This window comes from Streptomyces siamensis (assembly GCF_039543605.1).
GTDB classification, from domain to species: domain Bacteria; phylum Actinomycetota; class Actinomycetes; order Streptomycetales; family Streptomycetaceae; genus Streptomyces; species Streptomyces siamensis.
The window spans coordinates 1-42,010 of the sequence record NZ_BAABKB010000073.1 but is presented as its reverse complement, the minus strand read 5'-3'; the positions used below and the strand labels follow the sequence as shown (position 1 = coordinate 42,010).

Sequence of the window (42,010 nt, the reverse complement as noted above, 5' to 3'; positions counted from 1 at the left end):
TTTTTGGCACGCTGTTGAGTTCTCAAGGAACGGACGCTTCCTTTGTACTCACCCGAGAGACTCTCTCAGGCTTTCCTCCGGGCGCTTCCCTTCGGTCTTGCGTTTCAAACTCTATCAGTGTTTTTCCGTCTCCCTGACCACCGTCCCGCGGACATGCGGAAGGGACCCCGAGATAGGATCTGACAAGTTGGGTGCTGCCAGGCAAGGACGCTTGGTGGCGTCGCTCGCCCCCGGGCAGGTCTACGACTCTACATGCGGGCCTGGAGCGGGCGCAAATCGTTTCCGCTGTGTCCTTCGGTCTCCAAGCGGGATCACTCGCGCGGAACCGCCACTTCATATGACATACCCTGCTCAACAGTGCGCCGTCCGGGACAGGCAGTGACGGCCCATATGAATCTCCACCCCTGGGAGGCTTCCCATGACCACCGTGACGTCCCCTATCGCAGGACGCGCCATCGGGCTCTCCGCGGTGCCGGACCCCGTCTTCTCCGGGGCCATGGTCGGCCCCGGCATGGCGATCGAACCCGTCCGTGAGCCCGCCGAGGCTGTCGCGCCCGTCGACGGAGTCATTGTCTCGCTTCACCCCCATGCTTTTGTCGTAGTGGACGGTGAGGGCCACGGCGTCCTCACGCACCTGGGTATCGACACGGTCCAGCTCAACGGCGAGGGCTTCGAGCTCCTCGTGAACAAGGGGGACACCGTGACGCGCGGCCAGGGCGTCGTGCGCTGGAACCCGGCCGCCGTCGAAGCGGCCGGCAAGTCCTCGGTGTGCCCGGTCGTGGCTCTCGAGGCCACTGCGGACTCCCTCTCCGACGTCCGCGAGGACGGCGACGTGAAGCCCGGCGACGCTCTCTTCAGCTGGCAGTGACTTCACCGCCGTCCAGCACGGCGGCTTGGACAACCATCGCGGCGGCGGAGCCCGCCGCACTATCGGAGACGGGTGAGATGGAGACAACGCTGCGAGGCGTCGGCGTGAGCCACGGTGTGGCGATCGGCGAGGTTCGGCACATGGGGACGGCGGTTCTCGAACCGCCTGCCAAGCAGATCCCGGCGGAGGACGCGGAGCGCGAACAGGGGCGTGCCCGCAAGGCCGTGGAAGCGGTGGCAGCCGATCTGATTGCGCGCGGCAATCTGGCGGGGGGCGAAGCCCAGGCGGTGCTCGAGGCGCAGGCCATGATGGCCCAGGACCCCGAGCTGATGGCGGACGTGGAGCGGCGGATCGCGGTCGGCAGCACGGCCGAGCGCGCGGTCTACGACGCGTTCGCCGCGTACCGGGCACTGCTCGCCGGTGCCGGTGAGTACCTCGCCGGGCGCGTGGCCGACCTCGACGACGTGCGGAACCGTATCGTCGCCCGGCTCCTCGGTGTGCCGATGCCCGGTGTGCCGGACAGCGACGAACCGTACGTTCTTATTGCGCGTGACCTCGCGCCCGCGGACACCGCGCTGCTCGACCCCACTCTGGTGCTCGGTTTCGTCACCGAGGAGGGTGGGCCCACCAGCCACAGCGCGATCCTGGCCCGTGCGCTCGGCGTCCCCGCCGTGGTCGCGCTGCCGGGTGCGGGTGAGCTCGCGGAGGGCACCGTGATCGCCGTGGACGGCAGCACCGGTGAGATCTTCGTGGAGCCGAGTGCCGAGAAGAAGGCACAGATGGAGGCCGCGGCGGCGGAGCGCAAGGCGGCGCTCTCCGCTGCGACGGGTCCGGGTGCCACGTCCGACGGTCACAAGGTGCCGCTGCTGGCGAACGTCGGTGGTCCGGCGGACGTGCCGGCCGCGGTCGAGGCCGGTGCCGAGGGCGTGGGTCTGTTCCGCACCGAGTTCCTCTTCCTCGACGACAGCAAGAAGGCGCCGTCGGAGGAGAAGCAGGTCGAGGCGTACCGCCAGGTGCTGGAGGCGTTTCCCGAGGGCCGTGTCGTGGTGCGGGTGCTGGACGCCGGTGCCGACAAGCCGCTCGACTTCCTCACCCCGGCCGACGAGCCGAACCCGGCACTGGGTGTGCGGGGTCTGCGGACGCTGCTCGACCACCCGGAGGTGCTGCGCACGCAGCTCGGTGCTCTCGCGAAGGCTGCCGAGGGGCTGCCGGTCTACCTCGAAGTGATGGCTCCGATGGTGGCGGACCGCATCGACGCCAAGGCGTTCGCGGACGCCTGCCGTGCGGCCGGGCTGCAGGCGAAGTTCGGTGCGATGGTGGAGATTCCGTCGGCCGCTCTGCGGGCGCGGTCGATTCTGCAGGAGGTCGAGTTCCTGTCGTTGGGGACCAATGACCTCGCGCAGTACACCTTCGCCGCCGACCGGCAGGTGGGTGCGGTGTCCCGTCTGCAGGACCCGTGGCAGCCGGCGCTCCTCGACCTGGTCGCGCTGTCGGCCGAGTCGGCGAAGGCCGAGGGCAAGAGCTGTGGTGTCTGTGGCGAGGCCGCCTCCGACCCGCTGCTCGCGTGTGTGCTGACCGGTCTCGGGGTCACCTCCCTGTCGATGGGTGCGGCATCGCTTCCTTATGTACGGGCGACGCTGGCCAAGTACACGCTGGCCCAGTGCGAGCGTGCCGCCGCTGCCGCTCGTGCCGCGGACACGGCGGAAGAGGCGCGGGCTGCGGCGCAGGCGGTGCTGTCCGGCGAGTAGCCGGTCCGCGTCGTCGATGATCGTCGTCCTCGGGGCGCTCCACCTGCGGGTGGGGCGCCCCTTGGCGTTCAGTGAGTGTGGCCGGTGTCTTCTCCTGCGTCTCCGAGGTCAGGGGGTACGCAGTAGTCGACGCCGGACTCCGGGGAGACGAGGTCTCCGGTATCGACGTCGGTGCAGTAGGCGTCGAAGACTTCGGCGGCGGTGAGGGGCTCCAGCCGTTCACCGCGCAGGCGCCATCCGTAGACCCGGTCGGTGGTGCCCGCCGCGGTGGTGCGCATGACGAGTCCGCCGGAGCTGCGGGTGGCGATGCCGAGGGCGAGGACGCTGGTGAATTCGAGGGCTTCCGACTCGTCGACGCGGCTCGCGGTGTCGGGTTCGTCGTCGGCCCGGAGCGCGGCCACGAGTGTTTCGGGGGCGGCCGAGACACTGCAGACGAGGTGGAGGTGGCCGGGGCCGGCTGTTTCGATGATGCGGGTGAGGAGCCGCGCGGCTCGGGCGAAGGCGGCGCGGCCGATGTCGACGCCACAGGAGGCGCAGGCGCCGATGCGGGCCAGGAGTGTGGTCGCGTACTCCCAGGTGGCCTTGCGGACGGCCTCGTCGACGAGGGTCGGGACGAGTTCGTCGAGGGGCTGGCCTTCGTAGGGGACTGTGGCTCCGGTGGCGGCGAGTTCCGCGGTGAAGCGGGTGCGGCTGGCCGGGGTGTCGGGTTCGAGGCCGCTGGTCGCGCAGTACTCGGCGTACTCCTCGGGGTCGAAGAGGGCCACTGTGGTGTGGCTGCCCTGGGCGGAGAGGGTCCTGAGCAGGGACTCGACCTGCCGGAGATAGGTCGCGTGGTCGTCGAAGGCGAAGGTGCGGTACCGCCGCATCGCGGTGAAGTCCTCGTCGTCGGTGAGCAGGCCGATGGTGCCGGCGATTTCGCGGCGCAGGACGCGTCGCATGCGCTGGGCCTGGGTGTTGGTCATGTTTTCCCCCTGTGCACAGTCGATCAATGCTCACTCACAGTAACCGGAGGCACTGACAATGCCGGTCGGGGAAGGTGTTCGCGCACGATGCGGTGCTGGAACAGGCAGGTCACGGCGATGGTCGCGCCGAAAGCCGTCCAGCCGAGGGGACCGGCGGCGATGGCCGCGGTGACGGCGAGTGGTCCGACGCTGCGCTGCGCGGACTGCGCCAGCCCGTGCACTCCGAGGTAGGCGCCCTGGGCTGTGTCGGGGGCGAGGGCGACGGAGAGTTCCCAGGAGACTGTCGCATGGAGCATCTCGGCCACGGTGAAGGCGATCGCGGCGCCGGTGAGGAACGAGGTCGTGGTGACGGTTCCGCCGGCGGCCGAGAGGGCCATGGCCGTGCCGCCGAGGGCGAAGACGGCGGACAGGGGGATCAGCAGGGCGCGTGCCGCGGCCGTGGTGGCGCCGAGGCGGGCCAGGGGGACCTGGAAGGCCACCACCATCACGTTGTTGAGGACCATGAGCAGGGGTGCGAGGCCGTGGGGTGCGTGGTCGGAGTGGGCGATCCACAGCGGCAGTCCTACCTTGAAGACCGCGTCGTCGAGGAAGAGCACGGTGTCGCTGGCGACGTAGGTGAGGTAGGCGCGGTCCCGCCAGGGGTTTCGAGGTCGTGCGGTGGGGGCCGGGTTCTTCGACGTGGTGACGGTGCGGGTGGCCGAAGGAGGTTCGCCGCAGCGTGTGGTGGCGAGGGCGACGGCTGCGAAGGAGAGGGCGTCGCCGAGGAGGAGCCATCGGTAGGCGTCGGTGGTGCCGACGGCGAGGGCTCCGGCCGCGGCGAGGCCGCCGAGGGCCCATCCGGCGTTGGCGACAGTGCGGTTGACGGCCTGGTAGCGGACGCGGTCCGGTCCGGCGACGCGGGTGGCGTACAGCTTGGTGAGGACGTTGGCGGCGCGGTCGCCGAGGCTGCCGACGGCTGAGAAGGCCATCAGCAGGAAGTAGTTGTCGGTGGTGAGCAGGGCGACGGAGGCGAGGGCCCGCAGGATCTGGAGGGCGGTCAGTACGCGGGTGAGGGGCAGTCGGTCGGCGATGCGCCCGCCGAGGGGTGCGCCGGCGATGCCGACCGCTCCGGAGACGGCGACGAGGGTGCCGACCTGGGTCACGGACAGGTCGCTGACGTAGGTGAAGTACAGGACGGAGACGGAGGCCCACAGACCGCTGCCGATCCGGTCGACCAGTGCGATCCAGAGCATTCTGCGGCCGTCGCGGCCTCCTGGGACGCGTGTCCACCATGCTGCGGTGCGGGGCATCGCACTCACTGCTCCCCCCTTGCCCGAGATTATGTATTGATACATACTTAGCAACGTGGCAACACAATATGGGATCAGTGGTACGACGGCCAAGGGAATTGCGTCGTCCGTCGAACGAGGCGTGGCCGAGGGCGCGTTGGAGCCGGGAAGCGCACTGCCTCCGGTGCGTCGCCTCGCCGACGACCTCGGCGTGAGTCCGGGCACGGTGGCGACGGCCTACAAGGAGCTGCGGAGCCGCGGCATCGTGACGACCCGCGGGCGGGGTGGCACCGTGGTCGCCGCCGCCCCCGCGGTCGCCTCGCGGAGGCCGCCCAAGGTGCCGGACGGCCTTCGCGACCTGGCCGGCGGGCATCCGGACCCCGAGCTGCTCCCCCATCTCGTGCCGCCGTCGCGGCTCTCCCCCGGTGCTCGTTCGCACCGGGCCACTCCCCGGCTGGCGCGCCTGGAGGACGCGGTGCGCGAGTGGCTGGAGCCCGACGGAGTGCCCGCGGACCAGGTGACGTTCGCGCACGGCGCGCTCGACCTCATCGGGCGGCTGCTGTCGGTGGAGCTGCGGCCGGGCGACGGCGTGGCCATGGAGGACCCGGGATATCACCATCTGCTGGATCTGGTCACCGCGTTGGGGCTGCGCACGGTGCCGGTCGCGGTGGACGACCGGGGCATGCGCCCCGAGGCGTTGCGCACCGCCCTGCGGGCCGGCGTCCGTGCGGTGGTGTACAGCCCGCGGGCGCAGAACCCGTACGGCGGGTGCTTCTCGGCGGAGCGCCGGGACGCGCTGATCGACATCGTGCGGGAGCAGCCCGACCTGCTGGTCGTGGAGAACGACCACGCCTCCGCCGTCGCGGACGCGCCTTTGCGCTCACTGACGTCGGGCGGCCTGACGCGATGGGTTCATGTGCGGACCGTCAGCAAGTTCCTGGGGACCGATCTGCGGTGGGCGGCGGCGGCCTGCGATCCGACGACGCTCGCCCGGCACGACGGCCGGATGCTCCTGACCTCGGGCTGGGTCAGTCACCTGTTGCAGGAGACGGTGTACGGGCTGATGACGGACGACGGCACGCGCGCGTTGGTCACGCGCGCGCAGGAGGCGTACGGGCTGAGGCGGAGGGCCCTGGCGAGTGAGCTCGCCGAGCGGGGCGTGCGGGCCCACGGCGTGAGCGGAATGAACCTCTGGGTGCCGGTGCGGGACGAGTCGGCCGTCGTGAACGGTCTGCGGTCGCACGGCTGGTGGGTCGCGGCGGGCGCCCGTTTCCGGCTCGCCTCCGCCCCCGGCGTCCGGATCTCGGTCGCGGAGCTCGACCCCGCCGACGCGGCAGGGCTGGCCTCGGACTTCGCCACCGTGCTGGGCGAGTCCGAGGCCACCTACGGGGGCTGATCAGGCGCGCTTGCGGGCCAGGTCCTCGTAGAAGCGCAGCAGTTCGACGTTGTCCACGGAGCCGACGTTGACCGCCTTCTCCAGAGTGGCGCCCTGGAGGAGGCGCTTGACGGGGACCTCGATGCGCTTGCCCGTGAGGGTGTGCGGCACTCCGGGAACCTCGATGACCTCGTCCGGGACGTGCCGCGGGGACAGCTGCTCGCGGATCGTCTGCTTGATGCGGCCCAGGAGTGCCTCGTCGAGCACGGCCCCGGGGGCGAGGTGGACGAACAGGGGCATCCAGTAGCCGCCGTCGGGCTGCTCGATCCCGATGACGAGCGACTCCTTGATCTCGGGGAGGCGCTCGACGGCTTCGTAGATGTCGGCCGAGCCCATGCGAACGCCCTGCCGGTTGAGCGTGGAGTCGGAGCGGCCGTGGATGACGACGGAACCGCGCGAGGTGACGGTGATCCAGTCCCCGTGCCGCCACACTCCGGGGTAGGTGTCGAAGTAGCTGTCGTGGTAGCGGCTGCCGTCGGGGTCGTTCCAGAAGCGGATGGGCATGGACGGCATCGGGTTGGTGACGACCAGCTCACCGACCTCGTCGACGAGAGGCTTGCCGCTGGGGTCCCAGGACTGGAGGTCGGTGCCGAGGCCCGGGGCCTGGAGCTCGCCGATGTGCACCGGCAGTGTGGGGACGGCTCCCGCGAAGCAGGAGCACACGTCGGTGCCGCCGCTGACGGACGCGATCCACAGGTCCGCCCCGGCCTCGGCGAACTCGTCGTGGAGCCAGCGGAACCCGTCGGGCGGCAGGGGTGATCCGGTGGTGGCCACGCACTGCACGCGCGTGAGGTCGAAGTCCCGGGCGGGGTGGACGCCCGCCTTGCGGCAGGCCATGACGTAGGCCGCCGAGGTGCCGAAGAGGGTCGCTCCCGTGCGTTCGGCGATGCGCCACTGGGCCCCCGTGTCCGGGTATCCCGGGCTGCCGTCGTACAGGACGATGGTGGTGCCGGTGAGCAGGCCGGAGACGAGGAAGTTCCACATCATCCAGCCCGTGGACGTGTACCAGAAGAAGCGGTCCTCGGGGCCCAGGTCGCAGTGCAGACCGAGCTGCTTGAGGTGCTCGACGAGGATGCCGCCCTGGGACTGGACGATGGCCTTGGGCAGGCCGGTCGTCCCGGAGGAGTAGAGCACCCACAGGGGGTGGTCGAAGGGCACCTGCTCGAAGACGGGGTCCACGTCGGCGGAGGTCAGCGCGGACCACTCCAGGGCGCCCTCGGGTGCCTGGGTGCCGAGCAGCGGGATGTGCACGACGGCACGCAGCGTGGGCAGCTCGCGGCGCAGTTCGGCGACGGTGTCGCGACGGTCATGCTCCTTGCCGCCGTACCGGTAGCCATCGACCGTGAACAGCACCACGGGTTCGACCTGCTGGAAACGGTCGAGGACGCTGCGGGCCCCGAAGTCGGGGGCGCAGGACGTCCAGACGCCGCCCACGGCGGCCGTGGCGAGCAGGGCGACGACAGCCTGCGGGATGTTCGGGAGGTAGCCGCTGACGCGGTCTCCGGGGCGCACGCCGAGGGCGCGCAGCTCGGCTGCCAGGGAACCGACCTGCCGGCGCAGCTCCGACCAGCTCACGGGGGTCGGCTCGTGCGTCTCGTCGACATGCAGGAGGGCCGGATCGTCCGGACGGGTCTCCGCCGCGCGCAGGGCGTGCTCGGCGTAGTTGAGGGTCGCCCCCGGGAACCACTCGGCGCCGGGCATCGAGCGGTCGCCCAGCACGCGCGCGTAGGGCGTGGAGAACCGTACGTCGAACCATTCGGTGACGGATTTCCAGAAGGTGTCGAGCTCGTCCACCGACCAGCGGTGCAACGCCGCGTAACCGCCGTGGGCGGGCGCTCCGTGCTGCTCGGCCGCCCAGGCCTGGAACCTCGTGATCTGGGCTCGCGCGATGCCTTCCTCTGTGGGCTGCCAGAGCGGCGTGGCGTTCGCGGTGGACATGGGGCGGCTCCCGGTCTGTGCGCGTCGTGTGCGTCTGTCGCGCACGAGCGGGGGTGTGCGCGTCACGCGGCTGACACGGACGATGCCATGTGATCGACTTCAGCACCAGGGCGCGCCACACATAGTCAGCAACGTGAAGATGTGGCGTCGCCATGGGTGAACGGCAGTTGAACGACTCACCCGTACGGAGCTGTCAGTGGCAGGGTGAGCAGCATGGACGGTCGTGACCTGGTGCGTTCGGTGAAAGCGGTCGGTTCGGGGGGTACTGCCCAAGGGTGGCGCACGGTCCGGGCCGCATGGCGCAGGAGGCGTGCCGACGCCGCCGCGTTGCCGCAGCGGGGCGCCGAGCGGGCTCGGGTGCCGGGCCCGCTACAGGGTGTGGAACCGGAGCCCGGCGGTGGCGTCGTCCGTTTCACCAGGTCCGAACTGCGGATCACGGTCACGGCCGGCGGAGCGGTCTTCTGGGGCTGGGACGGAGCAGGTCCGGAGCCGTCCTACGCGCTCGCGGGCAGCTCCCCCGAGCCCGACCCCCGCGCGATCCTGGAGCCGGACAAGGAGGGCGGCTGGCGGGTCGTCTCCGAGCGGGTGACCGTCGCGGTCTCGCTGCACGGCGCGGTCGAGGTGCGGACCCCCGGAGGCGTGGTCCTGCGCCGCGATCTGCCGCCCCGCTGGTGGGAGCCCGTCGGCGGCGGCGCGGCCCGCTGGATGCAGCGCTCCGAAGTGGCGGCCGACGCTCGCTTCTTCGGTCTCGGCGGGCGCGCGACGGGGCCCCGGCTCCGCGACGGCACGTACCGGTTGTGGAACACGGATCCGGGCCGGCCCTTCGGACCCGAGGACGACCCCCTGTACATCACCATGCCGGTGCAGATGGTGGTCGCCGACGCGGCCACCCACCTCGTGTTCCACGACACGACGTGGGACGGCACGGTGACCTTGCGCGAGGGTGAGGAGGGCGCCGGCTCCGGGCACGACCGGGCCGGGACGTGCGAGCTGCGCATGGACGGCGGCCCGCTGCGCTGCTGGGTCATGGTGGGCACCCCCGCGCGCGTGCTGCACGCCTGGGCCTCGCTCACCGGGGCGCCCGCGCTGCCCCCGGCGTGGGCTCTGGGGCACCATCACGCGCGGTGGGGTTTCGGCAGCGAGCAGGAGGTACGGCGGATCGTCGCCGGGTACGAGGAGCGCGGTCTTCCGCTCGACGCGGTCCACCTGGACATCGACCACTACGACGCGCACCAGGTGTTCACCGTCGACACTCAGCACTTCCCGAAGCTCCCGCTGCTCGCCGAGGAACTGCGCCGCGACGGCGTCCACCTGGTGTCGATCGTCGATCCCGCGGTCAAGGCCGAGCCGGGCAACGCGGTGTACGACAGCGGGCTGGACGCGGACGCCTTCGTCCGGGACGCCTCGGGGCAGCTGGTGCGCGGCGTCGTGTGGCCCGGGGAGTCGGTCCATCCCGACTTCACGCACGCGCGCGTGCGCGAGTGGTGGGGCGGGCTCTACGAGGAGCGGCTCGCGCTGGGGTTCGCCGGGTTCTGGCACGACATGAACGAACCGACGTCGTTCACGGCCTTCGGGGAGTCGACGCTGCCCCGTTCGGCGCGGCACTCCCTGGAGGGGCGCGGCGGAGATCATCGCGAGGCGCACAACGTGTACGCGCTCGGCATGGCCAGGGCCGCCTACGAGGGACTGCGGGAGCTCGTGCCCCAGGAACGGCCGTTCCTCTTCTCCCGGTCCGGCTGGGCCGGGATGCAGCGCTACGGCGGGACCTGGTCGGGGGACGTGGCCACCGGCTGGCCGGGACTGCGGGCGTCACTCTCCCTCGTGCTGGGGCTCGGGCTGTGCGGGGTGCCCTACTCGGGACCCGACGTGGGCGGCTTCGACGGGAGCCCGTCGCCCGAGCTGTACCTGCGATGGTTCCAGCTCGGCGCCTACCTTCCGCTCTTCCGCACCCATGCGAGCCTGCGCGCGGGCCGCAGGGAGCCCTGGGAGTTCGGTCCCGAGGTCTTGGAGCACGCGCGCGTGGCACTCGTCGAGCGGCGGCGCCTCGCGCCGTACTTCATGACGCTGGCGCACCTGGCACGGCGCACGGGTGCGCCGTATGTGAGGCCCCTTTGGTGGGGCGCGCCCATGGACCGGGCGCTGCGCGACTGCGAGGACGCCTTCCTGCTGGGTGACTGCCTCCTGGTGGCGCCCGTGCTGGATCACGGAGCGGACCGGCGTGCGGTGCAGTTGCCCCGGGGGCGGTGGTACGACACGGCCACCGAGGAGGCGTACGAGGGTCCGGCCCAGGTGCTGGTCGACGCCCCGTTGTCACGAGTCCCGGTGCTGGCGCGGGCGGGCTCCGTCATCCCCGTGCGTGGTGCCGACGGCGGTCTGGAGCTGGAGGCGTGGGCTCCCGCGCGGGGCCGCACCGGCGGCGGGCTCGTCGTGGCGGACGCGGGCGACGGGTGGGACGAGCCGGAGATCGAGCGCTACGTGACGCGGTGGGAAGGGCGACGGGTGGTGGTGCTGCGGGACGGCGAGGACGGCCGGACCGAGCCGTCCTGCCCGGTCCGGATGCGGGGGCTCGGTGTGTGACGTGGCATGAGCGCGGCGCCGGCGGGTGACTGCCGCCGCCACCGCACGACGTGCGCCCCCGTGCGACGTGCGGCACGCGCGCGTGGGGCGACGCGACCGAGCGCGCGTCGATCGCGATGTGCCCGCGCGCGTGGGGCGACCTGCCCTCGCCCGTCAGACGATCTGCCCGCGCGCGGGCGACGCGCCCGCGCGTGCGGTGGGCCGTCTCAGATGTACCGGCCCTCGAACCATGCCCGGGCCGCCAAGGTGTGCAGCGGGAAGGCGAGTTCGACCGGCCTGCGCAGGAGGTGCCAGCCCTCCGTCTCGTCCGTGGCGGCCGACGGGGGCAGCTCGGCCGCCGGACGCTCCGGAAGGAGCCCGAAGAGCAGCAGATGGCCGGCCGGAGAGCTCATCGCGTCGGCGAGCCGGACGTCCCGGCTCGCCACGTCGATGCCCGTCTCCTCCTTGAGCTCGCGCGCGACCGCGTGCCGCCAGTCCTCCCGGTGGTCGATGAAGCCCCCGGGCAGGGCGATGCCTCCGCGCGCGGGGGCGATGGTCCGGGTGATGACGACCAGGGCCGCACCCCTGTCGTCGTAGACGGGCTGAAGGGCCACCGCGACGGGGAGCGGATTGCGGTACGCCACGGTCCCGCAGGCGGCACAGGTGCGGGGCCAGCCGGAGATGCCCTCTTCGTAGGGGGCGCCACAGCTCGAACAGTGGGAGTCCGGCGCGAAGTCGGCGGGCGGATGCGGGGTTGCGGACACGCCGCGGACTGTATCCGATCATCGGAGGAACGTCTTCACCTGTGGCCGCCCGGACCTGCGAGCGCCCCCGGCGGGGCGCCGGCGGCGGGGACGGCCGGGACCACCCCCGTGGGCCCCGGTCGTCCCCACGGTTACAGCGACGCCGTGGAAGCCCGTGTGGTTCACCCTGACGGCCTGCCCAATTCTCGTTGCCCGTGGCACACTTCTGACGTTCCGTCAGATATGGCGCCGGGAGGGATCTTGTCGCGTACACGCACGCCTGTGGTGACCGGGTGGTTCGCAGGAGAGGGAGACGACTTCCGCCTCCTCGGCACACGCTGCTCCGCGTGCACCTCGGTCTTCTTCCCCCGCGAGGACGCGTTCTGCCGCAATCCGGGCTGCCCGGGCGGCGAGCTCGTCGAGATGCCGCTGTCCCCGCGCGGTCGCGTCTGGTCGTACACGGACAGCCGGTACCGACCGCCGTCACCCTATGTGACCGACCCGGAACTCTCGTGGGAGCCCTACACGTTGATCGCTGTGGAGCTGGAATCCGAGCGCATCGTGGTACTCGGCCAGGCGGCTCCCGGGATCACCGTCGCCGATCTGACGGTGGGCATGGAGGTGGTGGTCGTCCCGGGTGTGCTCAATGAGGACACGGAGACGACGTGGACAACCTGGCACTGGCGGCCGACGGGGGTGGCCGCATGAGCGGTACACGGTTCTGGGGGGTGGTGGCATGACCGGCGAGGTGGCGGTGCTCGGCGTGGGCATGCACCCGTGGGGCAAGTGGGGCCGCGGATTCGTCGAGTACGGAGTGACGGCCGCGCGGACCGCGCTGGCCGACGCCGGGATCGACTGGCGCGACGTCGGGTCGATCGTCGGTGCCGACACCGTCCGCGGCGGCTATCCGGGGTATGTGGCGGGAGCGACGTTCGCCAAGGCACTGGGCTGGCAGGGAGCACGGGTCGCGAGCGTGTACGCGGCGTGCGCGTCGGGGGCGCAGGCCTTGAACACGGCGCGTGCCCAGATCCTCGCGGGCCTCGCGGACGTCGTCCTCGTGGTCGGCGCCGACGCGGCCCCCAAGGGGTTCTTCCGGCCGGCCGGCGGGGATCGGCCCGATGATCCGGACTGGCTGCGGTTCCGGGTGCTGGGGGCGACGAATCCGACCTACTTCGGGCTGTACGCACGACGGCGCATGGCACTGCACGGAGACACACTGGAGGACTTCGCGCAGGTCAAGGTGAAGAACGCGGCGCTGGGGGCGCTCAACCCGCACGCGCGGTACCGCAAGAAGGTCACCGCGGAGGAGGTCGCCGGGTCCGCGGTCGTCGCCGATCCACTGCGGCTCCTCGACATCTGCGCGACCTCGGACGGCGGCGCGGCCGTGGTGCTCGCCAGCATGGAGTTCGCGCGCCGGCACGGAGCGGCCGGTCCCGTGCGGATCCGCGCGGTGTCCACGGTGACCCCGAGCTATCCCAACACGGTGCTCGACCTGCCGGACATCGCCACGGACTCCGCCGCCGCCGTGCAGCCGGCCGACGGCACCTTCCGTGCGTCGATCGCGCGCGCGGCGTACGAGGAGGCCGGCATCGGACCCGAGGATCTCTCGCTCGCCGAGGTGTACGACCTGTCCACGGCCCTGGAGTTGCAGTGGTACGAGGACCTCGGGCTGTGCGGCGAGGGCGAGGCGGCGAAGCTGCTGCGCGAGGGTGCCACCTCGCTCGGCGGCCGCATACCGGTGAACGTCAGCGGTGGTCTCGCCTCCTTCGGGGAGGCCGTTCCGGCGCAGGCGATCGCCCAGGTGTGCGAGCTGACCTGGCAGCTGCGCGGCAGCGCGGGCGACCGTCAGGTGGCCGGGGCCCGCGTGGGGATCACCGCGAACCAGGGACTGTTCGGACACGGCTCCTCGGTCGTCGCGGTGCGCTGAACCGACAGTCCCTGGGCGGCGGTTCCGCGGACCCGGCCCCGCCGTGCGCGCACCGCTGGGGTGCGCAGCGCGGCCCGGTCGGCGGCAGCGGCCTTCCGGCCGGAGCCGGCCCGGCCGCCCGCACCCTGTGTGACGACCTCGGAATCCTGCGTGAACAGCTCATGAATCGCCCCCGGGCGCGGACGGGCGGCGACATCATGCTGGCGTGCCCTCCTGGACGGATACGGTCCGCTTCGCCTTCCAACCGGTCGTCAATCTGACGACCGGAGGGGTCTCGGCGCTGGAGATACTCGCCCGCCCCGAGGCCGGCGACATCCTGGCACAGGCCCGCCGCGACCCCGAACTGGACGGCCGGCTGGCCGCGTTGGCCATCAGGGCCGCCGCGCGCAAGGAGACTCTGCTGCCGCTGCACGTCAATGTGTTCGCCGGAACCCTCGCCGACCTCGGCGGTCTGGGGGCGCTGCGCGAGGCGGTGCGCGAGGCCGGACGGCTTCCCTGGGAGGTGACCGTCGACATCGGCCCGCCGTACACGCACGTGCCGCAGCACGCCCTGCTGGAGGCGGTGACCGCGGTGCGGGCCGAGGGCTTCCGGATCTGCGCGGACGGGATCGGCGACGGCGACGTACCGCTGCGGCTACTCACGGACCTCGCTCCCGAGCTGATGAAGCTCGACGTGTCCCTGCTGACGCGGCCCGCGGCGGTGCGGGCGATGCGGACGCTGTGCGAGCAGCTGGGCGCGCTGCTGTCCGTCGAGGGGGTGGAGACGGAGTCGCAGTGCGCGGCGGCGGTGTCGGCGGGCGCGCAGCTGGCGCAGGGCGACCTGTTCGCGCCGCCCACTCGGCTGCCCGCGGCGGACGTATACGTTCCGGCCCTCTCCCCCGCGCACTCCGCTTCGCCGCGGTCGGGGCCCTCCGTACGGCAGTTCGTTCGACCGGCCGCGCTGCTGCCCGCGATGGCCTCGGCGGGACAGGTACGGGCGCTGCTCACCGGCTCGCCCGACGTGTCCGGGGTGCTGCTCGTGAACTCCTCCGGAGTCCCCGTACGGTCCGTGCACCGCTCACGGTTCCTGCTGTCGATGTCCGCCCGCTACGGTCACGCGCTGTACGCGGACCGCCCCGCCGCCAAGCTCGGCGACCCGCCGCGCACCGTCGGCGTCGACGCCACGGCCTGGGAGGTCCTGGACGTGGTGGCCGACGGGGACCGGGACCGTACCTCCGACGACGTCGCCGTCGTCGACCGGTACGGACGGTGCGTGGGCGTGGTGCGCCTCGCCGACCTCGTACGCGCCCTGGCGGAGAACCGGGTCGAGGAGGCCGCGGCGCTCAACCCGCTGACCAGGTTGCCCGGTTCGGACACGATCACCGGTGAGGTGGACCGACGGATCGCGGACGGCCGGCTGTTCGCGCTCAGCTGGCTGGACGTCGACCACTTCAAACAGGTCAACGACGGGGCGGGGTTCGCCGCGGGGGACGAACTGATCCGCTCGGTGGGGCGCGCCTTGCAGCACGCGGCGTCCGGGGCCACCCGCGTGGGGCACATCGGCGGGGACGACTTCCTGGTCCTCGCCGATCCGGACACCCTGGACCCCCTGGCCACGTCACTCCTCGACGCGCCCTGGTCCGCGGGCGGCCGGGCGATCACCCTTTCGCTGGCCACGGTGCTGTGCGCGCCCGGCAGCGTCACCGACCACCGGCAGGCCGCCGCCTGCCTGGCGCCGCTCAAGAAGGCCGCGAAGGCGCTGAACGGGGCCAGCTGGGTGCTCGGGCGAGCGGGGCTGCCCGGCCACGAGGTGCGGCGCGGCCCGGGAACGGCGCCGGTGCGGCCGTCCGGGCAGGCCGTGGCCGGCTGAGCGGCCGTGGCCGGCTGAGCGGCCGTGGCCGGCTGAGCGGCTGTGCCACCCACCTTCGTGGTACCAAGCCGCACGGCCGCCCCCTACGGACGGGCCACCGCGGCAGTGCCGGCCCGGACGGCGCAGGCACGCGGACAGGCCACCTTCGTGGTGCCGAGCCGCACGGCCGCCCCGCACGAACCGGCCACCGTCAGGATGCCGAGCCGGACGGCTGCCCCGTACGGACGGGCCACCGTCGACGGACCGGACGCGTCCGGCGCCCTCCACGTCACGCCCCCTTTGCGGCCTTCGAACCGTTGCAGTCCGCTACCTTGACGCCCCCTGGGCACCGGTGAACACTTCCGGGTGTCAGTCGGCATCGCCGCATTCGGGCGTCTTCAGGCACCGCACCGCTCGGGTTTCGACCTGCACCCAGGCCGTCCCCCCACGGGCGATTCCGCTGCGACGGCACGCTCGTCATGGACGCCGGGCGGGGCGCGGGACATCCCTGCCTTCGGCTGAAGTGGCCATGGGAAACGCACCCTGCACGGTGGCCCGGGGCCAATCCCCCGGGCGAGGGCCTAGGAGCCGCCATGAGCAACGGAGACATCTTTGTCGGCGAGTTGATCGGCACCGCGATCCTGATCCTTTTCGGCGCGGGAGTATGCGCCGCCGTCACCCTCAACAAGTCCAAGGCACAAGGCGCCGGCTGGGTGGTCATCGCGTTCGGATGGGGCTTCGGTGTCCTGGCCGGCGCGTACACCTCGGCACCGCTTTCCGGAGGCCAGATCAATCCGGCGGTCACGATCGGCTTCGCGATCGAGGGCTCCACGAAGTGGGAGGACGTGCCCTTCTACATCCTGGGCCAGTTCGCCGGAGCCATGATCGGGGCCACGCTCTGCTGGCTGCTCTACCTCGGGCAGTTCAACCTCAACGCCGAAGAGGACAAGGCCATCGAGACGCTGGGGATCTTCTCGACACGGCCCGAGATCAACAACCCCGTGCAGAACCTGATCACAGAGATCATCGCCACCATCGCGCTGATGCTGCCCATCCTCGGGCTGGTCGGCGGGAGCAAGCACGTCGCGGGCATCGGCGACGCGGGCCTGCCCGTCCTGCTCATCTCCCTCCTCGTCGTGGGCATCGGCCTCTCGCTGGGCGGCCCCACCGGGTACGCCATCAACCCGGCCCGCGACCTGGGACCGCGCCTCACCCACGCGCTGCTGCCGATCCCCAACAAGGGCACCTCGGAGTGGAGTTACTCCTGGATCCCGGTGGTCGGCCCGATCGTGGGCGCCGCCATCGGGGCCGCGATCTACAACGCAGCCTTCTGACGAAGGGGACGTCATGACGGACCATGCCGAGAAGTACGTCGCCGCAATCGACCAAGGCACCACATCGAGCCGCTGCATCATCTTCGATCAGGCCGGCGCGATCGTCGCCGTCGACCAGCGCGAACACCGCCAGATCTTCCCCAAGCCGGGCTGGGTGGAGCACGACGCCACGGAGATCTGGTCCAAGGTGCAGGCCGTGGTCGCCGGCGCGATCGCCAAGGCCGGACTGCGGGCCGACCAGCTGAGCGCGCTCGGGATCACCAACCAGCGCGAGACGACGGTCCTCTGGGACCGGGCCACGGGCAAGCCCGTCCACAACGCGATCGTCTGGCAGGACACCCGTACGTCCGCGCTCTGCAACGAACTGGGCGGCACGGACGGACAGGACCGCTTCCGCGAGCAGACCGGACTCCCGCTGGCCAGCTATTTCTCGGGCCCCAAGGCGGCCTGGCTGCTGGACAACGTGCCGGGACTGCGGGCGCGGGCCGAGCGCGGTGAGATCGCCTTCGGCACGATCGACTCCTGGCTGATCTGGAACCTGACCGGCGGCACGGACGGCGGACAGCACGTCACCGACGTGACCAACGCCGGGCGCACCATGCTCATGAACCTGGACACGCTCCAGTGGGACTCGTCCATCCTGTCCGCGATGAACGTCCCCGAGGCGGTGCTCCCGGAGATCAGGTCCTCGTCCGAGGTGTACGGCAGCGCCGTGGGCCAGCTCTCCGGCGTGCCGGTCGCCTCCGCACTGGGCGACCAGCAGGCCGCGATCTTCGGCCAGGCCTGCTACGACGTCGGCACGGCGAAGAACACGTACGGAACCGGCAGCTTCCTGCTGCTGAACACCGGCAACCGGCCCGTCCCGTCGAAGAACGGGCTGCTGACGACGATGGGGTACAAGATCGGCACGGAGGCGCCGGTCTACTGCCTCGAAGGGTCCATCGCGATCACAGGCGCACTGGTGCAGTGGTTCCGCGACCAGCTCGGCATCATCCGCAGCGCCGACGAGATCGAGACGCTGGCCGCGAGCGTCGAGGACAACGGCGGCGCGTACATCGTGCCCGCCTTCTCCGGCCTGTTCGCACCCTACTGGCGCTCCGACGCACGCGGCGTCGTCACCGGGCTCACGCGGTACGTCACCAAGGCGCACCTCGCCCGCGCGGTGCTGGAGGCGACCAGTTGGCAGACCCGCGAGGTCGTGGACGCCATGTACCAGGACTCCGGGGTGCAGATCACCACCCTCAAGGTCGACGGCGGCATGACCAAGAACCAGCTGCTGATGCAGCACCAGGCGGATGTGCTGGGCGTGCCGGTGATCCGCCCGAAGGTCTCCGAGACGACCTGCTTGGGCGCGGCCTACGCGGCCGGGCTCGCCACAGGGGTGTGGAACGACCTGGACGAGCTGAAGTCGCACTGGCAGAAGGATGTCGAGTGGACTCCGTCCATGGAGGCCTCGGTGCGCGACCGCGAGTACCACAACTGGCGCAAGGCGGTGGAGAAGAGCTTCGGCTGGCACGAGGACGACGTCAGCTGAACAGGGTTCACGCGCGCGTGCCTCTCGGACGCTCCACGCGCGCGTGCTCGACTGCGGCCCGTACCCCGGTCGGCGAGGGTACGGGCCGTACCTGTGCGCGGATCGCGGCGGCGAGAGCCGGGGCCGGTCCGGGTGCCGTCAGGTCGCGACGGTCTCGCGGCGGTCGGCGGCGTGGGCCATCGCGTGCTGGACGACCGAGATGAGGACTTCCTTGACGGATTCGCGGTCGCGCGCGTCGCACAGGACGACCGGCACTCCGGGGTCGAGGTCGAGTGCCTGGCGGACGTCGTCGGTGGGATACCGTGCGGCGTCGTCGAAGCAGTTGACACCGACGACGAAGGGTATGGAACGCCGCTCGAAGTAGTCGACGGCGGCGAAGCAGTCCTCCAGTCGGCGGGTGTCCGCGAGGACGACGGCGCCGAGCGCGCCGGTGGCGAGCTCGTCCCACAGGAACCAGAAGCGGTCCTGGCCGGGTGTCCCGAAGAGGTACAGCACCAGGTCCTCGCGGAGCGTGATGCGGCCGAAGTCCATCGCCACGGTGGTGGTGTGCTTGCCTTCCACGCCGCTGGTGTCGTCGACCGGCCGGCCCGCCTCCGTGAGGAGTTCCTCGGTGCGCAGCGGCTTGATCTCGCTGACCGCGCCGACGAGAGTCGTCTTGCCCACGCCGAAGCCGCCCGCCACCAGGATCTTGAGCGTGACGGGCTCGACCGGAGGCTTGCCGCGCTCAGAACGCCCGAAGATCATCGATCTCTTCTCCTGCTTCATCATGGTCGCGCGGTGGAGGACCGTAGCCTCCGCCGCCGGGGGTTTCGATGACGAGTACGTCGCCGGGGCCGACGTCCGCCGCATCACTTCCGCCAAGTTCGGTGACCGTGCCGTCGGCACGTTCGACCCGGTTGGCACCGAGGGCTCCCGGTTCGCCGCCCGCCATGCCGTAGGGGGCGACCCTGCGGTGCTGGGAGAGCGTCGAGACCGTCATGGGCTCCAGAAAGCGCAGGCGGCGCACACCGCCGTCCCCGCCTCGCCAGCGTCCCGCGCCGCCGCTGCCGCGCCGGACCGCGAACTCGTCGAGCCGGACCGGAAGTCGCCACTCCAGGACCTCGGGGTCCGTCAGCCGCGAGTTGGTCATGTGGGTCTGCACGACGGGGGCGCCGGGGAAACCGTCGCCCGCGCCCGACCCGGAGGCCACGGTCTCGTAGTACTGGTGGCGCTCGTTGCCGAACGTCACGTTGTTCATGGTTCCGGAGCCCTCGGCCTGCACCCCGAGAGCGGCGTAGAGCGCGCCGGTGATCGCCTGGGACGTCTCCACGTTGCCCGCGACGACGGCGGCCGGGGGTTCGGGGGCGAGCATCGAGCCGCGCGGCACGACGATGTCCAGGGGTCGCAGGCAGCCGTCGTTGAGCGGGATGTCGTCGGCGACCAGGGTGCGGAAGACATACAGGACGGCGGCGTTGACCACCGAGAAGGGCGCGTTGAAGTTCGTGGTGAGCTGTGCCGAGGTGCCGGTGAAGTCCACCGTGGCGGTGCGTCGTTCCCGCTGCACGGACACGCGGACGCGGATGACGGCACCGGAGTCGGTCTCGTAGCTGAACTCGCCGTCCTCCAGGGCGTCGATGACGCGGCGCACCGCCTCCTCGGCGTTGTCCTGGACGTGCTTCATGTAGGCCTGCACGACGTCGAGCCCGAAGTTCGTGATCATTCGGCCGACTTCGTCGACGCCCTTCTGGTTGGCGGCGATCTGGGCGCGCAGGTCGGCGAGGTTGGTCTTCGGGTTGCGTGAGGGGTAGCGCGCGCCGGTGAGCAGGTCCAGGGTCTCGGCCTCGCGGAAGCGGCCGTCCTCGGCGAGCAGCCAGTTGTCGAAGAGGATGCCCTCCTCCTCGATGGTGCGGCTGTCCGCGGGCATGGAGCCGGGCGCGATGCCGCCGATCTCGGCGTGGTGACCGCGGGAGGCGACGTAGAAGAGGATCCGCTCACCCTCCGTGTCGAAGACCGGGGTGATCACGGTGACGTCAGGGAGGTGGGTGCCGCCGTGGTACGGGTCGTTGACCGCGTAGGTGTCGCCCGGCCGCATGCTGTCGCCGCGCCGCCGGATGACCTCCTTCACGCTGGTGCCCATGGATCCCAGGTGGACGGGGATGTGCGGGGCGTTGGCGACGAGGCTGCCGTCGGGGTCGAAGAGGGCGCAGGAGAAGTCGAGGCGCTCCTTGATGTTGACGGACTGGGCGGTGGACTCCAGGCGGGCGCCCATCTGTTCGGCGATGGACATGAAGAGGTTGTTGAAGACCTCGAGGAGGACGGGGTCCGCTTCCGTGCCGAGATCGGAACTCTGCGTGACCGTCACCCGTTCCATGACCAGATGCCCGTCGTCCGACGCAGCGGCCCGCCAGCCGTCGTCGACGACGGTCGTCGCACTGGCCTCGGTGATGATCGCGGGTCCGGTCACGGCCACGCCGGGCGGCAGTTCCTCACGGCGGTGCAGGGGCACGTCGTGCCAGGCTCCGCCCGTGTGCAGGCTGACCGACTCGGGCGCGGGGGCGGGGCTGTGCGGTGTGGAGCGCCCGGCGAAGGGGGCGAGCGCGGAGAGATCGGGGGGTTCGGTGAGACCGGTGGCTTCCACGGAGAGGGCTTCGACGACGACCGGGCGGTCGAGGGTGAAGGAGTAGGTGGCGCGATGACGTTCCTCGAAGGCTTCGATCATGGTGTCGGGCTCGCTGAGCTCGACGGTGAGGACCGTGTCGGTGCCGTCGTAGCGGAGTTGGGCGCGGCGGGTGACCCGGATGCGGTCCTCAGGCACGTCCTCGGCGAGCAGTTCGGAGCGGGCGGCGCTCTCCAGGTCGTCGGCGGTCTTCAGGACGCCCGGCATCGAGGAGGCTTCCACAGGTGCCTCCACGGACTGTTCGCGCATGGCCGTGGTGTCGGCGAGTCCGATGCCGAGGGCGGACAGCACGCCGGCCATGGGCGGGACGAGGACGGTGCGGATGCCCAGCGAGTCGGCGACCATGCACGCGTGCTGACCGCCCGCGCCGCCGAAGGTGGTGAGCGCGTAGCGGGTGACGTCGTGGCCCTTCTGGACCGAGATCCGCTTGACCGCGTTGGCGATGTTGGCCACGGCGATCTGGAGGTAGCCCTCGGCGACCTGCTCGGGGGTGCGGTCGTCGCCGGTCCTGTCGCGGATCTCGCGGGCGAGCGCGGCGAACCGCTCGCGGACCAGCGCGTCGTCGAGAGGCTGGTCGCCGTCCGGTCCGAACACCGTGGGGAAGTGCGCGGGCTGGATCCGCCCGAGCGCGACGTTGGCGTCCGTGACGGTCAGCGGGCCGCCGGCCCGGTAGCAGGCGGGGCCCGGGTCGGCGCCCGCCGAGTCGGGGCCCACCCGGTAGCGGGAGCCGTCGAAGTGGAGGACCGAGCCGCCGCCGGCGGCGACGGTGTGGATGTCGAGCATGGGCGCGCGCAGCCGGACCCCGGCGATCTGGGTGGTGAAGACGCGTTCGTACTCCCCCGCGAAGTGCGAGACGTCCGTGGAGGTGCCGCCCATGTCGAAGCCGATCACGCGGTCGAAGCCGGCGAGCTGCGACATCCGGGCCATGCCGACGATGCCGCCCGCGGGCCCGGACAGGATGGCGTCCTTGCCGCGGAACTGTCCGGCTTCGGCGAGTCCTCCGTTGGACTGCATGAACATCAGCCGGACGCCCTGGAGCTCGTCGGCGACATGCTGGACGTAGCGCCGCAGGACCGGCGAGAGGTAGGCGTCGACGACCGCGGTGTCCCCGCGGGGGACGACCTTCATCAGGGGGCTGACCTCGCTGGAGAGCGAGATCTGTGGGAAGCCGGTGCGGGCCGCCAGCTCACCGACCGCCTGCTCGTGGGCAGGGTGGAGGTGGCTGTGCATGCAGACGACGGCGACGGCCCGGATGCCGCAGTCGTAGGCCTCCTGGAGGGGGCCGACGAGCGCGTCCAGGTCGGGGGCGCGCAGGACCGTGCCGTCCGCGGCGATCCGCTCGTCGACCTCGACGACCCTCTCATAGAGCAGCTCGGGCAGCTCGATGGCGCGGGCGAAGATGCGGGGGCGGTTCTGGTACGCGATCCGCAGGGCGTCGCGGAAACCCCGTGTGATCACCAGGAGGGTGCGTTCACCCTTGCGTTCCAGGAGGGCGTTGGTGGCGACGGTGGTGCCCATGCGGACGGCGTCGATGTGCGGGCCCGTGACACCTTGGCCGTCGCGGTCACGGTCACCGTCACTGTCGCCGTCGAGGAGCTCACGGACGCCTGCGACGGCCGCGTCCGCGTATCTCGCCGCATTCTCGGAGAGCAGTTTGTGCGTGAGCAGACGGCCGTCCGGGCGTCGCGCGACGATGTCGGTGAAGGTGCCGCCCCGGTCGACCCAGAATTGCCAGCCTGTCACGTCTTTTCCCCGCTTCCGCCCTGCTCAGAGCGCCCGGAGGCCGTTGATCACGTCGCGCAGAATACTCTCGTCCGGCAGCTCGGCGGGCGGTACGGGACGTGTCACGTGGACCATTTCCTCGTCCACGAGGTCCCCGATCAGGACCCGTACCACTCCGATCGGCAGGTCGAGTTCGGCGGCGAGCTCGGCGACCGACTGCGGCGCGTCGCGGCAGAGTTCGACGATGTCCACGTGCTCCGGGGACAGCGTGTGGTCCGCTTCGGGGTCGTCGGCGTGGGGTTCCGTGACGACCACCGCGATCAGGTCGAGGCGGTGCTGGGCCGGACTGGTGGTGCGGCCACGCGTCATGGCGTACGGACGGACCACCGGTCCGGCTTCGTCGTCGAACCAGTGGCGTGTTCCCTGACCGTCTCCGCTCATGTCATCCCACTACCCGCCCGAGGGCAGATCGGTGCGCGGAGTGGCGGCCAGATGTACGCCCACCCGCTTCACGAGGAGCGTCATCTCGTACGCGACCTGCCCGACGTCCGAGTCGGCGTCGGCGAGCACGGCGAGGCAGCTGCCGTCACCGGCCGCCGTGACGAACAGGAAGGCCTCGTCGAGCTCGACGACGGTCTGACGGACGCTGCCCGCCTCGAAGTGGCGGCCGACACCCTTGGCGAGGCTGTGGAAGCCGGAGGCGACCGCGGCCAGGTGCTCGCTGTCCTCCCGGGTGAGGTCCTTGGAGGCCCCGGTGGGCAGACCGTCGCCGGAGAGCACGATCGCCTTGCGGATGCTGGCGACGCGGTCCACCAGCTCGTCGAGCAGCCAGTTCAGCTCGCCGGATGCCGTGCTGGTCTCGGTGGGCCCTGCGGCCTTCGGTGCGGTCATCGACCGTCCCCCTTTGTCGTTCCTCTTGCTGAGCCGTCCTGGGCGTCGTCGCCCACGGCGTTCTCCTCGCGGCCGCGCTGCCAGCCCCGCTGGAGCGAGGCCATCCGGTTGCGTACCTCGTCGGCGTCGCGCTCGGCGACGTCCGGACCCGTACCGGTGCCGGCCCGGTCGCGCTCGGCGCGCCGGTCGGGTCCTGCTTTCAACTGTGGGGCCAGATTGGCCTGGCGGACGCGGCGGGGCAGGCGTGCCGTGCCCGCTTCCGCCTCGCCGGTGGTGGCCTCGGGGCGCGCGGCGGTCCCGGAGCCTGCCGTGGTCCCGCCGGTGTCCGCCGGCGTGGCGCCGCGCCGGGTACGTCTCGGCAGGGCCGGGGCCTCCCCGGAGCCGGGGGTGCCGGGAAGGCCGGGTGTCCCCCGCAGGCTCGCGGACTCCCGGAGGCCGGACGCGTCACGCAGCCCGGGGGCTTCGCGAAGGCCGGGGCCCTCCGGCCGCTCGCCGCCCCGCCGCACCGAGGCCTCGGAGCGCTCGCCGCGCCGCGTGGGCAGCGGTTTCGCGCCGTCCAGTTCCCTCGTGCGCCGTTGCGACGGTTCGCGGTTCCCGGCCGACTCCCGGCTCGATTCGGGCTCCGTGTACGGCACCGGCGCGAAGCCGCCGTCGGCCTCGTCCGTCTCGTCGCGCCGGGCTCTCGTCCGGGTCACCGGACGGCCGTGCGAGCTGACGAGCTTGGGAGCTCCGCGCCGCGGCAGCGGGACGGCGGGGGCGCCCGGACGGTCCTCGCTCACGAGCGCGGGCTCGTCCTCAGCGTCGCGCTCCGGCTCCTCCTCGCCGACCGGTACGCCCGCGATGGAGCGACGTGGCCGGAACAGACCGCCCCGCTCGCTGTCCTCGTCGTCGAGGGCGCCGGGGAAGCCGGTGAGGGTGTCCAGGTCGACGGGTGCGTCCAGCTCGACCGGGCCGTCCAGGATCGAGGCGGGCAGACCGGGGAGACGCACGGGCGCCTCGGAGAGCGCCGCCTTGCGGCTCTCCTCCACCTCGGCCTCCTTCGACGGGAGCGCGCGGTCGAGCCGGAATCCGATGCCGTTGGTGTCCGGGACGTCGTCGGTGAGGAGCATGTCGGGAATGAACACGACAGCGGTGGTTCCGCCGTACGGGGACGGCTGAAGGGAGACGCGCACGTTCTGGCGCTGGGCCAGTCGGCTGACCACGAAGAGACCGAGCCGGTCGGTGTCCGAGAGCTCGAACTCGGGCGTCTCGGCGAGCCGCAGGTTGGCGTCGAGGAGAGCCTCGGCGGCCATGCCGAGACCACGGTCGTGGATCTCCAGGGTGAAGCCGTTGGCGACGCGTTCGCCGACGACGTGGACGGCAGTGTGCGGGGGCGAGAACACCGTGGCGTTCTCGAGGAGTTCGGCCACGAGATGGGTGACGTCGGCGACGGCGGGACCGGTGACGGCGACGCGCGGCAGGCGGCGCACCTCGATGCGCTCGTAGTCCTCGACCTCGGCGACGGCGGCACGGACGATGTCCATGAGCTGTACGGGTTTGCGCCACTGCCGGGAGGGTGCGGCGCCGGAGAGGATGACCAGGCCCTCCGCGTGACGGCGCATGCGCGTGGTCAGGTGGTCGAGGCGGAACAGGTCGGCCAGTTCGTCGGTGTCCTCGGTCCGGCGCTCCATGGTGTCGAGGAGCGTGAGCTGCTTGTGGAGCAGCACCTGGCTGCGGCGCGCGAGGTTGACGAACACCTCGGAGACGCCCTCGCGCAGTTCGGACTGCTTGACGGCGGCCTCGACGGCGGCGCGCTGGAGGGTGTTGAGGGCCTGACCGACCTCGCCCATCTCGTTCTTGTCGTATTCCAGCCGCGGCACTTCGGTCTCGACGTCGACCTCTTCGCCGGCGGAGAGCCGGCGCATGACGCTGGGCAGGCGGACGCCGGAGGCCTCGTGCGCCTCCAGTCGCAGTCGGCGCAGGTCGCGGATGAGGCTGCGGCCGATGCGCACGGACATGACGAGCGACACCAGCACCGCGATGAGTCCGACTACACCCGCGACGACCGCCTTGACGATCACGCCCATCGCCACGGGCCCGACCCGGTCCTGGTAGCGGTCGCCCGCCTGGTCGTCCATTGCACCGAGATCGTCGAGGACGTGTCGGGCCGCCCCGTCCCAGCTCTTCGCCGTGACGCCGCGCGGCGAACCGTCGGTGGCGGTGACGACCGACTGTTCGGCCACCCGCAGGGGCGCCGTGTCGGCGTTCTTCCAGTAGCGCTGGAAGCGTTCACGCTCCGAGGACGGCAGCAGCGGCAGGCTGGTGTCGTACAGCAAGGTGCGCTGGGCCACGAGGTCGGAGATGTCGCGGGCCTCGTCGCGGGTCAGCCGGCCCACGACCAGGGCGGAACCGAGCAGGGCGTCCTCGCGGGAGAGCAGCTCACGGGCGCGGTCCACATTGACGAGGGCTCGGCCCTGCTTGTCCATCTCCACGTTGTCGAGCACGTGCAGGTTGGCCAGCAGGACGTAACAGGGGTCGACGAGACGGTTGTAGAGGTCGAGGGCCTGGGACCGGTTGACGGTGCCCTCCTCGACACCGCGGCGCAGTGAGTCGATACCGCCGACGGCGTCGAGGAGCGAGGTGAGGCGCTCGCTGGTGCCTCCGCCCATCTCGTCGCGCAGATCCCCGTCCTTGGAGTTCTTGCGGACCTTCGCCACGACCCTGTCGGTGGCGGTCCTGCTGCGCTTGAGGGCGGCGAGCGCGTCCGAGGCGCGAGGATCGGCCAAGTAGACGAGTGTCTGTCTGCGTTCCCGCTGGAGGACACGGACGGCGTCCTCCGTGGGGTAGCCGATCTTCTCCACGACATCGGCCACGTTGAACAGCTGCTTGGCGGCGCGGCCGGTGAGTACGGTCGCAAAGCCCCAGATCGCTGTCAGGGAAACCAGCGGCACGAGGAGCAGCGCCACGATCTTCCGGCGGATGGACTTCCCGCGAAAGCGCATGGCCTCCCCCAGCTCGACCCCCTCCCGGGGGTACACATGTGCGTCAACAAACGGCGTGAGCCTACTACCGACGCACAGGTAACTCGAAGACCCGTCCGGGTGCAGCCCGCGCGGGTCGGGAACGAGACATGGTCAGTTGTCCGTTCATTGGGGGAGATTGCCTCCCGCAATCCGGCACTTGGGGCCGGATCCCATCGGAGCGGTGAAGTTGGTCAGTTGGCCGGAAATCTTCGCTCCTTGGGAATCTTCGGGACACGTCGTTCGTCTGTCTGTACGGGAAATGGGGGCGGAATCGGCCACAGGGGCCGCATGCCGCGCTCAGGCGGCGTAAAAGAGCGCAAGCCGGGCAGCCAACTGGGGAGCGGGTGTCGCGTGACACCTGTGCGAGGAGCCTGCTGGGCGGTGGGGAGTGACGAGTTGATGGGCACGGCGGAGCGGAGCGGGGCGCTCGGGGAGGGCGTTGCGACGTCCGAGACGGCGCAACTGGCCGTCCAGGCACCGGATCACGACATTCCGGCGGACGAGTACGAGGTGTACGGGCGCGAAGCCCCGTCGCACTACCGGCCGTTGTGGATCGAGGAGCCCGCGCGCAGGCGGCGGTTGCCCGACCCGGTGCGCACGGCGGCGGTGCGGGCCGTCCTGATCATCGCCGTGACCCTGATACAGGCGGTCGTGGCCTTCTTGTGCACCCTCGCGGGGTCCTGGCTGGCGTTCCCCATGGTCCTCAGCAGCATCGCCAGCACGGTCGTGGCCACGTGGGCGGCGCTCGACGTCTGGGTGACGCGCCAGGTGTGGAACCAGCGCAACGGCGTGGTGTCGGTGCCGAGCAGCACCGCGCGGGCCCTGCGCCGGGAGCGACGCAAGGCCAGGCGGCAGGCGCGGGCGACGGAGCGGTCGCAGGAGCGCATACGCCGGCGCGGGAGCGCCGGGCAACTGTCGCACTCCTAGCGTGCCGGTAGGCACGACCGCAGGCAGAGGGCGGGCCTGTGACCGAGCGTCCCCGTCACGCGTGCACCCGGGACCGGACGGTCCGTCACAGGTATCCCTGGGACGAAGCCGTCCGTCACAGACGCACCCGGGACGAAGCCGTCCGTCACAGACGCACCCGGGACGAAGCTGCCCGTCACAGACGCACCCGGGACGGAGCGGTCGGCCACAAGCGCACTCGCGACGGAGCTGCCCGTCACCGGCGCTTCGACGGCGCTGCTTCAGAGGCGGGCCGTCGGCGCGACCGGCATGTCACTTCGGGCCAGTTCGCGGCGGACCCGTGTGAACGGACGGGGACGGTCCACGGAGAGCACGGCCGTCGTCCGGCCGTCCCGTTCGTAGAGGGCGAGCAATCCGCCCTCGGCGGGCCCTGCCTCTTCGATCCCGCCCTCTATCCCGCCCTCGACGATCCGGACGGTGTCCGACTCGTGCCGACGCCCTGCGAACTGGATCCGCGCCCCGTACTGGTCGGACCAGAAGTAGGGCAGGGACCGACCGGTGGCCACGGTGCGTCCGGCCAGCAGGTTGCGTACGGCGATCCGGGGTTGCTCGGTGGCGGAGGTCCAGTGCTCGGCGCGGGTGCCGCCGACACGCGCGACGTCACCGACGGCGACCACCTGCGGCAACGCGGTCGCACAGCCGTCGTCGCACAGCACTCCGTCGTGCAGGGCGAGGGAGCCGGCGAGCCAGCCGGTGTTCGGTGTGGCCCCGATGCCCACGATCACGACGTCGGCGTCCAGCACCCGGCCGTCGGACAGCCGGACACCGGTGACAGCGGGCGGCGACGTACCACCTCCTCCGCTCCCGCGGAGGCCGGCGACACCGGTGCCGGTGACCAGGGCGACGCCGCCGCGGCGGTGCAGTGCGGCGCACACGGCGGCCATACGGGGCCCGAGTTGGGGGACGAGGGGCAGTGCCGCTGCCTCGACGACGGTGACGTCGTGGCCGAGAGCGGCGCACGAGGAGGCCGTCTCGGCGCCGATGAAGCCGCCGCCGATGACGACGATCCGGCGCGGCCCCCGGGTGAGTTCCGCGCGCAGGGCGCGGGCGTCGTCGAGGGTGCGCAGCGTGTGCACCCCGGCGAGATCGTCACCCGCCAGACGGCGGGCACAGGCACCGGTGGCGATGACCACGCCGTCCGTGGAGATGGTGCGGCCGTCGTCGAGGAGGACGGTGCGGCCCCGGGCGTCGAGGCCACGGGCACGTACGCCGAGGTGCCATTCGGCGTCGAGTTCCGTGCTCTCCTCGGCGTCGGTGAGGGCGAGTTGGGCTTCGTCGGCGCGGCCGGCGAGGAAGTCCTTGGACAGGGGCGGACGGTCGTACGGGCGGTGCCGCTCGTCGCCGACGAGCACGAGCCGTCCGTCGAAGCCCTGGGCCCGCAGCTCGCGGGCCGCGTACAGGCCGGCGAGGGAGGCTCCGACGACGGTCACGGTCCTCATGCGGCCCGCGCCGCGTCGCGTACGGTCACGGCGTTCATGCGGCGGTGCCTTCCTCGGCGGCAAGGTGGACGTGGATCATTCCGTCGTCGACGGTGACGCGGTGGGTACGGACCGGGCGTCGCGCGGGGAGGCAGGTCGGCAGGCCGGTGCGGAGATCGAATGAGGCCGCGTGCAGCGGGCACTCGACGAGACAGCCTTCGAGCCAGCCCTCGGAGAGCGACGCGTCCTGATGCGTGCAGGTGTCGTCGATGGCGTACAGCTCGCCCTCCGCGTGGAACACGGCGACGGGCGGCGTGGTGTCGACTCGTACGGATTCGCCCTCGGGGAGGTCTTCAAGGCGACAGACGGGAATCATGGGCCCCCCTCTCGGTCCGGACGGATTCGTCCAGGACCTCTCAGGTCCAGGTCGTCGGGAACCTTCCGGGTTCCAGACGCTTCGGTAACATGATGTTTCGTATGGCGCACGAGGGAGCGCTATGCGCAACAGAATCCGCGCGGGGGTCCCGTCACGTCAAGGGCTTCCCGCAGATGCGGCCCAAACAGGGCCGTCAGGTGGTGAGAGTTGAGCTATGACCCGCACGCAGAAGCAGGCTGAGCACGCCGAGGAGACGTCCGACAAGCCCGGCGGCAGGGGCGCGGGCAGCGCCGTGCAGTCGGTGGACCGCGCCGTGAGTGTCCTGGAGATCCTCGCCCGGCTCGGCGAGGCAGGAGTCACCGAGATCGCCGAAGAGCTGGACGTGCACAAGTCCACCGCGTTCCGGCTGCTGGGGGTGCTGGAGAACCGCGGCCTGGTGGCCCAGGCCAAGGACCGGGGGAAGTACTACCTGGGGGCCGCCGTGCTGCGCCTCGCCGGGGCGGCGGCCGTGCGTCTCGACATCTCCCAGGAGGGCGTCCCGGTCTGCCGCGAACTCGCCGACGAGCTGGGCGAGACGGTCAACATAGCGGTGCTGGACGACGACGCCGCCGTCAACATCATGCAGGCCCGCGGCACCGCCTCGGTCACGGCGCAGAACTGGCTGGGCAGACGCACCCCCCTGCACGCCACCTCCAGCGGCAAGGTACTGGCCGCGCACATGCCGCCCACCCTGCGCGAGGGTCTGCTGGCGCGCCCGCTTCCCCGCTTCACCGAGCGCACGATCACGGGCCCCTCGTCGCTGCGTGCCGAGCTGGAGGCCGTGGTGGAACAGGGCTACGGGATCACCATCGAGGAGCTCGAGCTGGGACTCGCCGCGGTGGCGGCACCCGTTCGGTCGCACGACGGCAAGGTGATCGCCGCGATCAGCGTGTCGGGTCCGGTGTACCGGCTGAACGCCGACCGGCTGCCGGAGCTGACCAAGCGGACGGTGGCCGCCGGCGCGGAGCTGTCGCGCCGCATGGGCTACGGCTTCTGAGCCCGACGCCGGGCCGGCCGGCCCGGCTTCCGACCCGACGGCCGGGCCGACACCCGGCACCCGATCGCGCCCTCGCCCCCGCCCCTCCCCTCCCCTCCCCTCCCCTGCGGCAACTCACGCGCCGTCCGTCACCCCTGAGCCGCCCCACCACCCCTGACGCGGGGCCGGGACTCCCCCGGCCCCGCGTCCCGTGTATCCGCCAGGTTTCGGGCGCCCCGTTCCTTTTGCCAAGGGTTAACCCCCACCCCTTGACGGCCCCGCGAGGGCGTTCTCAATATGTTCCTCATCGCGCAACCCATCGTGCATTGCGCAACAGCAGAGGAGCTTGTCGTGCCCCACGAGGTCCGTGCCGTAGTCGCTGTCAAGAAGGGCGCACCCGTCGAGGTGCAGACGATCGTCGTTCCCGATCCGGGTCCGGGCGAGGTGCTCGTCGCGGTGCAGGCCTGCGGGGTCTGCCACACGGATCTGCACTACCGGGACGGCGCGATCAACGACGACTTCCCGTTCCTGCTGGGCCATGAGGCGGCCGGCACGATCGAGGCGGTCGGCGAGGGAGTCACCGACCTGGTCCCCGGCGACTACGTGGTCCTCGCGTGGCGCGCCCCCTGCGGCACCTGTCGCTCGTGCCGCCGCGGACGCCCCTGGTACTGCTTCGACTCCCGCAATGCCACCCAGCCGATGACGCTCCTCGACGGCACCCCGCTCAGCAACGCCCTCGGCATCGGCGCCTTCGCGGAGAAGACCCTGGTGGCCGCCGGGCAGGCGGTGAAGATCGACCCGGCCGCCCGGCCGGAGGCAGCGGGTCTGATCGGCTGCGGAGTGATGGCCGGATACGGCGCCGCGGTGAACACGGGGAACGTGGGGCGCGGAGACACGGTCGCCGTGATCGGCTGCGGCGGCGTCGGCAACGCGGCCATCGCGGGCGCCTGCCTCAACGGCGCCATGAAGGTCATCGCGATCGACATCGACGACAAGAAGCTCGACCAGGCGGAGAAGTTCGGCGCGACGCACACCGTCAACTCCCGCGGCACCGACCCCGTCGAGGCCGTGCGCGCGCTCACCGACGGCTTCGGGGTCGACATCGCCATCGACGCGGTGGGCCGTCCGGAGACGTACAAGCAGGCCTTCTACATGCGCGACCACGCTGGTGTGCTCGTCCAGGTCGGTGTCCCGGACCCCGAGATGAGGATCGACCTCCCGCTGATCGACCTGTTCTCGCGCGGCGGCGCCCTCAAGTCGTCCTGGTACGGCGACTGCCTGCCGAGCCGCGACTTCCCCTTCCTCATCGACCAGTACCTGTACGGCCTGCTCGACCTCAACGCCTTCGTCAGCGAGACCATCTCCCTCGACCAGGTCGAGGAGGCGTTCGGGAAGATGCACCGCGGTGAGGTGCTGCGGTCCGTGGTGGTGCTGTGAGTCACGAAACCAGCGTCCGGCGCGCCGTCACGTCAGGCACCTTCAGCCTCGACGGCGAGACCTTCGACGTCGACCACACCGACAACGCCGACAACACCGCCAACACCGACAACACCGTGTGGCTGATCGGCGACGACAAGGAAGTGCTGATCGTGGACGCGGCGCACGACGCGCGGGCGATCCACGCGGCCGTCGACGGCCGCAGGGTCACCGCCACCGTGTGCACGCACGCCCACGACGACCACATCGACGCGGCGGCCGAGCTCTCCGTGCTGACCGGCACACCCGTCCTCCTCCATCCCGACGACAACGAGCTGTGGTCGTTCACGCATCACGGCCGCAAGTCGGACGGCGAGCTGAGCGACGGCAGGGCCCTCACGGTCGCCGGGATCGAGCTCCAGGTGTTCCACAACCCCGGCCACACCTGGGGCAGTTGCTCGCTGTACGCGCCGTCCCTCGAGACGGTCTTCACCGGGGACACCCTGTTCCGGGGCGGACCCGGTGCCACCGGCCGCTCCTGTTCCGACCGGCCCACCATCGAAGCCTCCGTCCGCAACCGCCTGCTCACCCTCCCCGGCAGCACGGTCGTCCGCACCGGGCACGGCGAGGACACCACCGTCGAGGCCGAACGGCCCCACGTCCCCACCCCCTGAGCACGTCCGCTCCCGCACCCCGGCAAGGAGGGGCATGTCCAGCACGCCCGCAACCCGCCCGCGCGGTCCTCGGGTCGTCGTCATCGGCGCCGGCATCGTCGGCTGCTCGCTCGCCGACGAACTGACCGCACGCGGGTGGACCGACGTCACCGTTCTCGAACAGGGGCCGCTGCCCGCGCCCGGCGGCTCCACCTCCCACGCACCGGGCCTGGTGTTCCGGACCAGCCCGTCCAAGACGCTCACGGAGTTCGCGCGGTACACCGTGGAGAAGTTCGGATCCCTGCGGGTGGACGGCGTCTCCTGCTTCGACCAGGTCGGCGGTCTGGAGCTCGCGACCACGCCCGGGCGCCTGGCCGATCTGCACCGCAGGGCGGGATACGCCGCCTCCTGGGGAGTGCGCGGCGAGATCGTCAGCGCCGCCCGCTGCAAGGAACTCTGGCCGCTGCTCGACGAGTCGGCCGTGCTCGGCGGCTTCCACACTCCGGACGACGGGCTGGCCCGCGCCCTGCTCGCGGCCCGCGCCCAGATGGAGTGTGCCGAGAGCCGGGGCGCCCGTTTCCTCGACCGCCACACGGTCACCGGCATCGAGCGGGAGGACGGCCGCGTCACCGCCGTCGTCACCGACCGCGGTTGCTTCCCCGCCGATCACGTCGTCTCCGCCGCCGGATTCTGGGGCCCGGTCATCGGGCGCATGGCCGGAGTCGACGTGCCCCTGCAACCGCTCGCGCACCAGTACGCGAAGACGCGGCGGTTGCCCGAGCTGGCCGGTGCCGTCGCCGAGGCGTCCCGGCCCATCCTCCGCTTCCAGGACCGCGACCTGTACTTCCGCGAGCACCACGACCGCATCGGCATCGGCAGCTATGCCCACCGGCCGCTGCCCGTCGACCCGTTCGCCGTCCTCGCCTACGACGAGGCGCGCGCGAAGGACATGCCGATGCCGTCGTCGTACCCGTTCACCGCCGAGGACTGGGCCCCGAGCTGGGACGACTGCCGCCGGCTGCTGCCCGCGCTGCGCGGGTCGGAGGTCGAGGAGGGTTTCAACGGCGTGTTCTCCTTCACCCCGGACGGCATGCCCGTCCTGGGCGAGTCCCGTGAACTGCGCGGTTTCTGGCTGGCCGAGGCCGTCTGGGTCACTCACTCCGCGGGTGTGGCGAAGGCCGTCGCCGAATGGATGGTCGACGGGCGCGCGTCCCTCGACCTGCACGAGTGCGACCTCACGCGATTCGAGGACGCGCAGCGTTCACCGTCGTATGTGCGTGAACGCGGTTCACAGCAGTTCGTCGAGGTGTACGACGTCCTGCATCCCCTCCAGCCGATGGAGCAGCCGCGTCCCTTGCGCGTCAGCCCCTTCCACGCCCGGCAGCAGGAGCTCGGCGCGTATTTCCTGGAGGGCGGCGGCTGGGAGCGCCCGCACTGGTACGAGGCGAACGCCCCGCTCGCGGACGGACTGCGCCTGCCGGAGCGTGACGCCTGGTCGGCCCGCTACTGGTCGCCGATCGCGGCGGCCGAGGCGAAGGCGACCCGTGAGAAGGTCGCCCTGTACGACATGACCCCGCTGCGCAGGCTGGAGGTCACCGGCCCCGGCGCCCTCGGCTTCCTCCAACGCATGACGACCAACAACCTGCGCAAGAAGCCCGGCGCGGTCACCTACACGCTGCTGCTCGACGAGACCGGCGGCGTGCGCTCCGACCTGACCGTCGCGCGGCTCGCCCCCGACCGATTCCAGGTGGGCGCCAACTCCCCCGCCGACCTGGACTGGCTGATCCGCCACGCACCCGGCGACGTGCACCTCCGCGACATCACCTCCGGCACCTGCTGCATCGGCGTGTGGGGGCCGCTCGCCCGCGACCTCGTCCAGCCGCTGACCCACGACGACTTCTCGCACGAGGGCTTCGGGTACTTCCGGGCCAAACAGACCCACCTGGGCCATGTCCCGGTCACCGCCATGCGGTTGAGCTACGTCGGCGAGCTGGGCTGGGAGCTGTACACCACTGCCGACCTGGGGCTGCGGCTGTGGGACACCCTGTGGCAGGCGGGGCAGCCGCACGGCGTGATCGCCGCGGGGCGCTCGGCCTTCAACTCCCTGCGCCTGGAGAAGGGTTACCGCGCCTGGGGCGTCGACATGACGGACGAGCACAACCCCTACGAGGCGGGCGTGGGCTTCGCGGTCCGCATGGACAAGGACGGCTTCGTCGGCCAGGAGGAGCTCCAGGGCCTCGCCGGGACGGAACCCGCGCGCAGGCTCACCCCGCTGATCCTCGACGACCCCGCCTCCGTCGTCCTCGGCAAGGAACCCGTCTACGTCGGCGGCACCCCCGCCGGCTACGTCACCAGCGCCTCCTACGGCTACACCCTCGGCCGCTGCGTCGCGTACGCCTGGCTGCCCTCCCTGGCGACAGGTACCGGCGTGCACATCGAGTACTTCGGCGAGAAGGTTGCCGCGACCGTCGCCGAAGAGCCCCTCTTCGACCCGAAGATGACCCGCATCCGCCGCTGACACGCCCTCAGGAGGCCTTCGTGTCCCCCACCTACGACGTGATCGTGATCGGTCTCGGCGGCATGGGCAGTGCCGCCGCCCACCACCTGTCCGCACGCGGCGCGCGTGTGCTCGGTCTGGAGAAGTTCGGCCCCGTGCACAACCGCGGCTCCAGCCACGGCGGTTCGCGCATCACCCGGCAGTCCTACTTCGAGGACCCGGCGTACGTGCCGCTGCTGCTGCGCGCGTACGAACTGTACGAGGAGCTGGAGCGGGAGACGGGACGCGACATCGCCACCCTCTGCGGCGGTGTCATGGTCGGTCCCCCGGACTCCCGGACGGTCTCCGGCTCGCTGCTCTCGGCCCGGCGGTGGGACCTGCCGCACGAGATGCTGGACGCCGCCGACATCCGCCGCCGTTTCCCGACGCTCGCCCCGCACGACGACGAGGTCGCGCTCTACGAGGCGCGCGCCGGCCTGCTGCGCCCCGAGAACACCGTCGCCGCCCACCTCCAGCTCGCCACCCGGCAGGGCGCCGACCTGCACTTCGAGGAGCCGATGACGCGCTGGGAGCCGTACCGTGACGGCGTGCGCGTCCACACCGCCGAGAACACCTACACCGCGGGCCAGTTGGTGATCTGTCCCGGCGCGTGGGCACCGCAGCTGCTCACCGACCTCGGTGTGCCGTTCCGGATCGAACGGCAGGTCATGTACTGGTTCCAGCCGCGCGGCGGGACCGGGCCGTTCGTTCCCGACGCCCATCCGATCTACATCTGGGAGGACGCGGCCGGGGTCCAGGTCTACGGCTTCCCCGCCATCGACGGCCCGGAGCTGGGCGCCAAGGTCGCCTTCTTCCGCAAGGGTGTCGAGTGCACCCCGGAGACCATCGACCGGACCGTGCACGACGAGGAGGTACGGGCCATGGCCGGCCACATGTCCCGCTGCATCCCCGACCTGCCCGGCAGCTTCCTCAAGGCCGCCACCTGCATGTACTCCAACACTCCCGACGAACATTTCGTCATCGCCCGGCATCCCGCGCACCCGGAGTCCGTCACCGTCGCCTGCGGATTCTCCGGACACGGCTTCAAGTTCGTGCCGGTCGTCGGCGAGATCCTCGCCGACCTCGCGCTGAAGGGCACCACCGAGCACCCCATCGGCCTGTTCGACCCCAGCCGCCTCGCCGCCGCGCCCGCCTGAGGAGTCCGCACGTGACGACGATCCCCGTCTCCCCGTCCCCCCTCTCACCCAGCCTGATCGCCACCCTCCCCGGGCGCTACTACACCGATCCGGAGATCTTCCGGCAGGAACAGGAGCGTCTCTTCGAATCGATGTGGTTCTGCGCCGTCCGCTCGGCCGACCTGGCGAAGCCCGGCGCGTTCCGCACCGTGCAGGTCGGCCGCGAGAGCGTCCTCGTCACCCGCTCCCGCACGGGCGAGCTGCGCGCCTTCCTCAACATCTGCCGCCATCGCGGGGCCCGGTTGTGCACCGAGGAGTCCGGGGAGGTCCGCCGGAGTCTCCAATGCCCTTACCACGCCTGGACGTACGACCTCGACGGCCGGCTCGTCGCCGCGCCGAACCTGACGAAGATGCCGGACGTCGACCGCGCCGAGTACGGCCTGGTCACGGTCGCCCTGCGCGAGTGGCTGGGGTACGCCTGGGTGTGCCTGGCCGACGAACCGCCCTCCTTCGAGGAGACCGTGACGGGCGCGGCCGTGGAACGGCTCGGCGACGCGGCGGCCATCGAGCACTACGGGACCGAGAACCTGGCGCTCGGCCGCCGCATCACGTACGACGTGAAGGCGAACTGGAAGCTGATCGTCGAGAACTTCATGGAGTGCTACCACTGCGCGACGATCCACCCCGAACTCACCGACGTGCTGCCGGAGTTCGCCGACGGGTACGCGGCCCAGTACTACGTGGGCCACGGCGCCGAGTTCGGCGAGGGGATCAAGGGGTTCACGGTCGACGGCAGCGAGGGCTTCGGCCGGCTCCCCGAGGTCTCCGACGACCAGGACCGCCGTTACTACGCGATCACCGTGAAGCCGACGGTCTTCATCAACCTCGTCCCGGACCACGTCATCCTGCACCGCATGTTCCCGCTCGCCGAGGACCGCACGGTCGTCGAGTGCGACTGGCTGTACGCGCCGGAGGTCGTCGCGTCCGGCGCGGACGTGTCCAAGTCGGTGGAGCTCTTCCACCGCGTGAACGAGCAGGACTTCGCGGCCTGCGAGCGGACTCAGCCCGCGATGGCCTCGCGGGCGTACCGCAGGGGCGGTGTGCTGGTCCCCACCGAGCACCACATCGGCATCTTCCACGAGTGGCTGACGACGCATCTGGGAGGCCCGCATGCCTGACCTGTTCATCGACGGTTCCTGGCGGGGCGTGCTGGACGGGCGCACCCGGGAGATCCGCTGTCCCGCCGACGGCTCCCCGGTCGGCGTCGTCGACGAGGCGGGCGGCAAGGACACGGCCGACGCGATCGCCGCCGCGCGCCGCGCCTTCGACGACGGACCGTGGCCCGCGACCGCGCCGGCGGACCGCGGCGATCTGCTGCTGCGCGTCGCCGGCCTGCTCGTACGCGACAAGGACGCGCTCGCCCGCGCCGAGTCCCTCGACACCGGCAAGCGGCTCGTCGAGAGCGAGTACGACATCGACGACGTCGCGAACTGCTTCCGCTACTTCGGCCGGCTGGCCGCCGTCGAGGCAGGCCGGGTCGTCGACACGGGCTCGTCGGCCGTCGACAGCCGTGTCGTGTACGAGCCCGTCGGGGTCTGCGCGCTGATCACACCGTGGAACTACCCGCTCCTGCAGACCGCGTGGAAGGTCGCGCCTGCCCTCGCGGCGGGCAACACCTTCGTCCTCAAGCCGAGCGAGCTCACCCCGCACACGGCGATCCGTCTGATGCGTCTCCTCGACGAGGCGGGTCTCCCGCCGGGCGTCGCCAACCTGGTGCTGGGCGCGGGTCCGGAGGCGGGCGCCCCCCTCGCCGACCATCCGGACGTGGACCTCGTCTCGTTCACCGGCGGCCTCGGGACCGGACGTCGGCTGATGGCCGCGGCGGCCGGGACGGTCAAGAAGGTCGCCCTGGAACTCGGCGGCAAGAACCCCAACATCGTCTTCGCGGACGCCGACTTCGAGACGGCGGTCGACATGGCGCTGACGGCCGTGTTCCTGCATTCCGGGCAGGTCTGCTCGGCGGGCGCGCGGCTCCTGGTCGAGGACGTGCTGCACGACCGGTTCGTCGACGAGGTGGTGCGGCGCGCGGGGCGGATCCGGCTCGGCGGACCGTTCGACGAGCGGGCGCAGACCGGTCCGCTGATCTCGGAGGCGCACCGTTCCAAGGTCGAGGCGTACGTCGCCCGGGGCCTCGCGGAAGGTGCGGTGCTGCGCTGCGGCGGGGCGCGTCCCGAAGGGCTCGACGAGGGGTTCTACTACCTGCCGACGGTGCTGGACGAGTGCACCGGCGGCATGTCGGTGGTCCAGGACGAGTCGTTCGGGCCCGTGCTCACCGTGGAGCGCTTCGGCAGCGAGGCCGAGGCGGTGCGGCTCGCGAACGACACGGTCTACGGTCTCGCGGGCGGGGTTTTCACCACCGACGAGGCCAAGGCCCGGCGGGTAGCGGCCCGGCTGCGACTCGGCACGGTGTGGATCAACGACTTTCACCCGTACGTCCCGCAGGCCGAGTGGGGCGGTTTCAAGCAGTCCGGCTCCGGGCGCGAGCTCGGGCCGTCCGGCCTCGCCGAGTACCGCGAGGCCAAGCACATCTGGCGGAACACCGACCCGTCCCCGCAGGGGTGGTTCGCCTGAGGTCGCCCTGACGCCACAATGCGCACCACACACGCACGACACCACGTACGACGATGCGCACCACACCGCACAGCACGCGGCGCACGACGCACCGCAGCGCGCACCATCCGCCACCGCGCACCATCCCGCACACCGCACCATCCCGCACACCGCACCGCGCGCAGTCCCCGCACCGGTCCCGGCACCCGCAGGAGCCGCTCCCTCATCCCTCCCCCAGGCCCACCTGGAGTCCGCTCATGACGACAACCGAGCAACCGACAGACCCACAGGGTCACGACGACGCCGAACTCGCCGAGTTCGGCTACAAGCCCGAACTCAAACGCACCCTGGGCAACTTCCACACCTTCGCCGCCGGCATCAGCTACATCTCCATCCTCACCGGCACCTTCCAGCTCTTCTACTTCGGCTACGGCAGCGGCGGCGCCGCCTACTGGTGGTCCTGGCCGATGGTCTTCGTCGGCCAGTTCATGGTCGCGCTCTGCTTCGCGGAACTGGCGGCCCGCTATCCGGTGGCGGGCTCGGTCTACAACTGGTCGAAGAAGATAGGCAATCCGCACCTCGGCTGGCTCGCCGGCTGGATGATGCTGATCGCCTCCATCGTGTCGATCTCGGCCGTGGCGCTCGCCTATCAGCTCACGCTCCCCCAGATCTCCGACGTCTTCCAGTTCGTCGGGGACGGCACCGGCACGTACGACGTCGCCACCAACGCGGTGGTCCTGGCGACCGTGCTCATCCTGTTCACGACCCTGGTGAACGCCTTCGGTGTGAAGCTGATGGCCACCATCAACAGCGCCGGCGTCTTCATCGAGTTGATCGCCACCGTCGTCCTCATCGTGCTGTTCGCCGTGCACATCACGCGAGGACCGCAGGTCGTCACGGAGACCGCCGGCACGGGGGCCGGTCATTCCACGGGCTACCTGGGCGCGTTCCTCGTGGCCTCGCTGGCGTCCGCGTACGTGATGTACGGCTTCGACACGGCCGCCTCGCTCGGCGAGGAGTCCCTGGACCCGTCCCGCAACGCCCCGCGCGCCATCATCCGCGCCATCGTCGCCTCGTTCATCCTCGGCGGACTCGTGCTGCTGCTGGCGCTGATGAGCGTCTCCAGCCTCAAGGGCGACAAGCTGTCCACGGACGGCCTTCAGTACATCGTGCTCGACGTGCTCGGTCCGACCGCGGGCAAGGCGATGCTCTGGTGCGTGCTGATCGCGGTCACCGTCTGCGCGCTCGCCGTGCACACCGCGGCCATCCGGCTGGCCTTCGCGATGGCCCGGGACAACAACCTGCCGGCGTCCGCCCTGATGGCGCGGGTCAGTCCGCGGTTCAAGACCCCCGTGCTGCCCGCGGTGATCATCGGTGTCCTGGCGGTGGCGATCCTCGTCGTCAACATCCGCCAGCCGCAGATCTTCACGGTCGTCACCAGCATCGGCATCATCATGATCTACCTCGCCTATCTGGGCGTCACCGCGCCGATGCTGGTGGCCAGGCTGCGCGGCACCTGGCAGCCGGCGGGCGAGGGCCGGTTCAGCCTGGGCCGCTGGGGCCTGCTCGTCAACATCGTCGCCGTGGTGTGGGGCGCGGCCATGACGCTCAACCTGATCTGGCCCCGCGCCTCCGTGTACAACGCCGCCGCACCCTTCCACTGGTACCTGCGCTGGGGCGCGGTGCTGTTCGTCGCCGTCATCGCGGGCGGCGGCTTCGCCTACTACTGGTTCGTCCAGCGGCACCGGACCGGTGTGCTCGCCGAGCACCGGTTGGAGTCACCGGCCGCCACGTCTCCCCTCGCCGCCCCCACGGCCGACTGAAGGAGGTCACCCGCTCATGAGCATCGACGAGTTCGACTATGTGGTGGTCGGCGGCGGCACCGCCGGGAACGTGGTCGCCGCCCGGCTCTCCGAGGACCCGTCCGTCACCGTGTGCGTCCTGGAGGCCGGTCCCAGCGACGTCGGCGACGACAGTGTCCTCAAACTGGAGCGCTGGATGGGCCTGTTGGAGTCCGGCTACGACTGGGACTATCCCGTCGAGCCGCAGGCGAACGGCAACAGCTTCATGCGGCACGCCCGCGCGAAGGTGCTCGGCGGCTGTTCCTCCCACAATTCGTGCATCGCCTTCTGGGCCCCCGCGGAGGATCTCGACGACTGGGCGGCCGCCGGGTGTACGGGCTGGAGCGCCGCCGAACTCTTCCCGCTCTACCGGCGGCTGGAGTCGAACGACGCGCCGGGCGACCACCACGGCCGCAACGGCCCGGTCAAGCTGCGCACACTGAAGGGCGAAGACCCCTGTGGCGCGGCGCTGTTGGAGGCCTGCGCGCAGGCCGGCATCCCGACCACCGCGTTCAACACCGGAACGACCGTGATCCGTGGCGCCAACTGGTTCCAGATCAACTCCGACGAGAACAACATCAGGCAGTCCTCGTCGGTCGCCTATCTCCACCCGGTCATGGGCAAGCGACCGAACCTGGAGGTGCGCACCGGGGTGCGGGCCAAGAAGCTCGTGCTCGACGGCCGCCGCTGCGTGGGCGCGGAGTACCTCGACCCGGACCTGGTCCACACACGGACGGTGCGCGCCCGCCGCGAGGTGATCGTGTCCTGCGGGTCCATCGACACCCCCAAGCTGCTGATGCTGTCCGGCATCGGGCCGGCCGGGCATCTGCGTGAGGTGGGCGTGGAGGTGGTCGTGGACGCGGCCGGCGTGGGTGAGAACCTCCAGGACCACCCCGAGGGCGTCATCATGTGGGAGGCCCGGCAGCCGATGACCACCACGTCCAGCCAGTGGTGGGAGGCGGGCATCTTCTACGACACCGAACCGGGCCTGGACCGTCCGGACTTGATGTTCCACTACGGCTCGGTGCCGTTCGACATGAACACGGCCCGGCACGGCTTCCCCACGTCGGAGAACGCCTTCTGTCTGACGCCGAACGTCACGCGCGCGAAGTCCCGCGGCACCGTGCGGCTGCGCACCCGTGACTACCGGGACAAGCCGATGGTCGATCCGCGCTACTTCACGCACGAGCACGACGTGCGGGTGATGACGTACGGCCTGAGGCTGGCCCGCCGGATCGCCGGGCAGCCCGCGCTGAGCGGCTGGACGGGCGCGGAGCTGGCGCCCGGTCCCGACGTGCGCACGGACGACGAACTGCTCGACTACATCCACAAGACCCACAACACCGTCTACCACCCGTCGTGCACGGTGAAGATGGGTGCGGACGACGACGCCTCGGCGCCGCTCGACGCGCGGCTGCGGGTCAAGGGGATCGCGGGTCTGCGGGTGGCGGACGGCTCGGTGATGCCGGACCTCATCTCCGTCAATCCGTGCATCACGACGATGATGATCGGCGAGAAGTGCGCCGACCTGCTGAAGGATGACGCCTGACGGCACCCCCGCGGGCGGGGCGACCCGTCGGAGGTGGCGGGGAGCCGCGCGCCGGGCCGGCGCGCGGCTCCCCGCCACGGCT

31 protein-coding genes are annotated in these 42,010 nt (G+C 71.3%); 19 read left to right on the top strand and 12 right to left on the bottom strand.

Translation table 11 applies throughout. From position 1 onward, the window contains the following. Positions 1-418: 418 nt before the first annotated feature. On the top strand, positions 419-868 hold the full coding sequence (locus ABEB03_RS44275) for a PTS sugar transporter subunit IIA (protein ID WP_345658797.1): 450 nt from the start codon (positions 419-421) through the stop codon (positions 866-868). Positions 869-945: 77 nt separating this feature from the next. Beyond that, on the top strand, positions 946-2,616 hold the full coding sequence (gene ptsP, locus ABEB03_RS44270) for a phosphoenolpyruvate--protein phosphotransferase (protein ID WP_345658796.1): 1,671 nt from the start codon (positions 946-948) through the stop codon (positions 2,614-2,616). Positions 2,617-2,684: 68 nt separating this feature from the next. On the opposite strand, the gene ABEB03_RS44265 is transcribed toward ptsP, so the two are convergent. Both ABEB03_RS44265 and ABEB03_RS44260 read right to left on the bottom strand, forming a co-directional pair. Then, the gene (locus ABEB03_RS44265; RefSeq protein WP_345658795.1) at positions 2,685-3,578 is read right to left on the bottom strand and encodes a hypothetical protein; all 894 of its coding nucleotides are present in this window, start codon (positions 3,576-3,578) and stop codon (positions 2,685-2,687) included. A gap of 23 nt (positions 3,579-3,601) precedes the next feature. Continuing rightward, on the bottom strand, positions 3,602-4,810 hold the full coding sequence (locus ABEB03_RS44260; RefSeq protein WP_345658794.1) for an MFS transporter: 1,209 nt from the start codon (positions 4,808-4,810) through the stop codon (positions 3,602-3,604). 112 nt (positions 4,811-4,922) lie between these two features. Here ABEB03_RS44260 and ABEB03_RS44255 point away from each other — a divergent pair, with 112 nt between their 5' ends. After that, positions 4,923-6,242, top strand: a complete 1,320-nt coding sequence (locus ABEB03_RS44255) for an aminotransferase class I/II-fold pyridoxal phosphate-dependent enzyme (RefSeq protein WP_345658793.1) — start codon at positions 4,923-4,925, stop codon at positions 6,240-6,242. On the opposite strand, the gene ABEB03_RS44250 is transcribed toward ABEB03_RS44255, so the two are convergent. Next, the gene (locus ABEB03_RS44250; protein ID WP_345658792.1) at positions 6,243-8,219 is read right to left on the bottom strand and encodes an acetoacetate--CoA ligase; all 1,977 of its coding nucleotides are present in this window, start codon (positions 8,217-8,219) and stop codon (positions 6,243-6,245) included. Between the two features lie 213 nt (positions 8,220-8,432). On the opposite strand from ABEB03_RS44250, the gene ABEB03_RS44245 reads away from it, so the two are divergent. Beyond that, on the top strand, positions 8,433-10,796 hold the full coding sequence (locus ABEB03_RS44245; RefSeq protein ID WP_345658791.1) for a glycoside hydrolase family 31 protein: 2,364 nt from the start codon (positions 8,433-8,435) through the stop codon (positions 10,794-10,796). 206 nt (positions 10,797-11,002) lie between these two features. On the opposite strand, the gene ABEB03_RS44240 is transcribed toward ABEB03_RS44245, so the two are convergent. Then, entirely contained in the window at positions 11,003-11,539 is a 537-nt protein-coding gene (locus ABEB03_RS44240) for an NUDIX domain-containing protein (RefSeq protein ID WP_345658790.1), read from the bottom strand. Between the two features lie 261 nt (positions 11,540-11,800). Here ABEB03_RS44240 and ABEB03_RS44235 point away from each other — a divergent pair, with 261 nt between their 5' ends. The 3 genes from ABEB03_RS44235 (at position 11,801) to ABEB03_RS44225 (ending at position 15,294) form a co-directional block, all read left to right on the top strand. Beyond that, entirely contained in the window at positions 11,801-12,226 is a 426-nt protein-coding gene (locus tag ABEB03_RS44235) for a Zn-ribbon domain-containing OB-fold protein (RefSeq protein ID WP_345658799.1), read from the top strand. A gap of 28 nt (positions 12,227-12,254) precedes the next feature. Further along, positions 12,255-13,445, top strand: a complete 1,191-nt coding sequence (locus ABEB03_RS44230) for a lipid-transfer protein (protein WP_345658789.1) — start codon at positions 12,255-12,257, stop codon at positions 13,443-13,445. Between the two features lie 205 nt (positions 13,446-13,650). After that, positions 13,651-15,294, top strand: coding sequence for a GGDEF domain-containing protein (locus ABEB03_RS44225; protein WP_345658788.1), 1,644 nt, complete (start codon positions 13,651-13,653; stop codon positions 15,292-15,294). Positions 15,295-15,377: 83 nt separating this feature from the next. Here ABEB03_RS44225 and ABEB03_RS44220 read toward each other — a convergent pair whose 3' ends face one another. Further along, a complete protein-coding gene (locus ABEB03_RS44220; RefSeq protein WP_345658786.1) occupies positions 15,378-15,566 on the bottom strand; it encodes a hypothetical protein in 189 nt (62 codons plus the stop codon). A gap of 300 nt (positions 15,567-15,866) precedes the next feature. Here ABEB03_RS44220 and ABEB03_RS44215 point away from each other — a divergent pair, with 300 nt between their 5' ends. Further along, the gene (locus ABEB03_RS44215) at positions 15,867-16,607 is read left to right on the top strand and encodes an MIP/aquaporin family protein (RefSeq protein ID WP_345658784.1); all 741 of its coding nucleotides are present in this window, start codon (positions 15,867-15,869) and stop codon (positions 16,605-16,607) included. A 13-nt stretch (positions 16,608-16,620) separates the two neighbouring features. Continuing rightward, positions 16,621-18,141 (top strand): glycerol kinase GlpK, encoded by a 1,521-nt coding sequence (glpK, locus tag ABEB03_RS44210; RefSeq protein WP_345658782.1) that lies wholly within the window; start codon positions 16,621-16,623, stop codon positions 18,139-18,141. 138 nt (positions 18,142-18,279) lie between these two features. Here glpK and ABEB03_RS44205 read toward each other — a convergent pair whose 3' ends face one another. From ABEB03_RS44205 to ABEB03_RS44185, 5 genes are read right to left on the bottom strand one after another with little or no spacing between them, the layout of a single operon-like run. Beyond that, a complete protein-coding gene (locus ABEB03_RS44205; RefSeq protein WP_345658781.1) occupies positions 18,280-18,885 on the bottom strand; it encodes a GTP-binding protein in 606 nt (201 codons plus the stop codon). Next, positions 18,866-22,540, bottom strand: coding sequence for a hydantoinase B/oxoprolinase family protein (locus tag ABEB03_RS44200; RefSeq protein WP_345658780.1), 3,675 nt, complete (start codon positions 22,538-22,540; stop codon positions 18,866-18,868). Before ABEB03_RS44200 ends, ABEB03_RS44205 begins: the two co-directional genes overlap by 20 nt. Positions 22,541-22,564: 24 nt before the next feature. Beyond that, complete coding sequence (locus ABEB03_RS44195) at positions 22,565-22,960, bottom strand: DUF742 domain-containing protein (RefSeq protein WP_095932942.1); 396 nt, start codon at positions 22,958-22,960, stop codon at positions 22,565-22,567. A 9-nt stretch (positions 22,961-22,969) separates the two neighbouring features. Beyond that, complete coding sequence (locus ABEB03_RS44190) at positions 22,970-23,410, bottom strand: roadblock/LC7 domain-containing protein (RefSeq protein ID WP_345658778.1); 441 nt, start codon at positions 23,408-23,410, stop codon at positions 22,970-22,972. Then, entirely contained in the window at positions 23,407-26,391 is a 2,985-nt protein-coding gene (locus ABEB03_RS44185; RefSeq protein WP_345658777.1) for a sensor histidine kinase, read from the bottom strand. Before ABEB03_RS44185 ends, ABEB03_RS44190 begins: the two co-directional genes overlap by 4 nt. 420 nt (positions 26,392-26,811) lie before the next feature. Here ABEB03_RS44185 and ABEB03_RS44180 point away from each other — a divergent pair, with 420 nt between their 5' ends. After that, positions 26,812-27,339 carry a hypothetical protein gene (locus ABEB03_RS44180; RefSeq protein ID WP_345658798.1) on the top strand — a complete coding sequence of 176 codons (528 nt, stop codon included), beginning with the start codon at positions 26,812-26,814 and terminating at the stop codon, positions 27,337-27,339. 260 nt (positions 27,340-27,599) lie between these two features. Here the strand turns inward: ABEB03_RS44180 and ABEB03_RS44175 are convergent, their stop codons facing one another. Next, positions 27,600-28,817 carry an NAD(P)/FAD-dependent oxidoreductase gene (locus ABEB03_RS44175; protein WP_345658776.1) on the bottom strand — a complete coding sequence of 406 codons (1,218 nt, stop codon included), beginning with the start codon at positions 28,815-28,817 and terminating at the stop codon, positions 27,600-27,602. A gap of 34 nt (positions 28,818-28,851) precedes the next feature. Next, positions 28,852-29,172, bottom strand: a complete 321-nt coding sequence (locus ABEB03_RS44170) for a bifunctional 3-phenylpropionate/cinnamic acid dioxygenase ferredoxin subunit (protein ID WP_095932944.1) — start codon at positions 29,170-29,172, stop codon at positions 28,852-28,854. A 214-nt stretch (positions 29,173-29,386) separates the two neighbouring features. Here ABEB03_RS44170 and ABEB03_RS44165 point away from each other — a divergent pair, with 214 nt between their 5' ends. The 9 genes from ABEB03_RS44165 to ABEB03_RS44125 all read left to right on the top strand — a co-directional run bounded on the left by ABEB03_RS44165 (position 29,387) and on the right by ABEB03_RS44125 (position 41,928). Then, positions 29,387-30,208, top strand: coding sequence for an IclR family transcriptional regulator (locus tag ABEB03_RS44165; protein WP_028803597.1), 822 nt, complete (start codon positions 29,387-29,389; stop codon positions 30,206-30,208). Positions 30,209-30,538: 330 nt separating this feature from the next. Further along, entirely contained in the window at positions 30,539-31,624 is a 1,086-nt protein-coding gene (locus tag ABEB03_RS44160) for an S-(hydroxymethyl)mycothiol dehydrogenase (RefSeq protein ID WP_095932946.1), read from the top strand. Further along, on the top strand, positions 31,621-32,277 hold the full coding sequence (locus ABEB03_RS44155; protein WP_345658775.1) for an MBL fold metallo-hydrolase: 657 nt from the start codon (positions 31,621-31,623) through the stop codon (positions 32,275-32,277). Before ABEB03_RS44160 ends, ABEB03_RS44155 begins: the two co-directional genes overlap by 4 nt. 34 nt (positions 32,278-32,311) lie before the next feature. Beyond that, the gene (locus ABEB03_RS44150) at positions 32,312-34,774 is read left to right on the top strand and encodes a GcvT family protein (protein ID WP_345658774.1); all 2,463 of its coding nucleotides are present in this window, start codon (positions 32,312-32,314) and stop codon (positions 34,772-34,774) included. Between the two features lie 20 nt (positions 34,775-34,794). Beyond that, on the top strand, positions 34,795-35,949 hold the full coding sequence (gene solA / locus ABEB03_RS44145) for an N-methyl-L-tryptophan oxidase (RefSeq protein WP_345658773.1): 1,155 nt from the start codon (positions 34,795-34,797) through the stop codon (positions 35,947-35,949). An 11-nt stretch (positions 35,950-35,960) separates the two neighbouring features. Further along, entirely contained in the window at positions 35,961-37,106 is a 1,146-nt protein-coding gene (locus ABEB03_RS44140) for an aromatic ring-hydroxylating oxygenase subunit alpha (RefSeq protein ID WP_345658772.1), read from the top strand. Then, complete coding sequence (locus tag ABEB03_RS44135; protein ID WP_345658771.1) at positions 37,099-38,559, top strand: aldehyde dehydrogenase family protein; 1,461 nt, start codon at positions 37,099-37,101, stop codon at positions 38,557-38,559. Before ABEB03_RS44140 ends, ABEB03_RS44135 begins: the two co-directional genes overlap by 8 nt. A 236-nt stretch (positions 38,560-38,795) precedes the next feature. Further along, entirely contained in the window at positions 38,796-40,361 is a 1,566-nt protein-coding gene (locus ABEB03_RS44130; protein ID WP_345658770.1) for an APC family permease, read from the top strand. Positions 40,362-40,377: 16 nt separating this feature from the next. Then, the gene (locus ABEB03_RS44125) at positions 40,378-41,928 is read left to right on the top strand and encodes a GMC family oxidoreductase (RefSeq protein ID WP_345658768.1); all 1,551 of its coding nucleotides are present in this window, start codon (positions 40,378-40,380) and stop codon (positions 41,926-41,928) included. Positions 41,929-42,010 lie beyond the last annotated feature (82 nt).

Bases quoted from the DNA above. Each gene is read 5' to 3' on its own strand.
- ABEB03_RS44275 (WP_345658797.1), top strand. From the start codon at position 419: ATGACCACCGTGACGTCCCCTATCGCAGGACGCGCCATCGGGCTCTCC.
- ptsP (WP_345658796.1), top strand. From the start codon at position 946: ATGGAGACAACGCTGCGAGGCGTCGGCGTGAGCCACGGTGTGGCGATC.
- ABEB03_RS44265 (WP_345658795.1), bottom strand. From the start codon at position 3,578: ATGACCAACACCCAGGCCCAGCGCATGCGACGCGTCCTGCGCCGCGAA.
- ABEB03_RS44260 (WP_345658794.1), bottom strand. From the start codon at position 4,810: ATGCTCTGGATCGCACTGGTCGACCGGATCGGCAGCGGTCTGTGGGCC.
- ABEB03_RS44250 (WP_345658792.1), bottom strand. From the start codon at position 8,219: ATGTCCACCGCGAACGCCACGCCGCTCTGGCAGCCCACAGAGGAAGGC.
- ABEB03_RS44245 (WP_345658791.1), top strand. From the start codon at position 8,433: ATGGACGGTCGTGACCTGGTGCGTTCGGTGAAAGCGGTCGGTTCGGGG.
- ABEB03_RS44230 (WP_345658789.1), top strand. From the start codon at position 12,255: ATGACCGGCGAGGTGGCGGTGCTCGGCGTGGGCATGCACCCGTGGGGC.
- ABEB03_RS44215 (WP_345658784.1), top strand. From the start codon at position 15,867: ATGAGCAACGGAGACATCTTTGTCGGCGAGTTGATCGGCACCGCGATC.
- glpK (WP_345658782.1), top strand. From the start codon at position 16,621: ATGACGGACCATGCCGAGAAGTACGTCGCCGCAATCGACCAAGGCACC.
- ABEB03_RS44205 (WP_345658781.1), bottom strand. From the start codon at position 18,885: ATGATCTTCGGGCGTTCTGAGCGCGGCAAGCCTCCGGTCGAGCCCGTC.
- ABEB03_RS44195 (WP_095932942.1), bottom strand. From the start codon at position 22,960: ATGAGCGGAGACGGTCAGGGAACACGCCACTGGTTCGACGACGAAGCC.
- ABEB03_RS44190 (WP_345658778.1), bottom strand. From the start codon at position 23,410: ATGACCGCACCGAAGGCCGCAGGGCCCACCGAGACCAGCACGGCATCC.
- ABEB03_RS44185 (WP_345658777.1), bottom strand. From the start codon at position 26,391: ATGCGCTTTCGCGGGAAGTCCATCCGCCGGAAGATCGTGGCGCTGCTC.
- ABEB03_RS44180 (WP_345658798.1), top strand. From the start codon at position 26,812: ATGGGCACGGCGGAGCGGAGCGGGGCGCTCGGGGAGGGCGTTGCGACG.
- ABEB03_RS44175 (WP_345658776.1), bottom strand. From the start codon at position 28,817: ATGAGGACCGTGACCGTCGTCGGAGCCTCCCTCGCCGGCCTGTACGCG.
- ABEB03_RS44170 (WP_095932944.1), bottom strand. From the start codon at position 29,172: ATGATTCCCGTCTGTCGCCTTGAAGACCTCCCCGAGGGCGAATCCGTA.
- ABEB03_RS44165 (WP_028803597.1), top strand. From the start codon at position 29,387: ATGACCCGCACGCAGAAGCAGGCTGAGCACGCCGAGGAGACGTCCGAC.
- ABEB03_RS44150 (WP_345658774.1), top strand. From the start codon at position 32,312: ATGTCCAGCACGCCCGCAACCCGCCCGCGCGGTCCTCGGGTCGTCGTC.
- ABEB03_RS44135 (WP_345658771.1), top strand. From the start codon at position 37,099: ATGCCTGACCTGTTCATCGACGGTTCCTGGCGGGGCGTGCTGGACGGG.
- ABEB03_RS44130 (WP_345658770.1), top strand. From the start codon at position 38,796: ATGACGACAACCGAGCAACCGACAGACCCACAGGGTCACGACGACGCC.
- ABEB03_RS44125 (WP_345658768.1), top strand. From the start codon at position 40,378: ATGAGCATCGACGAGTTCGACTATGTGGTGGTCGGCGGCGGCACCGCC.